The following is a 56,801-nucleotide window of genomic DNA, read 5'->3' on the forward strand; positions in this document are numbered from 1 at the left end:
GGGCGCTCCCACCGCCATGGGTGCGCCCGCCCCGGCCCACTTCCCGACCACGTCGGCGGCCGCCCGCCGCCACCGCAACACCGGCGCCAGCCACTTCACCCGCCCCCGAGCCAACGCCCGCGTCAGCCGCTGATCGCTTACTGAGCCGGCAGCTCGGCAAGGCAGTCGTTGAACGCTTCCCACGCGCGCCAGGCCCGCGTCACCCCGAACTGGGCGTTGAACCGCAGGGCGGCCCGCACATCCTCGCGGCTGGCACCCCCGCGCAGGGCGCGGCCGATGTGCGTACGGAAAGTCTCGCCCAGGGTCTGGTAGTGCACGTCGACGCTCAGGCTCGCGAATCCGCGCTCGCGTTCGGTGAGCGTGCCCGGCCCGTGCCCGGACCGCATGCGCGACTGCAGGTCGAAATGCTCCAGGAAGTGCCCGTCGAGCTTCTTCAGCTCCTCGCGGGCCGCGGCCGGAAGAGGACTCTCACCCACCACGAGCAGTCCCTCGTCCAAGGGCTCGACTTCGTCGGGCACGATGCCGTGGCGGTGCTCGAACTCGACCAGCCGCTCCAGCCCGGCGGCCGCCGCGTGGTAGCCACTGTCGTACGAGATGAAGCGCAGAAGCGCTCGTACGTCCGAGGTGGACACGCCGTGGTCGTGGCCCGCGCGAAGATGCCTCTCGAACCCGGAGCCCAGAGCCGACTGGCAGACGTCGGCCACCACCCGGAGGAACGTCTTCTCGCGCTCCGTCAGCTCAGCGATCGCGTCCACGTGCCGAGCCGTCGCGCCCGCCATCTGCTCAAAGATCACGTCCATCATCGCAATATCCCTTACGTCCGTAGCGCTACACCTGTAGTTCGAATGAGGCTACAGCTGTAGCGCGATGGCTGTCCAGCTAAACTTGCGGCGATGGAGAAGACCAGAAAGCCGAACGCACGCGGCCAGGGCGGCCTGCTCCGCGAGCAGATCATCACCGCCGCCGCCGCCATGCTCGACGAACTGGCCGACGACGAGGCCCTCTCCCTGCGCGCCGTGGCCCGCACGGTCTCGGTCGCCGCGACCTCGGTCTACCTGCATTTCCCCGACCGCGACGCGCTGGTCCTGGCCGTCCTCCAACGCTGCAACGAGGAGCTGGTCAGCGGCGGCGACCAGGCCGCCGCGGCCGCCACCGGGCCGGCCGCCGCCCTACGAGCCCGCATCCTGTCCCAGGCCACCTGGGCCCAGAGCCATCCCGGCCTCTACAAGGTGCTCCACGAGAGCGCGGTCCACCGCCGCCTGGGCATGCCCTTCAAGGCCGTCCTCGTCGATCGCACCCGGGCCGCCGTCCAGGCCTGCATGGACGCCGGCGCGGCCCCGCCGGACGACGCCACCACGGTCACGATCGACCTACGCACCGCGGTGAACGGCATGCTCTCCCAGCGCATCAACGAGCCCGACCTGCCCTGGCCCCCGGCGGAGGAGCAACTGGACCGCTTCCTGACCAAGCTCGTCGGCCTGAAGCTCTAGCCGCGATTCAGAGCTGCCATCGCGACAGGGCGGTCCCGGTGGCGACGTAGAGGGTTCTCGACGAGGCGACGAAGCTCAGGGCGTTCACGGCTTCCAGCAGGTCGATGGTGTCGACTTCGGTCCCGTCGGAGGTGGAGCAACGCACCTTCCCGTCGTCGCCGGCGGAGAGGATCATGTCGCCGCCGACCGCCACGGCCGACACCTGCCCGGTGTGGGAACAGATCGACTTCGCTCCGGACAGCCGGCCCTCCTCCCACATCAGCACGCGGCCGTCCTCCTCGCCGGCGACGATCACATCACGGCCGTCGACCCGGCCCAGCGCTACGGCCAGGACCGGCTCGGCCCAGATCCGTTCCGGTCGGCCGCCGTCTCTGACCAGGATGAGGCCGTCCCCGCCGCCGACCACGATGACGTCTTCGTCGCCGAATCGGCCGACCTCGACCGCACCGCCATCGGCCTCGATCGGCTCACCGATCAAATGACCGTCCGCGTCATGAATCCGGATCTCATGGCCACCGACCGAGACGATGACGTCGCCGTCGCCGACCCGGCCGATGGCCACGTCGTTGACGATGCCGTGGTGGCCCTCGATGGGTTCCCCGAGGAGTTGTGCTCCCGCGTCCCACACCATCAGGACTTCTTTCCTGTCTCCCAGGTTGGCGGCGACGCTCCCCGAGACAATGACGCGCCGGTCGCGGAGCCACCCGATCGCCAGGGCGACGACCAGGCTGGTCCCGCTGTCGATGGGCCCACCGATCGGGTTGCCGTCGGTATCCCATCGCCGAATCGTTCCGTCGTAGTCGGCCGAGACAACCACGTTGCCGTCGCCGAGACGGCCGACGGCCACGGCGCCGATCTGGCCGCTGTGACCGGCAATCGGACTGCCGCCGGAATGGATGTCCACGTCCCACACCCGGAGGGCTTCCTCCTCTCCGCAGGAGACGATCACGTCGCGGCCGTCGAGACAGGCGATCGTGACTGTCTCCACGGTCGGGCTTCGGCCGTCGCGAAGTTCGGACACCAGTTTTCCGTCGGCGTCCCACACGCGGATCACGCCGTCCCCACCGCCGGAGACGATCACGTCACGGTCCTCGAGCCGGCCCACCGCAACGTCTCTGACCGCCCAGTGGGGCAGGCTCAGCGGTGCGAAGACCGGCTGACCATCCGCATCCCAGGCACGAACGGAGCGGTCACTGGCGGAGACGATGACATCGCGGTCGCCGAGCCGGCCGATCGCCAGGGCCTCGACCCACCCATCCTGATGATCAAGAGGGTTACGAGCCGGGCGGCCATCGGCATCCCACACGTGCACCAAGCCGTCCGCGCCACCGGAAACGATCACATCCCGGCCGCCCCATGAACCGACGGCCAGCGCCTCGATCTGGCCGGCTCCCCCACTCCGACGGCGTCCTTCGACGTCCCAGACGACGAACCCGTCATCCCCACCGGTCACGATCACGGCTCGGCCGTCCAGCGAGCCGACCGCCAACGCCGCGACCGGACCGGCCTGGCCGCCGACCAGTTCACCCATCGATCGACCGTCGGCGTCCCAGCGGCGCACCACGCCGTCTCCGTCCAGGGCGACAATCACATCGTGGCCGACCGCGACTTCCCAAACCTGCGGCGCGCCGGTGTCGACGGGCCCGATGACGAGACGCCCGGCGACGTCCCGAACCAGCAGCACACCGTCGTCGAAGCCACCGGAGACGATCACATCACGGCCGCCGAGCGAACCCGTCGCAACCGTGCGGACGCCCCCCTCATGCCCCGCCATCTGCTGGTGAGGATCACCCAGGCGATGAGCCCAGAGAACCGAGGACGCGAACTTGCGGTGCAGCTCACCGTGGCCCAGGTGGGCCGCCGTCAGAGCCAGCAAGCGGGCCCGGCGGTGCGGTGGCAACGTTCGAGCCCGGCTGGAGGCGCGGCGCAGGACCGTCACGGTGGGCCGCAGATCGCGCACCGGCCGGATCGGCAGTGCGGGTAGCAGCCGGTCGATGTCGGCGACCGCCAGATAACGCGGCTCGTGGAGAAGCTCCGGCAGGCATCCCGCGGCCTCCGCGTGTTCGGCGGCATGAGCCCTGGCATAGCGGCCGGCCCGGGGCCATTCGGCCGGATCCCTTGGCATCAGACGCCGCAGGATGAGGCGCTCATCCGTGGTCCGCCGCGATGCGCGGGCGAGCAGAAAATGGTCGGCGAGAGCCTGGTGGAACAACCGGGTCGCCGGTTCACCGTCGTCGTCCGGACTGACCTGCAACAGGTAGTCGGCCGGAGTCGAATCGCGCAGCTCGTCCAGATCGGCGACCTCAGCGCGGTATCCGAGAGCCTCGGCCAGCCGGAGCCAAACCGGGTCCTCGACTCCGACACCCCTCGCGTAGGCGAGGGCGGTAAGCAAACCCCGGGTCTTCACCCGCCGCGGACCGGGCAGATTGTCGAGGTATTTGTCGATGGCCTCGCTGATGCCGGCCGGGATGGACGCGGACACGAATCCGTCCTCGGCCGGGTCCAGCGCGTTACGGCCGATGGACAGGTCGTAGGCGGCCAGAGCCGCAACCAGGAAGTTGTGGCCCGCGCGATCGGCGATGAGGCCCGCCAGCCGGGTGGTCAACCGCGCGTCGTCACGAAATCGCCGCCAGGCGCGTCCGGGCGGTCCCGGCTGCGGTACCCCTTCCTGCGCCAGCAAGGCGGCGGCGAATTCAACCACCGCTTGCCGGTCGAAATATCCGGGCGTATCCAGATCGACCAGATTCGGGCTGCCCGGATCGGTCACCATCAGGCCGCGCAACAACGTTCCGGGCGCATAGCGGCTTCCGACGGCGAGCGGGCGAGTAGCGACAACGACTCGCATGCACGGCACCGAGGCCAACTCGACCAGCAGTTCCGCGATCACGGAACGCTCCGCCGAACTGTGCGCCTCATCCAGCGCGTCGACCACGACCGGCCACACCCGCCCACCGTCCACGCCGCGCAGCGATCGCACGAGGTCGAACCGGTCGATGGTCTCCGGGTGTCCGGTCAGCCGCGCGACCGCCCGCACCAGGTCGGCGCCGGCCGAACCACGGGCGTGCACCGCGAGCCCTCGCTCGATCCCGGCGGTCGGCGCCCGCAACACCGCGCGGCCCACAACAGCCGACTTGCCGGAACCGGGTTGTCCCACGACCACCAGCGGCTCCCCTGGGCACTCCGGCACACGAAGCCAGTCGACGACCCGGTCGACCGCCGTCCGGCGACCACGAAACAGGTCGGCGCCTTGCACGCCGGCGCGATGCCCGTACGCCCGGCGGGTGAAGTGCCCCCGCGCCTCCGGACCGGCCCAGTCCCAGGTGGACTCCCCCGCTGCCTCGCCGGCGTCCTTTTCACTGCCGCGCCGACTGTTCACACCCGTTCCCCACGAGAGGCCGTCCACGACGACCCACTCTACGAGCGCCGGTCGTTCCGGCCGTCCCGCCCCCACGGCGGAGGTATTCATGCTTCTATATCTCCATCCTTTCGTCAGACCTTGAATTAACTGGGAGCGACTTGTGAGCGAGATCAGCCGCCGTCAACTGCTGGCCGGTGTCGCCGGCGCGGCGATCCTGCCGTCAACCGGCGCGTTCGCCGCCACCACGCCCGCTTCGGTCCTTCCCTCGCGGGCCGACGTGCTCGCGGTCGCGCGGAAGGTCAACGACCAGTGGATCGGGGCGAACGGCAACCCGGGAGACAACCTGTGGGCGCGGGCGAGCTACTTCAGCGGGAACATGGCTCTCTACCGGTCCACCGGCGAGGCGCGATATCTGACGTACACCCAGCAGTGGGCCGAGCAGAACAACTACGCCATCAACGGCGGAGTCTCCACGCGGCTCGCGGACAACCACACCGCCGGGCAGGTCTACTACGACCTCAACGACATCGCGCCCGCGGCCGACAAGGTCGCGGCGATCAACGAGTCGATCCGTCAGATGGTCCACAGCACCAGCCAGCCGTCCAAGGTGGACGACTGGTGGTGGGTCGACGCGCTGCACATGGCGATGCCGGTATTCGTCCGGGTGGCCCGCCAGACCGGCGACGACGCGGTCCTGCAGAAGATGTTCGCGCTCTACACCCACACCAAGCACACCCGGGTGCTCTACGACTACACCAACGAGCTGTGGTGGCGTGACGAGGGCGCCAAGGCGGCCCGGTCCCCCTCCGGCAAGCTCGTCTTCTGGTCCCGCGGCAACGGTTGGGCGATCGCCGCCCACGCCAAGATCCTCGCCCTCAACCCGGACCTGGGTACGCGCTGGCCCGAGTTCCGCTACAACATCCAAGGCCTGGCCCGCTCGCTCGCGAAATCCCAGCGCGCGGACGGCCTCTTCAACGTGAACCTGGTCGACCCGGCCCACTTCGGCGGCCCGGAGACGAGCGGGACCGCGTACTTCGCGTACGGCCTCGCCTACGGCATCCGCACCGGGATCATCGACCGGGCGACCTATCTGCCGGTGGTCGCCCGGGCCTGGAACGGGCTGGTCGCCACGTCGGTGCACGCGGACGGCTTCCTCGGCTACGTCCAGGGGGTGGGCTACGCCCCCGAGTCCAGCCAGCCGGTCACCACGAACTCGACCGCCGACTTCGGTGTCGGCGGCTTCCTGCTGGCCGCCACCGAGGTCGCCAAGCTCACCGCGTAGGCGGTTGGGCCGGGGGCGGCAGCTTCCAGCCGCTGGAGCGGAGCCATGTGGGCAGGTTCCACGCGTCCGGCTCGATCGCCTTCACCGCGCTGATGTCGGCCTGGTAGGCCGGCGTTTCGGCGAACCAGCGGAACATCGCCTGCGAATCCTCGTCGTCCCCGAGGACCTGCAGGGGCAACGCTTCGTACCGTGCCGGAAGCCCGGCGTGATCGCCGAACGCCGCGGCGATCTCGCCGCCGGTGCGCTCGTCGCCGGCGAACTCGCCTAGCTGCTCGGCGTGGCCAAGAACGGCCTCAGCGGCCTCGTCGACCGGATGGAACGGCGTGGGCTCGTACGGCGGGAAACGCTCGAGCACGACCGGCGGGCGGTCGCCCTCAGCACCACCGCACTCGGCAAGGAGATCGTCGGCGCCCTCTACGCCGACGTCGCCGACCGCATGCCCGACATCGCCGGCGCGCTGCCCCCCGACGAACAGCGCCGGCTCGCCAGCTCCATCGCCCGGATCACCGCCCCCGCCTACCTGACCCGCAGCTGACGGATAGATCCGGCGGCGTTCTTCAGCGGGCCGGCCTGTCGATGGTCCCGTCCCGACGGCCGGACCGAGCGCTACCGGACAGCCGACCGCCGGGCGTGGATGCCGGTCGCCGCGACACGACCGCGGCCGTTGTTCTTGGCGTGGTAGAGGTTGCGGTCGGCGTCGGTCAGCAGAGTCGGCAGCTCCTGGACGCCGCCGCGGTGCACCCCGATGCTGACCGACACGGTGAGACCGGGCGCCACCTCGTCCCACGCCTGCTCGCGAACCGCGTCGATGATCTCCTGCGCCCGTTTCTCCGGGCGGTTCGGGCCGCCACCGGTGAGGACCACGACGAACTCGTCGCCGCCGAGCCGTGCGGCGAGATCCATCGGCCGTACGTGCGCGGCCAGGACCCGGGAGATCCGGGCCAGGACGAGGTCGCCGACGTCGTGGCCGAACCGGTCGTTCACCTGCTTGAAGTGGTCGACGTCGACCATCATCACGGCGTATTCCTGCGGCTCCTCCGCGGTGGCCCCGGGCACCAGCAGCGCGTTCAGATAGGCGCGGTAGCCCCGCCGGTTCGCCAGCCCGGTCAGCTCGTCGACCAGGACCTGCTGGCGGAGCTGCTCGTGGTCGCGGCGCTGACGTTCGACGTCGATCGCGTCCCGCAGGCCGGCGACCTGGTCGAGCCGGGCGTTCCAGCGCAGGAGCGCCAGCTCGTCCGCGTACGCGGCCACGACGGCCGGCGTTCCCGGCTGCCGGGCCGCGATGCTCATGCACAACAGCCGGGTGCCCAGCGGAGTCGCCCAGCCGAGATGATCGGCCAGATCCATCGCGAGCCGGGCCGCACTGGCGGTGTCCGAGGAGCGGGCGGCGCGGATCGATTCGCCGAGCGCGACGACCTCGGCCGAGGAGACACCCGTGCTGGGCCCGTCCGGCGGCAGGGCGAATTCCGCCTCGTCGGCCGGCGACCGCCCGGCCAGGGCGGCGAGCAGGTAAAGGTGGGCGCGGTGCTCCATTTCCCAGCTCGGCGGCCAGTCCCCGTCGAGGGCGGCAAGGCCGCCGGCCAACACTGCTTCGGCGGTCTGCGCGGCCGCGTCCCAGCTGCCGATCATGGCCTGCGCGCTCGACCAGTCGAGCACCACCTCGACCCGGTTGTAGCTGAGGACCCGCCGCTGCAGGATGACGGTCTCGGCCAGACGCGGATCATCGGCCGCGTCCAGATCCCGTTCGGCCCGGTCGTAGCATTCGACGGCCAGCTCCCAGAAGCCCAGCTCCTGCGTGGCGACGCCGACCTCGATCAGGGCGGCCGCGCGGTGAACCACCGGGCCGCTCTCCTCGTCGAGCAGCGCCACGGCCCGCACGAGCGGGGTGGCCGTCGACTCGGTCACATCCAGGGCCCGCTTGAGGTCGGTGCGCCGCGCCGCCGCCGTGGCCAGCGCGAGCGCCAGCAACGACGTCTCGCCGGTGGTCTCGGCCAGATCGAGCATGGCCCGCAGATATTCGGCGTTGTCGAGCCCGGTCTCACGGGCGGCCATCGTGCGGGCCCACTTGAGCAGCAGCCGCACGTCGGTCCAGCCCCGCGCGGCCGCCTCGTCGTCGGCCACGCCGATCTCCGCTTCGACGTCCTGCCCCTGGGCCCGCCCGACCAGGTCGTAAGCCCGCCGAATCGCCGCCGCATGGGCGTCGTCCAGGTAGCCGGCACTCGGCACGGGACCGCCTCCCTTGTGAACCGCGTTGCCGTGTCTCCCCACGCTCGCTGTCTCCCCATCGGCAGCCTGGGCATTCCCATGAGCTTGTCACCCCCCGAGGCCGTTTGGGAACCGTGGGTGCCGGGCGATCGGCGGCGCCTGGGGGCGCCCACACCTTCCGTACGCGGGGGGACCGCTCGAGAACTCCCTGTCCCCCGTGCCCGGCTTCGTGATCGACTGTGCCCCAGGCAACCCTTTCACCCCGGGAGCGACCTTGGCCGTCCGCATCACCGCCCTCACCGAGCCTGACCGCACCTCGTCCAGCTATCGCCTCGCCTGGCTGGCCAGCGGCGATAACGGCGACCCGCTCGGGTCCGCGTTTCTGCGGCTGTTCACCCGACCGGGTCAGGAACACCTGGCCGAGCTGCAGGTGAATGTGCACGCCACGGAGCGACGCCGGCGGGTCGGGTCACGGCTTCTCGAAACGGCGGTCGCTGCGGCGCGGGAGGCGGGCCGGCGGTCGGTGATCGCCCAGGCCGACGCCGGCTCGCCCGGCGACCACTTCCTGGCCGCAAGCGGCTTCCGCACCGTGCTGACGCTGACGTACGCCCGGCTTGCGCTACAGAATTGGGACCGCAACCGGGTCGACCAGATCAACTCGATCGTCGAGCAGCCACACCCCGGCTACCGCCTCACGTCGTGGCACGGCACCGTTCCGGCCGACTTGGCCCGCACCTTCGCCGACTCCCGCCGAGCGATGGACGACATGCCGATGGACGACACCGACTACGGCACCGTGGCCTGGGACGTCGAGCGGGTTCTGGCCGCCGCCCAGGCCGTAGCCGACCGCGGAGATCTGCTCACCACCGTGGCAGCCATCGACGAGTCGAACGGCTCCATCGTCGGCTTCTCAGAGCTCGTCGTGCCGGGCAACGGCAAGGGCGACGGCCAGCACTACGGCACCGGCGTACTCCCCGAGCACCGCGGCCACGGCCTGGGCCGCTGGCTGAAGGCCGAATCAATCCGCCTCGCCCGCACCAACCACCCCGACCTGACCGGCTTGCTCACCGACACGGCAAACAGCAACACCCACATGCGCCGCATCAACGACGAGTTGGGCTACCTCCCCACCCACACGGCCCTGGAGTACCAACTCGACCTCTGACCCCGGCCGACGGTTACGCCCGGCGCGTCGTTGCAAGCGACCCCGTTCAGCATCGCCGCCACTTCGGGGGGCCGAACGTCGTCGCCATCAGGCGCGCGGTACTACCGGGACTTTCGGCGATGCGCATCGTTTCGGAGACAGCAAGGTTTACCGACGTGCCACACGGGGCCCACGCCGCCTGGCGGGGGACGGCGCTGGTGTTCCAGGCACCGACCTGCGGGCCCGTTGCTTTCTTGGTGTCTCGTACGGTCCAGCTCAGGCCGGTGAACCACATGGCCGTCGAAAGGGTCGCGGACGCGGACGCGTCGAGGGTGACGGTGGCCTGATTGGCCACCGAGGGGATCAGATACGTCCATCCGGCCGGAATCGCCACGCTCACGAAGAGAACGCAGCTCTTGTAGTCGGTGCCCGAGACCGTGAATCCCCGATATCGCACCGTAACCGCCCCGGATGGCAGCACGACCGCGCGAACGGCTGGAGTGGCGGCATCGGGACGGCAGCCGCTGCCGTTCGCGTTGAGCAGCTTTACGGTGAGCTGCGGTTGTGTCCGCGGTGGCCGAGGGTCTGCCGGGGCGGACGGCGCGAGTAGAGAAGTGCCGACGAGCGCCATCGTGATGATCTTCAATCCGGACATGGGACCCCCTGGATGTTTCGGCGCTTGCGACGACTAACCGGCCGACTACAGAGAGCGCCGTCGTCGGCCGGTACGCGTTCGACCGTCAGCACTTCTTCCAAGACAGGTTGAAAATCGTCGACGCTTGCATGTCGGTGTCGATGAGCTCGGCGGAACTCGAGGCGTTCCCGGTCACCCGCAGCGTGTTGTTGACGTTCAGGTCGAACGACCTGTTACACGGTGCGTAGATGAGAGCGTCGGCGCTGCTCGTCGTGGTCCACAGGTTGGTGCTCGGGCCGCTGATCGAATTGTCGGCAGATGCGTTCCACGGGCTGCCGGTGAACCATGCGTTCATCTGCAGCTTGGCCGCCGACTGCTTGTCCAAGTCGGGCGTCACGCGATTGACCACCGAGGTGACCGCATAGGTCCAGCCCTGGGGTACAGCCACCCGAACCGACACCTTGCAATTCTTGTAGTCGTTGCCGGACACCCGGAACGCACTGTAGGACAGGCTGAAGGCAGTGTTGTCCGCGGTGGGCTGTGCGTAGGTGGTGTCCGCGGGGCAACCGCTGCCGAAGGCACTCAGGACCTTGAGGGTGATCGCCGGTGCCGGCGCCGGCGCCGCCTGAGCCGCTGCGGGGAGAAGTGGCCCGAGCAGTGCCCCCGCGAGGAGTGCCGCCGCCTTCTTGGTATGGAACATGAGAACTCCTTTTATAGTCGTCGTGCTGAAATCAGCACTGCTTCCATTTCAGAAGGAAGGTGGTCGATACGCGGGCATCCTGCGCGAACAACTCCATCGAACTCGTCGCGGGCCCGGCGACGCGCAGCGTGTTGTTGAGAATCAGGTTGGTCGACGCGTTGCAGGGGGCGAAGGCCATCGCACTGGCGGAGCTGTCCGTCTGCCAGAAGTCGTCGTACGGCCCGTTGAACGTCTGGTCCGCGCGCAGGGTCCACGGGAAACCGGTGAACCACGAGTTCATCATCATTCGGCCGGATGCGCCTTTGTCGAGAACGCCGTAGCCTCGATTGATGACCTCGTAGACCGAATACGTCCAGCCCGCAGGAATGCCGACCTTAATCGTGACATTGCAGTTCTTGTAGGTACCGCCGGTCGCCTTGAACTGGCTGAAGCTCACGGAGAACGCCGTCTTGTCCGGCACGTCGGTGGTGACGCTCGAATCGGCCGGGCAACCGCTGCCGTTGACCGCCATGACCTGCAGCGTGACGACAGGGTCGGCCAGCCGCGCATGCGCCTGCGCCGCCGATGGGATCAGCAGCCCGACCAGCGATACTCCGACGACTGCGGCCGTCATCATCCGCCTCAACCTGAACATTGAAATCCTCTCATTCACATCTGATGTCTGTGAACTGCGAATTGACGGACAGGCTTCTGTCTCGCCATCAATGCGGTGGTCCCGCGCAATTAGGCGCCAACGAAAAACGCCGCTTCCGACCCCAAATCGGCGCCCTGAAAGCCACGTCAGTCGGTCGCCCCCAACCCGAATTCACCGTTATAAGGATGAATATCAGGTCGATTGCCGGCCACGCAGGCAGTCCGGTGATCTCGTACACGATCGCGTACCGCCCGGATCGCCTGCCGAGGATACCCATGCCTGGCGCCCGATCGGGTCCGAATGAACAAAGGTCGGCTTATAGGCGGAGTTGCTGTTGTTCTTGATGACCTGCAGCAGAAGACCGGCGCGCAGACGGCCCTCTGTTCGCGCAGTCCGCGACAGGGTTCCACCAGGCCATGGAGTGGAGCGGGCGGCTAAACAGGCGGCAGTGCCTGAGGAGGCGTGGAGCAGGCCACCGCCAAGTGGCCGAGGACCTCGCGCCAAGCCAGCCACCTCTTGAGGGCATCCGGGCTGAGGGCGTCAGCTGACAAGTCGCTCGCGCGGCCAGCAGCACGAACGCGGCAGCACGGCGACGTCACCTCGTCCTGGCGCAGAGACACCACCGGAGACATCCCCATCGAGGACGCCGCCGGCGATCTTGCAGTGGAGGTGCTCACCTCTTACTTGAGCTCCGCAAGCCAGAGGGAGCAGTTGCGCGCCAAGCTCGCGTAGTCGCACTCGTCCGGAGCCCATCCGGCCGGCGCTCCTGCCCGGCACGGCCAAATGATCCGTAGCGATTCCCTCCACGGCACTCCAGGTGAGCAGCCGTCAGCGGGTGCTGCGATTGCTGTGCTGCTTGCTTTGCTTCCTTGACATGCGCTACCTTCAAAACCGAGGTGATGAGCATGGCAACGATTGAAGTCGACGAGGACACGAAACAGGCCGTGGCCTTCGCGGCCCAGATGGCAAACCTTTCCGAAAACGCGATCATTCGACGTCTGATCACCGCCAGCGCCCAGGCGAGCAGCGAGCGCGCTCAGCCCGGCAATCTGGACGTGGCGGTCTACGCGGACTACGGAGGCCACCGGGTGCGGGCCCGATTCGTCGAGCCAACACGCGTGGAGATCGTCGACGGACCACTCGCGGGCCAGTCGTTCAAGACCCCGACGGGAGCCGCACGCGCCGTGGTCAGGCATTACAACCCTGACATCAATGACAACCGCAACGGCTGGACTTTCTGGCAACTCGACACCGGCTCCGGAGCGCGCAGATCACTGCAGTCAATCCGACCTGGGGCTGTCCGGTCCGGGCGAGGCTCTCTGCAGGGCAGGCTCGTTGCCGCCGACGATTGGGACTCCCCCGAGGTGAACGAAAGCATCGCCGACGACTTCGGAGTGACCCAGTGAGCCTTCTCCTGGACACCCACATAGTGCTGTGGTGGCTAATCGACGACCCGACCTTCGCCGACGACATCAAGGACCGCCTCGATCAGGAGATCGACGTCTACGTCAGCGCGGCAACGGTCTGGGAGGTCGCGATCAAACAGGCACTCGGCAAGCTCGAGCCGGCCGACCTTCCCGAACGGATACGCAACAGCGGCTTCCGGCTTCTAGACATCACCGCGGACCATGGGATCAAAGCAGGTCGGCTGCCTATGCACCACCGCGACCCATTCGACCGCATGCTGGTGGCCCAAGCTCAACTCGAAAGCCTGACTCTCGTGTCTCGCGACCCGCAGGTACAGAAGTATGACGTCGATTTTCTGAGCGCCTGACCGCGCAGCCAGACAGACAAAGGCCGCCTTTGATCTTGCAGTGGAGGTGCTGTCGGCTTACTTGAACTCGGTTGAGCAGGTTCCCGCCCTGCCGGCCGCCCTCGGTGAGCTCGCACACGTGGTGAACCTCGGCGGATGAACGCGGGCACGCCGATCAGCCGGCCGAGGGCGCCGGCAGGGGTAGCCGGGGGGCGACGACCAGGGTCAGGATGTACACATGACAGCCGGCGTGCTCACCCTTGCTGACGGCAGGCCGCTGAGCTGGTACGAGTTCGGAGACCGGGACGGATTCCCGATTGTTTACACGGCCGGGACGCCGGTGTCGGGCCTGGGTGGAGCCTGCTACGACGTGACCGCGCGGGCAGCCGGTCTTCGGTGGATCTCGCCGGACAAACCTGGCTACGGCGCCTCGGGCCACCAACGGAGGCGCAGCCTGGCCGGCTGGAGTGATGATCTCCGCGCGTTGGCTGGTCACCTCGGTCTGGATCGGTTCGGGCTGGTGGGCGAGTCCGGCGGTGCCCCGTTCACGTTGGCCGCCGCGCATCGGCTTGCCGACCGGGTCAGCGTTGTCGCTCTCGTTTCGGCGGGCGGCCCGATGGGCCCTGCCGAACGAGTGGGCATGACGGCGAGCGCCCGGCTCATGAATTGGTTCGCCAGGAACGTGCCTGTACTCAACACGTTCCGGGTCGCCGCGATGCGTCGCGAGCTGGTCAACCCGAAGAACCGTCATCGCGCCCTGCACGACGCGATAGCTGCCGCGCCGGATGCCACGCACGCCACCGCCACGCGCGTAGAGTTCGAGGCCGTCGCAGACGCGCTGCGGCAGGGCACACGCGCCACCGTGCAGGAGCTAGCCCTGATCAAACGCGATTGGCCGTTCCCGCTCAGCGAGGTCGCCACGCCAGTGCATCTATGGCACGGCGCCCGTGACCGCAACGCGCCGATAGCCTTCGCCCGCCGCCTCGCGCGCGAACTACCAAACGCCACCCTGCACGTCGGCGAATTATCGGGCCACGACGTCGGCGTTGACTGCAGCCACGAAATCACGTCCGTGCTCGCCTCGTACGCCAAATAGAGCACAGCAAGCGCAACCGAAGCAGCACCGCAACCACCGCAACGCGGGGTGTCCGGGGCTCGAGCCTCCGTGCCACGACGAAATCGGCGGTGCACCCATGTGGGCGCACCGCCGATGATCTTGAGGTGGAGGTGCCGGGAATCGAACCCGGGTCCTTCGTTGCTTTGTCAGGGCTTCTCCGAGCGCAGCTCACTGTGCCTCTACTCGGCCCTCCGGATCATGTGAGCGAGTCCGGATGACGGGTCCAGTCGCAGATTAATCTCGCCGTGCGGCCCCCGCGACCGGGGCCGGTTGGCCAACCTCCTAAATGATGCCGGAAGTCTGGAACGGAGGTGCTCCCAGTCCGACAGCGTCGCTACTTGCCTCAGGCGGCGAGTGCGAACGCAGCGCGATTGTTATCGGCGCTTGTGTTTTTCCAACGACCGATTACCGAGACGACGTTGGCTTCCTCGGCTCGCTTCCCCTGTCTCCACGTACGAAGTCGAAACCAGTCACCCCCTAGTAGGAACAACCCTACGAGTCTAGCTCACCCGACAGGAACCGTTGCCGACGGAGCACCCGGTCGGCCGAAGGCGGTCGCGGGTGCGGGCGCCGGCCTGGTAGCCGAACGAGGCGGACTGGCCGGCGGCCAGGGAGCCGCCGCTGAAGGTGAACGTGTCGTCGTGCTGGCTGCCCTGGGCGTTCCACGTGCCGTACAGCCGGAGGCCGGAGGTGGAGCCGTGGGACACGCTCAGCGACCAGCCTGCCGCCTTGGTGCCGGTGTTGGTGACCCGCACCGTTCCCACGTAGCCGCCGCCCCACGAGGAGGAGGTGGACACGGTCGCCGAGAACGTGGCCTTCGCGGCCGGCTTCGACGAGGTGCGGCTGACGTGTGGTGACGGCGACGACGAAGCCGAGTGCCGGGCCGATGAGGATGGGGACGCCGAGTGTGACCGCGACGGCGTCGGGGACGAGGGTGGCGGCAGCATGGAGATGGTCGGCGACGGCGACTCCGGCTCGGCGGCCCCGACCGGGACGGTCGGCATCGACGGCAGTACGACCGTCGGGCCGGCGGCGTCCGCGGTGGAGGGGCCCACTGCGCGTACGGCGACCCAGACCACCAGGGCGATCAGGATCGTCAGGGCGGCCAGGAAGACGAGGCGGGCCGGACTGACCGGCGCCGGGGAGTGCTTGGAGGCGGGCAACGACGCCCCTTCCGAAAGCGAGGGGTGAGCAGCGAGGGGTTCGCAGACTACCGAATCACTGCATGCCTTTGATACGGCGGCCCATCGAGCGATTGATCTCCTTCTGCGCGTCGCGCGCCGCGAGGTCCTGCCGCTTGTCGTAGCTCTTCTTGCCCTTGGCCAGGCCGAGCTCGACCTTCGCGTACCCGTTGTTGAAGTAGACCGAGAGCGGGATCAGCGTGACGCCGTCGTCGCGCAGCTTGCCCTGCATTTTGCGGATCTCTTCGCGGTTGAGCAGCAGTTTGCGGACCCGCCGCGGCTCGTGGTTGGTCCACGTGCCCTGCGTGTACTCCGGGATGTGCATGCCCCGCAGGAAGATTTCGCCGTTGGTCTCCTCGGCGAACGCGTCGGTCAGCGACGCGCGACCGGCCCGGAGGGATTTGACCTCGGTGCCGGTGAGGGCCATGCCCGCTTCGTAGGTATCGAAGATCGCGTAGTCGTGGCGTGCCTTCCGGTTGGAGGCAACCACCTTCCGCCCCTGTTCCCGTGGCATGCCGAACTACCCCCTGTTGACGAGTGAGAACTATTTCAACACAGGCAGGAGGGCAGGTATTTCAGCGGGTTGCGGGGTACGCCGTCGAACCGGGTCTCGAAGTGCAGATGGTTGCCGGTGGACGCGCCGGTGGTGCCGACCCGGCCGATGACGTCGCCGCGGTGCACCCATTCGCCCACGTCCACCAGGATCGCCGACTGGTGGCCGTAGCAGGTCATGAAGTCGACGCCGTCGAAGTGGCCGTGGTCGACGCAGGTGTAGTTGCCGTAGCCGCCGTCCCAGCCGGCGCGGACCACCCGCCCGCTGGCCGCGGCGTGGATCGGCATGCCGTGTGGTGCGGCGAAGTCGGTGCCGGCGTGTAGCTGCCAGACCCGGTAGAACGGGTCGTACCGGTAGCCGAAGTTGCTGGATTTCCACCCGTCGACCGGCATCAGGAGCCGGCCGCCGGCATAGCGGCCGGAGCTGGAGCCGGAGCGGGCCGAGAAGCCGCGCAGCTGGGCCTGGATGCGGGCCTCTTCGTCCTTGGCCGCCTGGTAGCGCGCGAGGACGGCCGAGCGCTGTCCGTTGGCTACGCGCAGGGCGGCCAGTCGTGACGCGGCGATCTGGTCGAGCGCACGCTTGGCGCGTACCGCGGAAGCCTGCGCCGCTTGCGCGGCACGCAATTTCTCCCGGGCCGACATTTCGGCGACCTCGGCGGTGCGCTTGGCGAGCGCGGCGCGGTCTTGTTCGGTACGCGCGGTGCCGCGTGCACTGGTCAGCACGTCGACGTCGTGTTGCTGGGTGCGCATGACCTGGACGATCAGGCTGAGGCGGTCGATGACGTCCTGCGGTCCGCTGGCGTCGACGAGCACGTTGATCCGGGAGAATTCGCTGCCCATGTAGCTTGCCTGGGCGATGCCGTCGACCCGCACCCGGGCGCTGTCGAGCTTGCCCTGGGCCTGCTGGAACCGGTCGGCCACGATGCCGTAGGCGGCGCGTGCGGCGTTGGCCTGGCGGCCGGCCGTGTTGGCGTCGGTGAGCGCGGCCGCGACGAGGCCGCGGGCGGTGGCGAGGTTGGTGCGCGCGGCGGGCAGGGCGGCGCTGGCCGCCTCGAACCGGCGGGCCGCCTGCTGGGCGGTCGCGGTGGCGTTTTCGAGCAGGGCCTCGGCCCGGTCGACGGCGTGACCGGCGCGGGCGGCGGCGTCGCCTCCCGGTTCGGCGAAGGCGGGGCCCGATCCGGTCAGGAGCAGCCCGCCGACCAGGAAACCCACGCATCCGGCCAGAACGGCGGATACCCGGCTATGTCGACGATAGGACCACACGGGGAGTCACCGTACTCCGACCAACCGCGTCTAACGGCCTAAATCGCCCAACGGCCGCGTCCCCGTACGGGACGCGGCCGTGGTCGACAGCGGTGAAGGATCCGAGGGTCAGACCTTCAGGTAGAACCGCAGGGTGACCCACGCGGTGATGGCGCTGACGACGGCGCCCACCCCGGCCAGCAGCGGGAACATGAGCCACACGTTGCTGTTGTGAATCGGGGTCAGGATGCTGGTCAGAGCCTGGAGCCGGTGGTCGAGCAGGACGATCTTGAAGAGGAAGAGCGCCACGAAGCCGATGATCGCGCCGATCAGGCCGGCCACCACCGCCTCGAGCACGAACGGTGACTGGATGAACCAGTTCGAGGCGCCGACCAGCTTCATCACCGCGACTTCTCGCCTCTTGCTGTAGGCCGCGACCTGGATGGTGTTACCAACCAGCAGCAACGCGGCCAAGGCCATCACCCCAGCCACCACGAGCGCGAACACCTGGATCGCGTTGAAGATCTTGAAGACCTTGTCGAGCAGCGTGCGCTGGTCGATGATCTGGTCGATGCCCTGCAGGCCCTGGATCTGGCCGGCGAAGGCCTTGTACTGCTCCGGGTTCTTGAGCTTGACGCGGAACGACTCGGGAAGACTGTTGGGGCCGATCGACTTCACGAAGTCGGGCGAGTCCTGCCAGAGCTCCTTGAACCGGTTGAACGCCTGCTCTTTGGTCTCGTAGCTGCGCGACTTGACGAGGGGACTCTGGGCGATCGCGCTGTCGATCGCCTGACGCTGAGTGTCGGTGATGTCGCTCTTGAGGAAGACCGACACCTCGATCTCACCGTAGTAGTAGTTCTTCATCTGGTCGACCTGCAGGAACAGCAGGACACTCGCGCCCAGCATGGCCAGCGAGACCGACATGGTGATGATCATGGCGACCGTCATGGTGACGTTTCGCCACAGGCCCACCAGGACCTCGTTGAGGATGTACTTCAAGCGCATCGGGGGGTTCCTTCCGGGACTCCGCGTCCTGCTACTGCTTCAGCTGTCGATGGGTGGGCGGAGCCCGGTTCAGCCGTAAACGCCACGGGCCTGGTCACGGACGATGCGTCCGCTCTCGATCTCGATAACCCGGCGGCGCATCTGGTTAACGATGTTGGAGTCGTGGGTGACCATGACGACCGTGGTGCCGGTCCGGTTGATCCGGTCCAGCAGTCGCATGATCTCGATGGAGGTGTCGGGGTCGAGGTTACCGGTGGGCTCGTCGGCGAGCAGGATCAGCGGACGGTTCACGAACGCTCGTGCGACCGCGACCCGCTGCTGTTCACCGCCGGAGAGCTCGTGGGGATAGCGGTGCTCCTTGCCGCCGAGGCCGACCAGCTCGAGCACCTCGGGGACGACGCGCCGCGCGACCGCCTTGGTCTTGCCGATCACCTCGAGCGCGAAGGCGACGTTCTCGTAGGCGGTGCGGTTGGGCAGCAGGCGGAAATCCTGGAACACGCAGCCGATCGAGCGCCGGAAGTGGGGCACCTTCCAGGAGCGCAGGGTCGTGACATCCTTGGCGTTGACCACCACCTTGCCACGGGTCGGGGCGACCTCGTGCAGGAGCAATTTGATGATCGTGGACTTGCCGGAACCGGAGGGGCCGATGAAGAAGACGAACTCACCCTTCTCGATTCCGACGCTGACATCGTCCAGCGACGGCCGAGACGCCTTTGGATACGTCTTCGTCACGTTCTCGAGCTGAATCACGGGGATGCAGTCTACGCGGTGTAACGAAAACGCCAACCCCGCCGGGTCGGGGAATCTGCACCGGCGGTGGAGAAACTGAGAACCGTACGGACGGCGCCTGACCGAACGTTCAGCTACGGTCGCCGTCCGTGCCTCGCGTGATCAGCCCGCGAGCTGGGTCTGCTTGCGCCACCGGATGCCGGCCTCGATGAACTCGTCGAGCTCGCCGTCGAAGACCGACGTGGGGTTGCCCGTCTCGTACTCCGTCCGCAGGTCCTTGACCATTTGGTAGGGGTGCAGGACGTACGACCGCATCTGGTCACCCCAAGATCCAGTGGTGTCCTGCCTGAGGCCGGCGAGCTTCGCCTCCTCCTCCTGGCGCTTGCGCTCGAGCAGCCGCGCCTGGAGCACCCGCATGGCCGAAGCCTTGTTTTGAAGCTGCGATTTCTCGTTCTGACAGGTGACCACGATGCCGGTCGGAATGTGCGTGAGGCGCACAGCGGAGTCGGTCGTGTTAACGCTCTGTCCACCAGGACCCGACGAACGGTAGACGTCGACCCGCAGTTCGTTCTCCGGAATGTCGATGTGGTCGGTCTGCTCGACGACCGGCATCACCTCGACGCCGGCGAAGCTCGTCTGGCGGCGGCCCTGGTTGTCGAACGGGCTGATCCGCACCAGCCGGTGGGTGCCCGACTCGACGCTGAGGGTGCCGAACGCGTACGGCACCTTGACCGCGAAGGTCGCGGACTTGAGCCCGGCCTCCTCGGCGTAGGAGGTTTCGTAGACCTCGGTCGGGTAGCCGTGGCGCTCGGCCCACCGCAGGTACATCCGCATGAGCATCTCGGCGAAGTCGGCCGCGTCGACGCCGCCGGCGCCGGCCCGGATGGCCACCACCGCCTCGCGGGAGTCGTACTCCCCCGAGAGCAGGGTGCGCACTTCCATCTCCTCGATGGCCTTGCTCAGGGCGACGATCTCGTCGCCGACCTCGGCGATCGAGCCCTCGTCGCTCTCGGCCTGCGCCATTTCGAGCAGGAGGCCGGCATCGTCGAGGCGGGTGCGCAGCCGCTCCATCCGGTTGATCTCACCGGAGATATAGGAGAGCCGGCTGTTGACCTCCTGGGCCCGCGCCTGGTCGTCCCACAGGTCGGGAGCGGAAGCCTGCTCCTCGAGCTCCGCCTTGTCCCGCCGCAGCTTGTCGACGTCCAGGACGTTCTCGATGTTGCGCAGAGTCGCGTCGAGGGCTTTGAGGTGCTCGGGATAGTCGGCAGCTGTCACAACAATCAAGACTACGCCGCCCCGGCCGCGTCACCGGTCGGGGCGGCGAGGTCGTCAGGCCGACGGGGCGATCTTCAGCCAGCTGAGCGCCGCCTTGTGATAGGCGACGGCGAACTCCAGAGCGGCGGCACCGTAGTTGTCGCCGTTCTTTTTCGCCTCCTTGGCCTGCTCCTTGGCCATGGCCAAAGCCTCGGAGTGGTATTCGTTGGCGCCCGTGTAGAGCGTCTGGAGTTGGCTGCCGCTGTGCTGGTCTCCGAAGGCGACACGCAGGGCGACCGGGTTGCGCAGCGCGTCCCGTCCCGGCGATTCGGCGAGCCATCGGCTGAAGGCTCGCTTGCCGGATGCGGTGATCGCGTAGGGCTGGCTGGAACGAGGGCCGGGCTTACCGAGCCGGACATATCCCATTTCGGCGAGAACGGGCAGTTCGCGGTAAACCTGGCTCCGCGTCATCGACCAGTAGGGCCCGAGGCGGCGTTCGGCAGCCGCCATGAGCTGTCCGCCGGTCATCGGTCCCTCGTGTAGCAGGCCGAGCAGAGCGGCAGCCGTGGGGTTGATTTGAGAGTCGGGCATGCCTTCTAAGCTGCCACTTTGTAGCTTCGGCGTCCAGGATTTCGCCCGATCCGTCCAGTTTGCGTCTCCACAAGCGACTGTCCCGCACAGACAGTCCGACCACGAGCGACACACACCGGCGTTTTTCCGTTGTGGAGCGACCTGACCAGCTAGAATGGTTCATCTAAACGGTCAGACGGCGATGCAGGGCAGGTAACGCCCGAAAAGGGACACGCTGTCGTGTGAAGAACACGCAAGCGCCCCAATTTTGGACAATCGGTTGGATCTCTCCGCGTCGGCCGCGCGGCCTGCCCTAAGGCCCGGCCAGTACCCTGAGCCCCATGACTGACCAGGAGTCGACACCCGTTGTCGAGCGGCCGGCGTCGCGCGGGCTCCTGCTGGCCGCGCTCAGCCTGGTGTGGATGGCCGCGATGCTGTTCTCGGCCCGCGTCACCATCACCGGCACCGGCGGGCTCGGCGCCGAGATGGAGGTGACCTCCACGGCGTACGCGTTGCCCGGAGCCGTCTCGGCCGCCCTGGTCACCGGCATCGCCGTCGCGCTGGCGGTGCTCGGCCTGGTCGCCCGGCGCCACACGCCGGGCCCTTCGGTGCGGTTCGCGATCGCCACCGGCAGCGGCCTGGTCGTCGGCCTGCTCGGCGCCCTGGTCGTCGTCACGATCAACACCGACGGCTGGCTCTACGCGGTGGTCGGCGGGTCGATCGCCGCGGCGGCCACGATCGGCGGGGCGCTGGCCGGCTTCCGCATCCCGAGGGTGCTGGCCGCCGTGTGCTGGGCCTCGATCGCCGTCTTCGTGGTCGGGTTCGTGCTCAACATCTTCGAGACCCCGGTCCTCAACGCACTGGGCGCGGGCGACTCCGAGCAGTCGCAGACCAGCGCCGCCCAGTGGTTCTCGTTCGCCCAGCCGCTGCTCAGTGGAGTGGCGGCCGGCATCGTCGCGTTCAGGTTGCTGCGCCGGGCCCGGCGGCAGGCCGGCGCCGACGTGGCCCCCGCCTTCTACTTCCTGGCCGGCGGCGGCCCGGGCCTGTTGCTGCTGGTCGGCGAGGCGCTGACCCGCACCGCGGGCGGCAAGGTGCTCGATCTGGCCGGCAAGGTCAGCGTGCTCGAGCAGACCGTGCAGAAGCTGCTCAGCGGCGCCCGCATCAACAGCGCGCTGATCGTGCTCGTCGCCGGGGCGTTCGTCGCCGCCCTCCTGTTCGGTCTCGGCATCAAGCCGGCCCCGGAAGAAGAAGACGACAAACAGGACGAAAGCGAGCCGGCCACCGCCGACCACGCCGCCGGCTGATCTGGACGGCCGGCGGCCGGCGAGCGCTCCGGCCGTGGTCAGGTCAGCTGGTCCAACTCGGAGACCGCGAACCACTCCAGCTCGTGATCCTCGGCTCCGTCGACGGTGAACTGCGCGTCCGGGTCGCCGGCCAGCGCCTCCTCGATCACGTCGACCGCGGCCGCGATCTCATCGGACACGTCGCCACTGTCGACGTGGATCGCCGCCACGTCACCCAGCGCCACCGGGCCGAGCAGGCGGACGGTGCTCGAGCCGAGCTCGACCTCCTCCCGCTTCACCGACCCGGACGCCACGTCGGCCGAGATCACGACCCGTCGGCGCGGGGCCGCCGGGTCGTGTCGCAGCAGCTGAAGGGCCCCCTGGGCGGCGCGGGTGAACGCGACGTACTCCAACTCCTCCTCGTCACCCTCCGCATACCACTCGCGGAGCGACGGAGTCACCGCGTGCGCGGTCAGCGCGCCCTCGCCGAGGCTCCCGGAGGCGCGCAGGGCCGCGAGCATCGGCATGGTGGCCGGCACGTAGACCCGGACCAGCTCGGTGATCGGCACGTCTCCTCCTGCGGTTTGACCGTCCTCGTCCTACACCGTCGGAACGGTGCCGGGAAGGTCATTCCACCAGTAGTGTCCCGATCGTGGTGCATCGGCCTCAGCAGCCACAGGCTGCCTCGGCCCCCGCCCGGATCAACCTCGGCGCGGTGAGAGGGTCCGGCTCGGCGATTTCCTCGCCCTTTTCCGTACGCACGGGGAAGCCCTCGCGAATCCAGTACTCGATGCCGCCGAGCATCTCCCTCGCGTCGAAGCCGGCCTCGGAGAGCGCGAGCGCGGCCCGGGTCGCACCGTTGCAGCCCGGACCCCAGCAGTAGGCGACCACCGGCACGCCCGGGTCGAGCAGGGCCCCGGCCCGGGCCGGAATGTCGGCGGTCGGCAGGTGAATCGCGCCCGGAACGTGCCCCTGATCCCAGGCGGCCCCGGAGCGAGAGTCGATCACGATCAGGGCGGACGGGTCGGCGGCGAGGGCGGTGTGAACGTCGGAGACGTCGGTCTGGAAGTCGAGGCGAGCGTGGAAGAAGGCGGCCGCCTCCTGCTGTCGGGTGGTCGTCATGGTCAACGACGCTATTCGTGGCCGCTTCGGCGGAACATGCCCGATCCACGGCCCTCCGATGGTTCGGCCGGGGAAACGTCGGTAGATTGCCGGGATGGCCACGGATCTCGCGCTCGACAAGACCGACTGGCGTCTACTGGCCGAGTTGCAGCGGGACGGCCGGTCCTCGTACGCCGAACTCGCCCGCGCCGTCGCGATGAGCCCGAGTGCCGTCGCGGAGCGGGTGCACCGCCTCGAAGAGGCCGGCGTGATCTCCGGCTACCGGGCGACCGTCGACCCGGAACGTGTGGGGTTGACCGTTATGGCATTTGTGCGGTTGCGCTATCCGACCGGAAACTACCGGCCGTTCCACGCCCTCCTCGACTCCACTCCCGAGATCGTCGAGGCGCACCACGTGACCGGAGAGGACTGTTTCGTGCTCAAGGTGCTGGCGCGGTCGATGCGGCACCTCGAGGAGGTGGCGGGGCGGATTTCCGGCCTGGGATCGGTGACGACCAGCGTCGTGTATTCGAGCCCGCTCAACGGCCGGTCGATCGCTTCATCCCCAGACGGCGACTAGCGGCACGCCGTCGAAGGCAAACGGTGGCAAACTGAGCCCTTCGATGACGGGGAGGAGGCCGGATGGAAGCCCGGTTCCTGCTGCTGACCGACGTGGCGGCCGAGTTGAACGTGTCCGATTCGCAGGTCTACCACATGGTGCGCAGCGGCGAGCTGCCCGCGATCAAGATCGGCGGACGCGGCCAGTGGCGGGTCGAACGCGCCCAGCTGGAGGAATACATCCAGCGAAAGTACGCCGAGACCGCCGAGTGGGTGGCGAACAACCCGCTGTCCGAACGCGAACCCGACTGACCGTTTTGCCCCTCCTCCCGGATCGGTGGCGCGCGGTTGACGTCTGCTTCGACCGTTGTCGAGAATCGCAGTCGTAAGCAAACGTAGGCAAACGCAAGATCGGCGGTGTTGGCATGTCGGGGACGGTCGAGGTTGCCTCTCGAACTTCAGGGTCGGACAGGGCCGGTCAGACGCATGGGCGCGGCGAGCGCGAGGCGCGGCCCAGCCACGGCACGGGCCGGCGATCCGACCAGAACGGCGAGCCCGGCCCGCCAGCCCGATCCGACAAGCACGGCGACCCAGCCCAATCCGGCAGCCACGGCGAGCCCAAGCGGCCGACCCGATCCGGCAACCACAGCGAACCCGAGCGGGCGGCCCGATCCGACCAGCACCGCGACCGCGAACAGCCGACCCCATCCGGCAGCCACGGCGATCCCGCGCGGCCAGCCGGATCCGGCGACCACTGCAACCCCGAACGGCCAACCCAACTCGGCAGCCACGGCAACCCCGAACGGGCAGCCCGATCCGGCGAGCACGGCAATCCCGGGCGGCCGGCCCGATGCGAGACCGGCGAAGCCGAACGGCCAGCCCTATCCGGCAACCACAGCGACCCCAAGCGGGCGGCCCGATCCGACCAGCACCGCGACCCCGAACAGCCGACCCCATCCGGCAACCACAGCAAACCCGAGCGCCCGGCTCGATCCGGCAACCACAGCGAACCCGAACGGCCAGCTCGATCCAACAAGCAAGGCGACGCCGAGCGGCCGGCCCTTTCCGGCGACCACAACAACCCCGAACGGCCGGCCCGATCCGGCGAGCACCGCGACCCCGAACGGGCGGCCCGACCCGGCAAGCACGGCGACCCCGAACGGGCGCCCCGATGCGACGCTGGCGAGCGGTCCGAGCAACCCGCAGACCCCGGGCCGCCGGAGGAGCACGATGAGCGCAGGCCGCCGGCGCGACGCGACATGGGTCACCGATCCGAGCCGCCGCCGCTGCAGGGGCATGGCGCGCCGCCGCCGGCAGTGGGCAGGTGGCCCGAGCGGAGTGCCTCGGGTGGTGGGATCCGCCTGAGACGGGTTCCTCAGTGCGAGCCGCCCTGTGATGGTTCGGCCGAGCCGGACCCGGTCATCCCCGGGCAGTTGGCGTTCGACTGGTCGCCCGCGGCACTCGCCCGGGCCGGCGGTGCGAGCGCCGGCCTGATCAGTGTCACCGGGGCGGTGACCGCTATCGGCACGACCAGTGCGGCGTCGGCGCGGGCGCGGGGGCTAGCGCACGGCCGGCCGGCGGTCGCCGGGGTGTCGACGGATGCCCGGATCGCGGTGCACCGGTTTGTGCGGCAGTGCGTGGAGGTTCTCAACGGCTACCGGCCGGCCGGGCATCTGCGCCCGCTGGCCCGGCCGGCCGACGCGGGCACGATTGTGGCGCAAGGGCTGGCCGGGGCGCGGCGGGTCGCTAGCCTACGGAAAGCGGCACCCGGCCGGCGGGTGCCGCGACGCTCGCCGGCGGCCGTGATGAGTCTGCGCGTCTGTCAGCCCAGTTCGGAGGCGGTCGAGGCGGCGGCCGCGCTGGTCACCACCCACCGCACGTGGGCGCTGGCGCTCCGGCTGGAGTTGCATCACGAAACCTGGTCCGCAACCGCTCTACGCCTCATCTAGTGCCGCCCGCACCCGATCAGGAAGAGACCCCCGGGGCGCTCGCCGAGCAGTGGAGGCGGCGGGTGTCCCGGGCCGGCCCCGCCGCGTACAGGAAAAACGGCCCGCGCCGGCGGCGGGCCGTTTTGCCTTGAGTGACGCGGGGTTTTAGGCCGGACCGCCCGGGGCGCCGTGGCACCGCTTGTATTTCTTGCCTGAGCCGCAGTAGCACGGGGCGTTGCGGGACGGACCGTTCGACTCGGCGGCCTGGCCCGAGGTGGCGCGGGAACGCCGGTTGGCCGACGTGTGAGCCGGGTCGGCCGGGACCGGGGAGCCGCCCGGGCCGATGCCGAGGGCCGGGGCCGACGGCTGCTGCTGGATCGTCGGGGAGCCGTCGCCGGCCGCGCCGTCGATCGCCGGGGCCGTGTATTGCAGGTTTTGCGGGCGGTTGCCGCCGCCGAGGCCCTTCGCCCGGACGCCCACGCGGTCGGACTCGGTCTCGTGGGCGTGCGGTTCGCCCGGGGTCATCACGCCGCCGGCCGGCAGCGGGACAGCCTGGCTCGGGTCGACGGTGACGGTGGGGGCCTCCTCGACCTGGACCTCCAGGTTGAAGACGAAGCCGGCCGCCTCCTCCTTGATGCCCTCCATCATCTGGTTGAACATGTCGAAGCCCTCGCGCTGGTATTCGACCACCGGGTCGCGCTGCGCGTAGGCCCGCAGGCTGATGCCCTCCTGCAGGTAGTCCATCTCGTAGAGGTGCTCGCGCCACTTGCGGTCGATGACCGCGAGCAGCACCTGGCGCTCGAGCTCGCGCACCGCCTCGGAGCCGAGCTCCTCCTCACGGGCGGCGTAGGCCGCGCGGGCGTCGTCCTTCAGCTGCTGGATCAGGAACTCCTGGTCGATCGAGCTGCGCTCGCCGCCCGACTCCTCGATCACGTCCTCGATCGTGAGGGTGACCGGGTAGAGCCGCTTGAGGTTGGTCCAGAGCTGTTCGAGGTCCCAGTCCTCGGCGTAGCCGTCGGAGGTCGCGGCGGTCACGTAGTCGGCGACCACATCGTCGATCATGTGCTCGACCTGCTCGTGCATGTCTTCGCCGTCGAGCACGCGCTTGCGCTCGGCGTAGATGACCACGCGCTGCTTGTTGAGGACCTCGTCGTACTTGAGGACGTTCTTGCGGATCTCGGCATTTTGACCCTCGATCTGGGTCTGCGCGCTGCGGATCTGCCGGGTCACCATCTTGGACTCGATCGGCACGTCCTCGGGGATGTTGAAGCGCTCCATGACCGCTTCGACCGCACCGGCCCGGAACCGCTTCATCAGGTCGTCCTGCAGGGACAGGTAGAACCGGGACTCGCCCGGGTCGCCCTGCCGGCCGGAGCGGCCGCGCAGCTGGTTGTCGATGCGCCGCGAGTCGTGCCGCTCGGTGCCGAGAACGTAGAGCCCGCCGGCCGAGATGACCTCGGACGCTTCTGCGTCGCAGGCGTCCTTCCAGGTCGGCAGGACCTCCTCGAGGGCCTTGGCGTATTCCTCCGGGCTCTCCTCCGGGTCGAGGCCGCGCTGGGCGAGCTCGGAGGCCGCGAGGAACTCGGGGTTGCCGCCGAGCAGGATGTCGGTGCCACGACCGGCCATGTTGGTGGCCACGGTGACGCCGCCCTTGCGCCCGGCCTGGGCGATGATCGTCGCCTCCTGGGCGTGGAACTTCGCGTTGAGCACGCTGTGCGGGATGCCGCGGCGGCGCAGCAGCGTCGAGAGGATCTCGGAGTTTTCCACGCTCACCGTGCCCACGAGCACCGGCTGGCCGGTGGCGTGCCGCTCGGCGATGTCCTCGATGACCGCGTTGAACTTGGCCTTCTCGGTCTTGTAGATGACGTCCGGGTGGTCGATGCGGATCATCGGCCGGTGCGTCGGGATCGACACGACGCCGACCTTGTAGACGCTGTTGAACTCGCCGGCCTCGGTCTGCGCCGTACCGGTCATGCCGCCGAGCTTCTCGTAGAGCCGGAAGTAGTTCTGCAGGGTGATGGTCGCCAGGGTCTGGTTCTCCTGCTTGACCTCCACCCCTTCCTTGGCCTCGATCGCCTGGTGCATGCCCTCGTTGTAGCGCCGGCCATGCAGGATGCGGCCGGTGAACTCGTCGACGATCAGGACCTCGCCGCCCTCGTTGACGATGTAGTCCTTGTCGCGCTTGTAGAGCTCCTTGGCCTTGATGGCGTTGTTGAGGTAGCCCACCAGCGGCGTGTTGACCGACTCGTAGAGGTTGTCGATGCCCAGGCGGTCTTCCACCCGGGACACGCCGCGCTCGGTGACCGCGATGGTGCGCTTGGCCTCGTCGACCTCGTAGTCGCCCTCGCCGTCCTTGCCCTTCTCGAGCCGCTTGACGATGGCGGCGAACTCGCCGTACCACCGGGCGGAGTGCTCGGCCGGACCGGAGATGATCAGCGGCGTGCGGGCCTCGTCGATGAGGATCGAGTCGACCTCGTCGACGATCGCGAAGTGGTGGCCGCGCTGGACCAGCTCCTCCTTGCTCCACGCCATGTTGTCGCGCAGGTAGTCGAAGCCGAACTCGTTGTTGGTGCCGTAGGTGATGTCGCACTGGTAGGCGTCGCGGTGCTCGGCGGCCGGCCGGTTGGGCAGGATCACGCCCACGGTCAGGCCGAGGAACACGTGCACCTGGCCGACCCACTCGGCGTCGCGCTGGGCCAGATAGTCGTTGACCGTGATGATGTGCACGCCCTTGCCGCTCAACGCGTTGAGATAGGCGGGGAACACGCCGGTCAGGGTTTTGCCCTCACCGGTCTTCATCTCCGGGATGTTGCCGAAGTGCAGGGCGGCGCCGCCCATCAGCTGGACGTTGAATGCCCGCTGGCCGAGCACGCGTTTGGCACCCTCGCGAGCCACCGCGAACGCCTCCGGGAGCAGGGAGTCGAGCGACTCACCGTCCGCGTAGCGCTCTTTGAACGACTCGGTGCATTCGCGCAGCTCGTCGTCGGTGAGGTCGACGTAGTCTTCCTCGATCGAGTTGACCGCGTCCGCGATCGCTTTGAGCTTGCGCACCATGCGGCCTTCGCCGGCGCGTAGCACCTTTTCCAATATCGACACGGGTCAGCGCTCCCCTAGACAGTCTGCCCGACCATGGTAGGCGCCCTCTCTGGGAACCTGTGACCCGAGCCTCCGATTAACCGAACAAACGGGACGAAACTTCGCTTCGAATTCGCTGAGAGCGCAGCCTCGCCAAGGGTGCAACCGTTGGGACGGGCAAAGCGTGTCGGGCAGGATGACGGAGAAATACTCAGACCTTCGGGAGGCCGCGTGCGTGCAGCGGAGATCAACGGTGACGAGGTACGCCTTCGGGCGTACCGGCCGGACGACGCGGAAGCCGTGGCGGCGGGCTATGACGACCCGCTGTCCCAGCGGTTTCTGCCGCCGCTGCCGTCGCCGTTCACCCTTCGGCACGCCGAACGGTTCCTGTCCGAAGGCGTCGAGGCGGTCTTCGCCGACGGCGGGGTGGTCTACGCGATCGCCGACCCGCGGACCGACGAGCTGCTCGGCGGGATCGGCTTCGACCGGGTGGTCGCGCACCGCCGGCAGGCCGAGATCGGCTACTGGGTCGGCCCGTGGGCGCGGGGCCGGGGCGTCGCCACGGCCGCGGTCCGCACGCTCAGCGCGCACGCCATGAGCACCGGCCTGGAACGCCTCGAACTGCTCACCCACTGGGAGAACGCGGCCAGCCAGCGGGTCGCGCTGGCGGCGGGCTATCAGCGCGAGGGCGTACGCCGGGGAGCCCTCCCCGGCCGCAGCGGCGGTCGCGACGACCTGATCGCGTTCGCCCGCCTGGCCGCCGATTCGGGCGAGCCGCTCCCCCGGCTGCTGCCCGACCTGCCCGGCGGCGAACTGTCGGACGGCGTGGTGACCCTGCGCCCGCTCGGGCCGGACGACGTCGAATTCCTGACCACCCTGCGGAGTCTTCCCGAGGTGATCGCGACCAGCGTGCCCGCGGTCCGGCCGACGGCCGAGGATCTGCAGCGGCGCGCCACCCGGGCGGCCGCGGACTGGCTGGCCGGCACGCGGGCCGACCTGGTCATCGTCGACACGGCCAGCGGACGCCCGGCCGGCGAGCTCGGTCTCTTCTATCAGGAGCCGGTCACCAACCAGGCGATGATCGGCTACAGCACGCTCCGCGAGTTCCGCGGGCGCGGTTTCACGACCCGGGCCGCGCAGCTGGTGGCCCTCTGGGCCTTCGCCGAGACCGACATCGCGCGCCTGATCGCCGGGGCCAACGCGGACAACAAGGCGTCGCAACGGGTGCTGGAGAAGGCCGGATTCAAGCGTGAGGCCTATCTGCGCTCACGACTGCCCGGACCGGGCGGGGTCCGCGAGGACGACGTCCAGTTCGTGCTCCTCGCCGAGGACCTCCTGACCGAAGGCCCCCGGCTGGACGGCTGAAGGGTGCGGCTAGGGATGCGACTCCAGTGAGAGGATCCCGTAGTCATAGCCGCGCCGTCGGTAGACGACGCTGGGCCGGCCGCTGTCCTTGTCCAGGAAAAGATAGAAGTCGTGCCCGACGAGCTCCATCTGGAAGAGGGCGTCGTCGACAGTCATGGGGTCGGCCGGGTGTTCCTTCTCGCGCACGATGCGCCAGGGTTGATCCTCATCGTGTTCGGCGAGCGCTGTAGCGACGGACGCGCCCTCGTCTGACTCGTTCATGCTGAGATCGGTCGGCAGGCCCGCGGTGGCCGCCGAGACCGAGACCGGCGCGTGCCGGCCGCGGTGGACACGACGGCGGTCGGCCGAACGCCGCAACCGTCCGTCAAGCTTGGTGATGGCGCAGTCCAGAGCTGCGTAGAAGTCTTTGGCGCAGGCCTCGGCGCGTACGACCGGGCCCCTGGTCATGACGGTGATCTCGACCCGCTGGCATTTGTCGGACTGACGCGGATTGCGCTCGTGGAAGAGCTCGACATCCGCGCGCATCAGCTTCTGGTCGTACCGCTCAACCTTGCTGAGCTTGTCGGCGACATGCTCCCGGTAATGGTCGGGAACCTCTACGTTGCGGCCCTTGACGACAATGTCCACTCGTGACCTCCCCCAACGTTGTGTTCTGCGGGCGCCCTATCGACGGGCACCGAACGGCGACGCGGTGTTCTGGTTCCGGTCGCGCTACGTGAGTGGTCACGTGGCGTGACCGATCGCGAATGAGACGACTCCTTTCCGGTGCGGCGGTCTGCGGATCACTCCGCGCTCCCGGTGGGCGATAAGTGCAGAGCACGGTTGGTCGTGCAGTGCAGCGCACTTACCCTCGTCACCAAGACGCTAACGTGCCGACGCTCCCACGTCACCCCTCGTTCGGGATACCAGATGGCCGACGTTCCGCCTTTTCGGTGCCCTGCGGGCGAAAGGTTGCGAAACGCTCTCGGGAAGGGCGGCGTCTTCGCGTCGCGGCGAGCACGGCGGCCCCAGTGACCTGCATGTTCGCCTCCCTCAGCCGGGCCGTCGCCACGGCCAGCGTCGCACCGGTCGTGACGATGTCGTCCACCACCACCAGCGTGCCTTTTCCGGGCGATCGGCGGGAGAATTTGCCGATTCGTGCCGGCCGGATTCGCAGTGAACTCTCAGCCGCTATCGCACGCTCGGCCACGCTCAGTGACGCGGCGTCCGGCTTCGGTGAGGCCCGCAGAAGGTGGGTCAGATCAGCCTGCCAACCCGCCTCCCGCAGTCGTCGCACGGCGTGTGCGGCCAGTCGCGTCATGTGATCGCCGCCACGCTCCCGAGTAGCGGCCGCGGTCGACGGGATCGGCACCAGGAACACCGGGGCGCCCTTCGGCGCCAGCCGCGCCACCGCGGACGCCAGCAAGGCGCCCAGAGGCCGGGCGAGGCGGTGCCGGCCACGTTCCTTGTACGCCAGGAGGGTCCCGCGCAGTTCGCCCGCGTACGGCCCGACAGCGACGCAGCGCGGCATGCCGGGCGGAGGCGGCTGGGGTGCCGTGGGGAACGGCGTCAGCGCCTCCAGCGCGGCGGCGCAACGCTCGCAGGCGCCGTAGCCCAGGCGTACGCGTTCGGCACCGCAACCGGCGCAGGCGGTCGGCAGGAACAGGTCGGCGATGTCGCCGAGCAGCGAGACGGGCAAGTCAGTCCAGGAAGAACGGGGAGGTGAGGCTCGATGGGCTCGACGAGGACGGGCTGACCGGCCCCGCGAGGTCGGACGTCTTGATCGGCACCGGGTAGCCGGCCGCGATCCCGGCCGCGCCGGCGATGACGTAGGCCACCTTCGCGTCGGACAACTGCGAGTGGAGCAGCGGGTTGATCGGGTACGCCGTCAGGTAGCTGATCGCCTCGTCGCCGATGTCGTCGAGCCGGATCGCCGACTGCGCGCCGTCGATCGACACGTCGTAGATCGACACCCGGCCGTTCTTGTTGAGGCCGGCCGCCACCAGCCATCCCTCGCTGCTCCAGGCGACCGCGGTGATCGACGTGAGGCCGGGCGGATCGATCTCGGTGGGCGACGACATCACCACGCCGTCGCTGCTGGCCGTGAGCACCGCCCGGTGGAGCCGGCCACCGTAGACCAGGGCGATGCGGTGCCCGTCGGGGGCGATCGAGAACGAGCTGATCGCGCTCGAACCGCCACCCTGCTGCCATTCGACCGGCTGGGCGTCGGAACCGTCGGCGGCGAAGCTGAACAGTTGGCCGTTCGCGGTGATCAGCCCGACCGCGCCGCCGGCGTCCGCCGAGCCGGTGCCGACCCAGGCGGGATGGCCGAGCGCCCCTTTGAGGCCGCCGACCGTGGTCAGGTCGGCCTCCTTGCCGGTCGGCGCCGAGGCGACCCGCAGGGCCGGTGCCTTGTCCTTGCCGGCGACCGAGACCACGGCCGCGAGGGTCTGCCCGTTCTGGCTGCTCATCGCCGCCGACTGCACGCCCTTGTTGGCCGCGGCCTTGAGCACCGGCACCGCGCTGACCGCGTGGGCCGACTCGGACAGCCGCCGGATCACGCCGTTGTAGACGACGAACCGGTCCGGATCTTCCACCTGGTGGGAGGCCGGGTTGGCGTCGGGGTTGTTCTGCTCGCCCGAGAACTTGACCGGATTTTGATGGCCGACCGTGATCTCGAGCGCGCCGGGGGTCAGCGGTCGCAACGACCACTGCAGCTGTTGGGCCAGGCGGTCGAGCGCGGCCCGGGGCCACGCGGCGTCCGACTTCAGTTTGATCTGCAGCTCGTCGTTGCTGATCGCCGGGATGTTGTCGAGCGCCTCGGTGCCCGGCGGCAGCGGGGCCGCGGCCGTGGAGAGCCAATCGGCCGGCCCGCGGGCGAGCCAGTTGAGAATCACCGTCGGCTGCTGCACGCTCGGCGTGCTCAACGGCATGTAACGGATGTCGGGCACCAGGCCGGTGTCGTCACTGTTCCAGAAGTAGATGGTGTGCTGCTGGTAGTACTTCTGCAGACCGACGTCGGACAGGAACAGCCCCGGGTCGGTCTTGGTGATGTAGAGGCCGTTGTCTTTCGCCGACGTGACCGTGAAGTTCAGTTTCTGCAGCGACGGCTGGTCGAGCGGAACGAGCTGCCCGTCGCTCTTCAGCGTGCCGATCTGCTCGACCCGCAGCGTGACCACCGGGTTGCCGGAGTTGACCAGCGGCTGCTCGATCGGCCGCACCACGGTGATGTCGGAGGTCGACGGCTTGAAGGTGGCCGCGAAGTGGGGGTCCATGAAGTCCTTGACCCGCTGGACCGCTCCCTCGGGGTCGCCGGCCGCCGCCTCGAGGTAGTTGCTGACGAAGGTCGCGGTGTCGCCGGTCCCCGTCCGGGTCACCGGGGCCGGGGGCGGGCTGTCGAGGTCCTGGGCCGGGCCGGGCGACTGCCCGTCGCCCAGCACCTTCACGTCGGTCGAGTCGGGAATGCCGCAGCCACCGAGCAGCAGGGCGGCCAGCGCGGCCAGGGCGAGGACACGGCGGCGCATCAGCCCACCTCGGTCGGCTCGGGGGCGCTTTCGAGCGCCGGCTGCTCACGGTCGCGCGGAATCAGCGGGAGGGGTGCCGCCACGAGCCGGTCGCCGGCCCGCACCGGAAGGGTGAGCCGGAACTGGGCGCCGCCGCCCGGCGTGCCCCACGCCTCGAGCCAGCCGCCGTGCAGCCGCGCGTCCTCCGCGCTGATCGACAGGCCGAGGCCGGTGCCGCCGGTCTGCCGGGCCCGGGACGGGTCGGCCCGCCAGAACCGGTTGAAGACCAACCGTTCCTCTCCCGATTTGAGTCCGACGCCGTAGTCGCGCACGGTCACCGCCACCGCGCCCTCGTCGCCGGCCAGGGTGACCCGCACCGGACGGGCCTCGCCGTGCTCGACCGCGTTGCCGACCAGGTTGCGCAGCACCCGCTCGACGCGGCGCGGATCGACCTCGGCGATCACCGGAGCGTCGGGCAGGCGCAGCTGGATCTCGACGCCGACCCGCTCGGCCAGCCCGCCCAGCCGCTCGGCGACCCGCTCGACGATCGGGACCAGGTCGGTGTGCTCGGCGTCGAGCGCGGCGAACCCGGCGTCGAACCGGCTGATCTCGAGCAGGTCGGTGAGCAGGCTCTCGAACCGGTCGAGCTCGGCCTGCAGCAGTTCGGCGCTGCGGGCCACCGCGGGGTCGAAGTCTTCACGCTCGGAGAAGATGAGATCGGCGGCCATGCGGACCGTGGTGAGAGGTGTGCGCAGCTCGTGCGAGACGTCGGAGGTGAACCGGCGCTGCAGCCGCGACATCTCCTCGAGCCGCACGATCTGCCGCTGGAGGTTGGCCGCCATCTGGTTGAACGCGGCCGCGAGCAGGGCCAGGTCGTCCTCGCCGTCGACCTTCATGCGCTGGTCGAGCAGGCCGGCCGACAGCCGCTGGGCGGTGCGCGCGGCGACCCGCACCGGGGTCACCACCAGGCGGGTGACCAGGCCGGCGACCACGCCGAGCAGGATCACCAGGGCGAGGCCGGTGACCAGCACGGTGGTGCGGATCTGGTTGGCCGCGCTGTCCTCGGTCGTCAGCGGCACCGCGTAGTAGAGCTCGAGGTGACCGAAGCTGGTCGGCACCGGGGAGCCGTAGACCAGGTATTTCGTGGACTGCCCGCCGACCTTGACGGTGCGGATCTGGTCGGCCACGTGGCCGTGGTCGTCGGCCCGGCCGGAACCGGCCACCGCGGCGATCAGGTCGGGCGTGATCAGGTCGGACGTGACCAGCCCGCTGGTCTCGGCGTCGGGCAGCGTCACCGGGCGCAGGCCACGGTAGTTGGTCGCGCGCAGCGAGAGGATCGAGCCGTCGGACTCACTCGGGTTGCCGTCGACCAGCTGGCTGACCGCGGTGTTCATGCTCGCGGGCAGCTTCGTGTCGTCGGTGCGCTGGAAGACCGTGAGCTGCTGCTCGGTGTAGTTGACCTTGTTGGTCATGGACGCGCGCACCTCGCCCTGCGCGCGGCCGAGCAGGATCTTGGCACTGCGGTCGGCGACGAACCAGCCGAACGCGCCCACCAGCACGCTGGAGGCGACCAGGGTGAGCGCGACGACCCGCAGCTGCAGGGACCGCCGCCAGGCGCGCCGGACCGGCGCGGAGAACCGCTCGAAGCGGCGCAGCCCGAACCGCCAGTAGCGCCGCACCACCCTCAGGGTGCGGCGCACCGGTAGCGGAAGCCAGGACGGAGCGCGCATCTCGCGGCAAGGTTAGCCGTTCGGGCGGCCTAGCCGGTGCCCGCCTTGTAGCCGACTCCCCGGACGGTAAGGATGATCTCGGGGCGTTCGGGGTCGGGCTCGATCTTGGCCCGCAGCCGCTGAACGTGCACGTTGACCAGACGGGTGTCGGCCGCGTGCCGGTAACCCCAGACCTGCTCGAGCAGCACCTCGCGGGTGAACACCTGGCGCGGCTTGCGGGCCAGGGCGACCAGCAGGTCGAACTCGAGCGGCGTCAGCTTCACCTCTTCGCCGTCGCGCGACACGGTGTGGGCCGGCACGTCGATGGTGATCTGGTTGCCGGGCGGCCCGATGGTCAGCATCTCGGGCGCGGCGTCCTCGCCCCGGCGCAGGCGGGCCCGCATGCGGGCGACCAGCTCCTTGGGCTTGAAGGGCTTGACCACGTAGTCGTCGGCGCCCGACTCGAGGCCGAGCACGACATCGACGGTGTCGCTCTTGGCGGTCAGCATCACGATCGGGATGCCCGACTCGGTGCGGATGGCCCGCGCCACGTCGATGCCGCTCATGCCGGGCAGCATCAGGTCGAGCAACACGATGTCGGGCCGGTTCTCGCGGAAGGCGGCCAGCGCACGCTCACCGTCGGCGACGAACGAGGGCAGGAATCCCTCGCTTCGCAGGACGATGCCGAGCATCTCGGCCAACGCTGGGTCGTCATCGACGACGAGTACCCGGGCTCTCATGCGGTCCAATATTGCACTGTCCTCCCGAACCCCGCTTCACCCGGGGGCGATCTTGCCCGCGAGCCTACGCGAAGAGGGCACTGCCCCAGAAGTCACCGGAGGTGGAAACCCCCGGTGGGCAGGCGTACAAACCGGATCCGACGTGTTCGATGTATTCGTTGAGCGCGTCGTTCTCGGCCAGTTTGCGTTGCAGCGGCACGAACTGATCGCGCGGATCCTTCTGATATGCGATGAAGAACAACCCGGCGTCCAGTTCGCCGGAATCGCTGAACATCCCGTCGGTATACGAATATCCACGCCGGAGAATGCGCAGCCCGCCGTTGTTCTCGTGCGCCGCCAGACGCATGTGCGCATCCATCGGGATCACCGGCTGACCACTGGAGTCCTTGGCCGCGAAATCGGGGTCGGAATGCTCCTGTCCCCCGGTCAGCGGAGCGCCGGCCACCTTCGTACGCCCGAAGACCGCCTCCTGGTCGGACAGATAGTCGCGGTCCCAGGCCTCGATCTTCATCCGGACCTTGCGCGCGACCAGGTAGCTGCCGCCCCGCATCCACGCCTGCTCGCCCTCGGAGCCGACCCACACGTGCTGGTCCATCAGGCCGGTGTCGGCGGTCTCGATGTTGCGGGTGCCGTCCTTGAAGCCCATCAGGTTGCGCGGCGTCTCCTCGGCCGCGCTCGTCGAGGCGGCCTTGCCGAAGCCGAGCTGGGACCAGCGCATGGTGACCGTGCCCCGGCCGAGCCGGGCCAGGTTGCGGATGGCGTGGAACGCCACCACCGGGTCGTCGGCGCAGGCCTGGATGCACAGGTCACCGTTGCTGCTCGCCGCGTCGATCTGGTCCTTGGGAAAGTGCGGCAGGTCGGCCAGGGCGGCCGGACGCTTGCCGGCGAGCCCGAACCGGCCGTCGAACAGCGACGGTCCGAACCCGATCGTGACCGTCAGGTTGCCCGGGGACAGCCCGACCGCCTCACCGGTGTCGGCCGGCGGCGCGGCCGGGGTGGTGCTGTCGCCGGGCACCATCTCGCCGGCGCACATCGCCGCCGCGGCGGCGGTCCAGGTCTTGAGCAGTTCCTCAAGCGCCGCGCGGTCGGTGGTGACGAGGTCGTACGCCGCGAACGCCAGCCGCTGCTGGGGTGGCGTAGCGATGCCGGCCTGCCGGGCGCCGTGGAACGTCACCCGGTCGTCCGGGGCCGGCGTGGCCTTCTCCGGTCCGGCGACGTGTCCCACCAGACCACCGACACCGGCACCGGCGACGGCCACGCCGCCGAGCAGAAATCCACGCCGGGAGGCATTCATCAGAGCGTGACCTTAGCTGCCACCTGGGACAGGGGCTCGGCGAGGGCGTCGACCTTCTGGGTCAGCACCTTGCGCTGGTCTTCCTTGACCGTCGTGTAGTCGACGTAGGTGTCGCCCCGCTTGAACGGCTTGATCGAGTCGAGCACCGAGGCGAACTGCTGCCGCACGGTCGAGGACAGCGTCGGGTCGATCTTCTCGAGAGCCGGCTGGAGCAGGCTGAAGGCTTCCTGGGCACCGGTCACGTTGGCCTCGAAGTCGGAGAGGTCGGTGTGGCTGTACCGGTCCTCCTCGCCCGTGATCTTGCTCGAGGCGACCTCGTTGAGGAGCTCGGTCGCGCCGTTGGCGAGCTGGGCGGGCTGGAACTTGACGGTCGCGACCAGCGTCTTCAGCTTGGCCACGTCCTGGTCGAGCTTGGTCGCGACCGGCGCCAGCCCCTTGGTCGACTTGTCCTCCCAGAGGCCCTTCTCGATGCGGTGGAAGCCGGTCCATTCGGCCGGGTTGTCGACGTCGTCGATGCGGGCGTCGAGGTCCGGGTCGAGGTCACCGAAGCTCTCCGCGACCGGCTCGACCTCCTCGTAGAAGTACCGGGCCGGGGCGTACGCCTTCTTGGCCGCGTCGAGGTTGTTGGACCGCACCGCGTCGGTGAAGGTCTTGGTGGCCGGGATCAGCTTGTCCACCTCGGCCGCCACGTACTGCTGGTATCTGGTGGTGGCGTCGGTCAGCGCGGTGCCCACGGCCGCGTCGGCCGAGCCGGCGGCCGCGCTGCCGCTGACCGTGAAGTCGACCTTCTCGGTCTTCGCGTTCGGGCAGTAGACCGTGTACTTGCCGGCGTCCAGCTTGAGGGAGAACGAGCCGGACAGGCCCGGGGTCAGGTTCTCCTTCTCACCCATGATCGTGTCCCCGCGAAGCAGTTCGGCCTCGGTGACCTTGGTGGCGGTGGTGTTCTTGATCTCGAAGTTGATCGGGCCCGCGGTCGCGGTGGCCGGCGAGGGCGTGCAGCCGTCGTCGGTGACGTTGATGGTCACCTTCGCCGCGCCCGGGGCGGCACTGTCCGACGTGGAGGAGGACTTGTCGTCCGCACAGGCGGCCACACCCGTCACGAGGACGAGCACGGGAAGGCTCCGCAGTGCGGTGCGCATGATTTTGGGCATGGTGAAGGCACTCCTTGTACGAACAGCAGGTGGCGAACTCAGACCGAGGCGTTGACCGACTGACGCTGAGCGACGGGACGGGACGGGCGGCGCCGCGGCCACGCCACGTAGGCGACGATCGGTACGGCGTAGACGAACCAGGCGATGGTCTCGGAGACCGTCGGCTTCGACTGGATGCCGAGCACGCCGGTGAGCAGCGACGACAGCACGGTGCCGGGCCGGACGAGCCAGGTCAGATCGGCGGCGGTGGAGTGACCCGCGGTGAGCCAGCCGGCCTCGAACGCGGTGTGCACGGCGGTCATCGCCAGCCCGGCCGCGACCAGGGCGAGCACCAGGCCGGTGATCTTGAAGAACCGGCCGAGGTTGAGGTGGACACCGCCGCGGTAGATGCCCCAGCCGAGGCCGACCGCGATGACGATGCCGATCAGCGCTCCGGCGGTCGCGCTGCCCGCGCTGCTGCTGTTCTGGATGACGGCGATCAGGAAGACCGCGGTCTCGAAACCCTCGCGGAGGACGGCCAGGAACGCCATCACGACCAGGGCCCGGGCCGAGCCGGCGGCCAGCGCCTCCGAGGCGGCGCCCTCCAGCTCCTTCTTCATGGTGCGGGCGTGCTTGGTCATCCAGAAGATCATGAAGGTGACCATGACCAGGGCGAACAGCCCGACGACGGTCTCCAGACCCTCCTGGGCCTTCTGCGGCAGCTCGCGGGAGAGCACGAAGAGCGCGATGCCGACGGCCAGGCAGAGCACGACCGCGGCGCCCACACCGGACCACACCTGCTTCAACGCATCACGGCGCCCGGCGTGGTTCAGGAACGCCGCGATGATCCCGACGATCAGTGAGGCCTCGAGACCCTCGCGGAGTCCGATCACCAGCGTGGGAATCACGCGTTCCTCCAAGGTAAAGCGAGGGTTCCCTAAGTTAGGTTCGCCATACCTTACGCAGACCGGCCGGACGTTCGTCAAGTTGCCGCCGTATCACTCCGGTCACAAGTAAGGGGCGACGTCACACGACGTCGCCCCTTATTCGGATCGGTGAAATCAGTGCCGGTCGAACTCTCCGGCCCGCACACCCGCGATGAAACCGGCCCAGTCGGACCGCTCGAAGGTGAGCACCGGACCGCTGACGTCCTTGGAGTCACGCACCAGTACGGAGACCGGTGCGTCGGCAACCTCGACGCAGTGTCCGGCGGCGCCGCTGCGCGTGCTCTTACGCCAGGTGAGGGTGGCGTCGTCCTGCATCGTCGTTCCCTTCGTTGACCGAAAAATGCAGGTCCCATTTCAGCTCAGAAAGCTGATCGACAGCGCAGACATTCCTCCCTTTCAGCGACGACCGTTCGGCTCTCTTCCGCCGACAATGCGCGTTCCCGCAGGTCATCGAGGGCGTCCTGGTAGACCTCGACCTCGTCGGGTGTCACCCGGAAGAGACCGCCCGTCAGCCCTTCGCTGTGCACCACGGGAGAGCGCGTACCCTCTTCGAACTCCAACACCATGAACGACTCGGTCTGGCCGGCGTGCGCGCCGGCCGAAAACGGCAGCACCAGAAGCTCGAGCCCGGGCCGGTGGCTGGCGTCGACCATCCGGGTCAGCTGACGGCACAGCACCTCGCGGCCGCCGACCTCCCGATAGAGGACGGCCTCGTCGACGATGAGCTGCAGCGACGGCGGCGGGTCGCGGGACAGCACGGCCTGACGGGCCATCCGCAGGGCCAGCCGGCGCTGAATCGTCTCGGTGTCGCCGATGTCGGCACCGACCTCGATCACGGCCCGCGCGTATTCGTCGGTCTGCAACAGACCCGGCACGATCTGGGCCTCCCACTCGCAGATCGCGATCGCGTCGGCCTCGAGCGCCACATATTCGTCGTAGGGGTCGGGGACCGACGACCGGTAAGGCGTCCACCAGGCCCGGACCCGGCTGCGACGAGCCAGGTCGCGGAGGCGGTCGCGGTCCTCCAGGCGTACGTCATAAGCCGTGAGAAGCCGATCGAGATCGGCCTCGGTGATGCCGGTGTGAGCCGTCTCGATCCGGCTCAATTTGGACTCTGACCATCCCAGAGCCGATGACACGTCGGCGCCCCGTCGGTCGCCACGGAGGCGGCGCAGCTCGGTGCCGAGCTCGCGCCGCGCCGTCGAAGTCGGCCTTGCCACGCTGACACCTTAACGGCGGCTCGGTCGCGGACTGCAACTTGCAGGACACGCTATGCACTTGCCTGCAGGTCAGGTGGCATGTCGTAATGAAAAGGACCAAGGGAGCAGGTGGCGGCAACCGCCGGTTCCGGGCCCCGCTCGCCCGCCGAGCGGGGCCCAATGCCCCGTAACGGTTGCGGCGCCCGGATGGGCACGCTTTCCAGATGTACGCGCGCAGGTCGCGCCCCGACCGCAGCGCGGGCCGTCCCGCCGTCACGTCACGCCGGCTCGCTTCCCGTGCCACGAGTGTCGTGCTCCGGCGTCGCACCCTCATGCCTCCCAGAATGGTTACGGTCGCCCGGCGGATGCGTTTCTTGCCGCATAGCGAACGGGGCGACAGGCCTAAGCCCGCCGCCCCGTTCATCCCCCCGGTTTGGTACCGCGCGCGTCCGTGGGACCCCCCGATCACCAATGACGCTGCGTGCATGTAGCTTCACACTCAGCACACATCGCTGTCAAGCTAATCCGCAGATTTCCTGATTTGCCGGTCCCGTTCGGGCACGAGCGTGCACAACCGCCCCACCTGCAACTATGCCCGCCCCCGCCGGGCCGGAATGGTCGGAACGGGGCCGGCACAGAATGGCTCGCGGGCACGCTACTGCACCCTTTCGCCATTCACGGGCGCCAAAAACCGGACATCGGCCGGGAAAACGCGATCCAAGTACGAAATCGCCAACAAAAAGCGAGAACCGTGCACGATCGCCCGCCCCGCCGAGCAAAAGCAGGCAGCCCCACGCGAACCGAGGTCCGCCCCTGCCGTCCCTCCCGAACTGTTCCGAAGCGCCCGAGCTTCCCGGGCCAAAGGCCGGGCGGCCCTCCCCATGAAGTCGAGCAGCCGGACCACGTTGCGGTCGCCGGGCTGGACGGCCACCTGCCGGCTCGAGCGGCGCCGTCGCGGCCGAGCGGTCCGGAGGCCCCACCCGGCCGACTCGGACGCCGCCTGAATCAAATCCCGGGCCGCCCAGTAATCGCGGCCCTTCGGGTGACCAGCCGCGCAGAGGACGGCGGCCTTGGCCGCCACCTCGGCCTGATAGATCGGGAGCACCACCGGAAGTCAGACACGAGCAGATCAAATCGCGGCCGCCCACCAGAGGCTCAGGCGCAAACCCAAACAAATCGCGGCCGCTCACCAGCGGCCAGATGCGGGCCGGATCAGGCCGGCCACCTGCCAGGGGGTGAGGCACGAGCCAGATCAAATGTCGGCCGCCCGCCAGCAGGCCAGGCCCGGCCGGATCAATGCCGACCACCCGCCAGCGCGCCACGTGCGGGCCGGATACAAATCCCGGGCGCCTGCCAGCGGGTCAGGCGCGAGCCCGATCAAATCCCGGCCGCCCACCAGCGGGCCAGGCCCGGCCGGATCGATGCCAGCCACCCGCCAGCGCGCCATGTGCGGGCCGGAGCAAATCGCGGCCGCCGCCGGCGAGTCGGGCGCGAGCGGGATCAAGTGCCGGCCGGCTGCTGGCGGGTCAGGTGCGGACGGCCGCTACGAAGGCGCGGCCGGCGCCCGCGAGCTTGATGTGGCCGGCCGAAGCCGGGGCGTAGGCGGCGCTGCCCGCCGGCACGTCGACCGGGGTGCCGTCGACGCTCTCGCCCACGAACAGGTCGCCCGCGACCGTGATGACGATTCGCGCGCCGTGGGCCGGCACCTCGGTCGGTGGGCGGGTGCCGTCGAGGTCCACGGCGTACAGGATGAAGTCGCGCACCGGGACCGCCCAGGTCTTCACCCCCGGCGCGACCGGCGTCGCCGGGAGGATCGGATCTTCCAGCACCTCGAAGACCAGGACCCGCAGCAGCTCGTCGACGTCGACCCGCTTCGGGGTGAGGCCGCCGCGCAGCACGTTGTCGCTGGCCGCCATCAGTTCGACGCCGGTGCCGCGCAGGTAGGCGTGCAGGTTGCCGGCCGGCATCCAGATCGCCTGGCCCGGCTGCAGCCGCACGTGGTTGAGCAGCAGCGCGACCAGCACGCCCGGGTCACCCGGGTAGTGGCCGGCCAGCCGCGCGGCCAGGTCGGCGTCGGGCGACGGCGCGGCCTCGGCCGCCTCGGTCACGGCCTCGACCATCGGCTTGCGGTCGGCGTCGGGCCAGGTGAGGAGGTCGCGCACGGCCGTACGCAGGTCGCCGGCCCGCAGCGCCCGCACGACCGGGGCCAGCGCCGGGATGCCGAGTGCCTCGATCGCCGCGGCCGACGTTTCCGGCGACCGGAACCCGCACAGCGCCTCGAACGGCGTGAGCGCGACCAGCATCTCCGGTTTGTGATAGGCGTCGGTGTAGTTCCTGGGCAGCGACGGGTCGGCCTGCTGCCGGGCGTAGGCCTGCTTGGCGTATTCGCTGTCGGGGTGGGCCTGCAGCGAGAGCGGGCTCTCGGCGGCGAGCACCTTCATCAGGTAGGGCAGCCGCGGGCCGAACTCGGCCGCGACTTCCGGGCCCAACTGGCCGGCCGGGTCGGAGGCGATGAGCGTGTCCAGCGTGATAGGGCCGTCGGGCCGGATCACGGTGGCCGGGTCGTCCGGGTGGGCGCCGAGCCACAGCTCAGCCTCGGGCTCCCGCGTCGGCGCCGGCCGGCCCTGCAGCTCGGCGATGGAGGTGCGGGAGCCCCAGGCGTACGGGCGGACGATGCCGGTCAGCGGATACACGCTCATATCGCGCAAAATATCAGCCGGCGCGCGCCCCAGACCGCCCCCACCCCGGAACTGGGTGGGGGCGAATTCAACCAGCCGGGTATGACAGTTTGCGGCGATCGTCCACAGCTCAGGCGTTGGCGGGAGCGGCGCCTTCCTCGATCTCGGCCTCCTGGCCGGGGTGGAAGATGTCGGGCTCGATGTAGATCACGCGGGCGATCGGGACCGCCTCGCGGATGCGGGTCTCGGTCTCGTCGATGTGGCGGGCCAGGTCATCGGCGCGCTCGGTGCGCGGGACGGCGATCTTGACTGCCACGAGGAGTTCTTCGGGGCCGAGGTGCAGCGTCTTCATGTGGATGATCCGCTCGATGCCCTCGCCGGCGAGGACCGCCTTTTCGATCTTGCGGACGTCTTCCGGGTTGGCGCCCTCGCCGATCAGCAGGCTCTTCGTCTCGGTCGCCAGGATCACCGCGATGACCACCAGGAGCAGGCCGATCGCGGCGGTGCCGATGCCGTCCCAGACGCCGTTGCCGGTGATCAGGGTCAGCACCACGCCGAACAGGGCCAGCACCAGGCCGACCAGGGCGCCGGAGTCTTCGAGCAGCACCACCGGGAGCTCGGGCGCCTTGGCCCGGCGCACGTAGTTGACCCACGAGGTCTTGCCGCGGGTGTGGTTGGACTCGCGGATCGCCGTCATGAACGAATAGCCCTCGAGGCCGGTCGCGATGACCAGCACGACCACCGGCACCCACTGCCACTCGTGGATCGCCTCGGGGTGCCTGATCTTGTGGTAGCCCTCGTAGAGCGCGAACAGGCCGCCGACGCTGAACAGCACGATCGAGACGATGAACGCGTAGATGTAGCGCTCGCGGCCATAGCCGAACGGGTGCTCGGGCGTCGCCTTCCTGCGCGACTGCTTGCCGCCGACCAGCAGCAGCAGCTGGTTGCCGGAGTCGGCCACCGAGTGGATCGCCTCGGCCAGCATCGACGACGAGCCGGTCAGCCCGGCCGCGATGAACTTGGTGACCGCGATGCCGAGGTTGGCCGACAGCGCGGCGATGATCGCCTTGGTGCCGCCCTCAGTGCTCATGCGGGAGCCCGGTCGCGCTCGTCGGGAAAAGGGCGGAAGTCACTGGATTCCCTCGGGCATCGGGTTGGACAGCTCCTTCATCTCGTTTATCGCCGGCACGGCCATCGGGTCGAGCCCGTGCGCCAATGCTAGATAGAGCGATGCGAAATCAGGAACCGCGGTCAGGGAGGCGAGCCGCTCGAGCGTCGAGGCACCCTCGGCGGTGAGCACGTCGCAGCGCACGCCACGCCGCTCGGCCAGGGTCTGCACGGCGTCGGCCCGGCGCTCCTCGACCGCGACCGGCTCGTCGGCGTCGTCCTCCGGGTTGAGCCCGCCGTCGCGGAAGATGACCAGCCGCAGGCGGGTGAGCTCGGACTCGTCGGCGTCGGGGTCGGCGAAGATGTCGCGCGACGTCTCGGCCAGGCCGCCGAAGACGCCGTCGAGCAGGCCGACCCGGCCGCGGCCGGCCTCGCCGAGCGCGCCCGCCATCACGGGGTAGCGCGCGTTGGCGGCCAGCGTGTCGGCGAACCGCCGAGCGGCGACGGTGGCCAGCGGCGACGAACCCCAGACGATCGGGATCGAGCCGGCCAGGCCGAGAGCGAGCGCCTTGGCCGGGTTGACGAACGAGTCGGCACCGGGGCGGCAGCGCTCGGCGTCGGCGTCGAGCCGGGTCGCGGTCTCGGCCAGATCGGCCTCGTTGACCTTGACCAGGCCGATCGCGCGGGCGGCCAGCAGCACCGGCACGGCCAGGCCCCAGAGGCTGGCCCGGGCCGGAGCACGGCGCGGCACCGGGATGAACGGCGCGCGGGCCCGCTCGGCCATCGCCTGCAGTTCGGTGTCGGGGTTGCCGATCGCGACCAGGCGGGCGCCGCGCCGGGCGGCCGCGTCGGCGGCGGCCAGGGCCTCGGGGCTGCGGCCGGAGGCCGAGACGGCGATGACCACGTCGGCCGCGCCGACCCAGCCGGGCACGCCGGCGCTGCGGTGCCCGATGATCGGCACCGGGCAGCGCGGGCCGGCCACGGTGGCCAGGATGTTGCCGGTCAGGCCGGCGGTGCCGATGCCGGCCACCACCACGGCTCGTGGGCGGCCCTCGTCGGCCAGCGCACTCAGGTCGGCCTCGGCGGCCAGCGCCGCCGACTCGCGCACCTGGGCGCCGGCTGACGCGGTGGCCCGCAGCATGCCGCCCGGGTCGCTGTCGAGCATCGCCTTCTCGTTGTCGAGCAGCGACTCGTCGACGATGCGGTGGCCGTGGACGCCGGTGACGCCGCCCTCCATCGGGTTGGCCATCAGGACGCCTCGGTGGGGCTCGCCGGCGGGCGGGCCTCGTCCAGCAGCAGGATCGGGATGTCGTCACGGACCTCGAAGACGCGCCCACACTCCGTACAGGTGAGGGTCTGCGCATCAGCGTCGTGGGTGAGGGGCGCGTGATGCGTGTCCGGACAGGCCAGGATGTCCAAGAGCTGTGGATCGAGGGCCACCGAACGGCTCCTTACGGGTATCGGAAGGGTGAGTCCACTGATCCTAGCCTCGGACGATGGCCAGCACTTCGTCGCGCAGGGCGGCCATCCGGTCGGGCTTGACCGCCTCGACGTTCAGGCGCAGCAGCGGCTCGGTGTTGGACGTCCGCAGGTTGAACCAGGAGCCGTCGGCGAGCCGCGCGGTCAGGCCGTCGAGCTGGTCGAAGTCGGCGTCGGGGAACGCGGCCCGCACCGCGGCCACACGGGACGGTGCATCGTCCACGGTCGAGTTGATCTCGCCGGAGGCCGAGTAGCGCTCGTATTCGGCGGCGAACTCCGACAGCGGCCGCTCCTGCCCGCCCAGCGCGGCCAGCACGTGCATCGCGGCCAGCATGCCGGTGTCGGCGAACCAGAAGTCGCGGAAGTAGTAGTGCGCCGAGTGCTCGCCGCCGAAGACCGCGTTGGTGCGGGCCATCTCGGCCTTGATGAACGAGTGCCCGACCCGGCTGCGGACCGGCTGACCGCCCTGCTCGGTGACGATCTCGGGGACGGCCGACGAGGTGATCAGGTTGTGGATGATCGTGCTGCCCGGGAACTTGGTCAGTTCGCGTACGGCAACGAGGGCGGTGATCGCCGAGGGCGACACCGCGTCGCCGTGCTCGTCGATCACGAAGCAGCGGTCGGCGTCGCCGTCGAAGGCGAGTCCGATGTCGGCGCCCTGGGCCCGGATGGCCTCCTGGAGGTCGACCAGGTTGGCCGGGTCGAGCGGGTTGGCCTCGTGGTTGGGGAAGGAGCCGTCGAGCTCGAAGTAGAGCGGCACGATCTCGAGCGGCAGGGCGGGCAGCACCTGGTCGCCGAGCACGGCCGGAACCGTGTAGCCGCCCATGCCGTTGCCCGCGTCGACGATCACCTTGAGCGGCCGGATGCCGGACAGGTCGACCAGCGACCGCAGGTGGGCCGCGTAGTCGGCGAGCAGGTCGCGCTGCTCGACCCGGGACGGGCCGTCGGCCTCGGCGTTGAGGTCGGAGAGCAGCTCCTCGGCGCGGCGGCGGACCACGGCCAGACCGCTGTCCTGCCCGACCGGCTTGGCCCCGGCCCGGCACAGCTTGATGCCGTTGTATTGCGCCGGGTTGTGGCTGGCGGTGAACATCGCGCCGGGCAGGCCGAGCGAGCCGGCCGCGTAGTACAGCTCGTCGGTCGAGCCCAGGCCGATGTTGATCACAGCCACCCCGGCCGAGTTGGCGCCCCGGGCGAAGGCGGCGGCCAGACCGGGACCGGACTCACGCATGTCGTGAGCGGTGACGATCCGGTCCGCGTCGTCGCCCGATTCGCGGAGCATCTCGACGAACGCGGTGCCCAGTGCCCGGGCCACCGTCTCGTTGAACTGCTCCGGAACCGTGCCGCGCACGTCGTACGCCTTCACGATCTTGGACAGATCAGACAATGCTCGCTCCTCAGCCAGGTGATTTCACGCCGAGACTAACGGAGCAGAGGCGGTCAAAGGGCCGCAACGGCATCGCGACAGGCCCGGTCAACCGCCCGGGTGGTCTCCGGCCGCCGATATCGCGGGGTCAGCACCTCGGGCCGCACTTGGAGGCCGTCGAAGCCGTCGAGCAGGGCGGCGAGCGGATGGCGAACCGTAGAACTTGTTAGTGAACGTGATGCGGGTCACGATGGGTGGGACTGGAGGTACGCCCATGCCCAACCCGTGGCTCGCCCTCGACCTCGGCACGGATCCCGCCGAGCGCATCCAGCAGGTGGGGCGCGCCCACGAAAGGTTCGTCACCGGGGCCGAGCCCGCCCCGGGCATGCGGCCGGTGGTCGCCGACTCGTGGAAGCGGTCGGCCGACGCCCTGCACACCGCCGACAGCACCGCCCCGATCGAGCTCTCCGACGGCGAGCTGGAGGCCTATCGGGCCGCCCATCCGCTGGCCCGGGTGCTGCCGATCTTCCGGGACCTGCTCGGCGGCCTGGCCGAGGACGGCGATCATCTGATGGCGGTCTGCGACGCCTACGGGCGGCTGCTGTGGGTCGAGGGCACGGCGCCGGTGCTGGCCGGCGCCGAGGAGATGAACTTCGTGCCCGGCGCCCGCTGGGACGAGGCGCACGCCGGCACCAACGCGCCCGGCACCGCGCTCGCCGTCGACCACCCGCTGCAGATCTTCGCCACCGAGCATTTCAGCCGCCCGGTGCAGCGCTGGACGTGCGCGGCCGCCCCGATCCACGACCCGGCGACCGGGCGGCTGCTCGGGGCGATCGACGTGACCGGCGGCGACCATCTGGCCAACCCGCACAGCCTGGCCCTGGTGCGGGCGACCGCGCTGGCCGCCGAGGCCTACCTGGGCAGTCACCGGACGTCGGCGTCGGCCGCCGGCACGGTGACCTCGCTCGGCCGGGACGAGGTGGTGCTCTGCTCCGGCGGGCGCCGGCTGCGCCTCGGTCGACGGCATTCGGAACTGCTCGTGCTGCTCCTGGCGCACCCGGAAGGGCGTACGGGAGATCAGTTGGCATTTGATCTTTATGCCGACGACCTCAATCCGGTGACCGTACGGGCCGAGCTGTCCCGTCTGCGCCGCACGCTCGGGCCGGACCTGCTCGATTCGCGGCCCTACCGGCTCCGGGTCGAGCTCGACGCCGACTTCGCGGCGGTCACCCGGCTGCTGGAGCACGGTCGCGTGGCCGAGGCGCTCGACGCGTACGCGGGACCGCTGCTGCCGTCCTCGGACGCGCCCGGCGTGGCCCGCCTGCGCCGGCTGATCGAGGGCCAGTTGCGCGGCGCGGTGCTGGCGAGCGGCGACCGCATCCTGATGCGCACCTGGCTGCACGCCCCGTACGGCGCCGACGACCTGCAGATGTGGGAGGGTTACGCCCGCCTGCTGCCGCCCGGCTCGCCGATCCGCCCGCTCGCCGAGGCCCGCATCCGGCAGCTGGCGATCGAGTACGGCGTTGCAACGTCCTTGCAACGTCGCTGAACGTAGCGTCGCCCGTACCCCGACAGAGGTACGGAGGCTGATCATGACCACTTATTCCCCGCCCGGCTCGGACGGCTCGATCGTCAGCTACCAGTCGCGCTACGACAACTACATCGGCGGCGAGTGGGTCCCGCCGGCCAAGGGTCAGTACTTCGAGAACCCCTCCCCGGTGACCGGCGAGACCTTCACCGAGATCGCCCGCGGCACCGCCGACGACGTCGACAAGGCGCTCGACGCGGCGCACGGCGCGGCCGACGCCTGGGGCCGCACCCCGGCCGCCGAGCGGGCCAACATCCTCAACAAGATCGCCGACCGGATGGAACAGAACCTCGAGAAGATCGCGGTCGCCGAGGCCTGGGAGAACGGCAAGCCGGTCCGCGAGACCCTGGCCGCCGACATCCCGCTCGCCATCGACCACTTCCGCTACTTCGCGGGCGCGATCCGGGCCCAGGAGGGTTCGGCCGGGGAGATCGACGACGACACCGTGGCGTACCACTTCCACGAGCCGCTCGGCGTGGTCGGCCAGATCATCCCCTGGAACTTCCCGATCCTGATGGCGACCTGGAAGCTCGCCCCGGCCCTGGCCGCCGGCAACGCGGTCGTGCTCAAGCCGGCCGAGCAGACCCCGGCCTCGATCCACTACTTGATGTCGCTGATCGGCGACCTGCTCCCGCCCGGCGTCCTCAACATCGTCAACGGTTTCGGCGTCGAGGCCGGCAAGCCACTGGCCTCGTCCAACCGGGTCGCGAAGGTCGCGTTCACCGGCGAGACCACGACCGGCCGCCTGATCATGCAGTACGCGTCCGAGAACCTGATCCCGGTCACGCTGGAGCTCGGCGGCAAGTCGCCGAACATCTTCTTCGAGGACGTCAACCGCCTCGAGGACGACTTCCAGGACAAGGCGCTCGAGGGCTTCGCGATGTTCGCGCTCAACCAGGGCGAGGTCTGCACCTGCCCGTCCCGCGCCCTCATCCAGCAGAGCATCTACCAGGACTTCCTGGCCGCCGGCGTGAAGCGGGTCGAGAACCTGAAGCAGGGCAACCCGCTCGACACCGACACCCAGGTCGGCGCCCAGGCGTCCAACGACCAGCTCGAGAAGATCCTGTCCTACCTGGACATCGGCCGGCAGGAGGGCGCCAAGGCGCTGACCGGCGGGGCGCGGGCCGACCTGGGCGGCAACCTGTCCGGCGGCTACTACGTGCAGCCGACGATCTTCGAGGGCAACAACTCGATGCGGATCTTCCAGGAGGAGATCTTCGGGCCGGTGCTGTCGGTGACGTCGTTCGCCGACTACGCCGACGCGATCAAGGTCGCCAACGACACCCTGTACGGCCTGGGCGCCGGCGTGTGGACGCGGGACATCAACCAGGCGTACCGGGCCGGGCGCGCGATCAAGGCCGGTCGGGTGTGGACGAACTGCTACCACCAATATCCGGCGCACGCCGCGTTCGGTGGCTACAAGCAGTCCGGCATCGGCCGCGAGAACCACAAGATGATGCTCGACCACTACCAGCAGACCAAGAACCTCCTGGTCAGCTACTCCCCCAAGGCGATGGGCTTCTTCTAGGCCATGGTTACCCGAGTAGATGTGACGCCCGCGGCGGCCGGCATGATGCGGCAGCTGCGGGACCAGCACGGTCCGCTGATGTTCCACCAGTCGGGCGGCTGCTGCGACGGCAGCTCGCCGATGTGCTACCTGGAGGGCGAGTTCCGGACCGGCAAATCCGACGTGCTGCTCGAGTCCCTGCGCATCGAGGGGGTCCCCGAGCCGATCACGTTCTGGATGTCGGCCTCGCAGTTCGAACTCTGGAGGCACACCCACCTGACGGTGGACGTGGTCCCCGGGCGCGGCGCCGGCTTCTCGCTGGAGGCGCCCGAGGGCGTACGTTTCTTGATCCGTTCCCGTCTGCTCACATCGGACGAGTTGGCGGAATTGTCCGCCTGAGCGGACGGAAGAACGCCGCGGCGCGTAAGCGTCGCGGCGTTTCCGTGGGACTTTGTCCGTCAGATGTTCCCGAGCTCGGCAAGAGTGGTTTTTGGGTCCCGAAAGCGTGCCGTTCCGGGCCCGGCCACCGGTGAGGGGGCTTCCGAAGGAGCAAAGTCGTCCTCCTCGGACGAACTGGGGAGGGTCAGATGCGCTTGTCGCGCTCGAAGAAGGCGGTGCTGGTCGGCACGGCGCTGCTGACGATCGGCGTGGCCGGCCGGGCGGCGGCCGGGGAGGCGCCACATCGGCACACCACGGCGGCACCGACCTTCGAGACGCCGTCGCCGGCGCCCTCGCATGCCGTCCGGCCGAAAAAGAAAACCGCGGCTCACACGGTCGCGGCGCACGCTCCGGCGGCACCCGAGCTGGGGAAGAAGACCGGCGGCCCGGCGGGCAGCCACCTTTCCACCGGTACGTCCGCGGTAGCGCTCACCTTCGACGACGGCCCCGACCCGGTGCAGACCCCGCGGATGCTGAAGTTGCTCGCCCAGCAGCACGTCCACGCCACGTTCTGCCTGATCGGAAAGAACGTGCGGCGGCACCCCGAGCTGGTCCGCCAGATCGTGGCCGGCGGCAACACGCTGTGCAACCACACGTGGAGCCACAGCCTGACCATCGGCAAGCAGCCGGCCGCCCGGATCCAGGCCGACCTGCGGCGCACCAACGACGCGATCCACCAGGCCGACCCCAAGGCCAAGATCGAGTATTTCCGCGCCCCGGGCGGCAACTTCACGCCCCGCCTGGTGGCGACGGCCAAGTCACTGGGCATGACCTCGGTCTATTGGAAGGTCGACCCGCGCGACTGGGATCACCCGAAGGGCGAGTCGGACGCCGCCCACAGGGCCCGCGTCATCAGCACGGTCGAGAAACACGTCGGCAAGGGCGCGATCATCCTGTCCCACGACTACAACCAGCCCGACACGATCGCCGCCTACCGCAGCCTGATTCCCTGGCTCCGCCACCGATACCGGCTGGTCGCCCTTCCCGTCTGAGGGGTCAGTGGGAAGGCGGGATGACCCGAAGGTGACCGCGGCGGCCGGTCTGGTGGCCCGGAAGGTGGTCGTCACCGTCGGTGCGCGGGGGTGGCGCGATCGGCGGGCGGGCCGCCTCACGGACGGCGTCGGCCAGAGCGACCAGGTCGTCGGTGGTGGGCGGGGGCGGGGCGAAATCGCCGTCGTGGCGGACCAGTTCCCAGCCTCGGGGGGCGGTGAGGCTGCGGGCGTGGGGCTCACACAGGTCGTACGTATGGGGTTCGGCGAACGCCGCGAGGGGGCCGACGACGGCCGTCGAGTCGTTGTAGACGTAGGTCAAAGTGGCGACCGCCTGTCGGGGACAGCCGTTCCGGGAGCAGCGCCGTGGTGACCTCACGGCGGCACGTTATCTCTCCCGCGCCTCGCGTGCGTGCCGTTGCACCGCGACACGCCGACCCGCGATTGCATCACGATTCGGTCATGGGCGCCCGACACGCCGACTCCATGGGACGAATTAGCCGGTCGGACACGCGGCGGAACCCGCCTGAGCACGATGATCGGTCCCTAGGGACTAGTCTTGCCGAGTGACCACCAGCTCCGAGCGCCGCCGCAGCGAGCCGGGCCGCCCGGAACAGGCCAGGCTCGCCCGCAAGTCCGGGCCCGGTCATCCGGCCCGGCGCGACCGGCACGGGCGCGGCCTGCGGGGCCGCCTGGTGCCGGCGACGGTGCCGCTCGCCCGCACCAAGGCCGAGATCTTCGACGACCTGGTGCTGGACACGGTCGAGGGCCTCGAGCGGCGCTATGCCAAGGAGCTGGCCGGCGTCGAGTTCGCGGTCGAGGACGTGCCGCCCGAGCTGAATGTCTACGACTCCGACGTGCTCGAGGACGGCGAGGTGCCGCTGGCCCGTCTGCTGCCCGGGCGACCCGGCCGGCAGGAGCTCCCCCCACGGATCGTGCTCTACCGGCGGCCGCTGGAATTCCGGGCGATGGACCGCGAAGACCTCGCCGACCTCGTCCACGACGTGATCATCGAGCAGGTCGCCAACCTGCTCGGAGTGGATCCCGACGAGTTGAGTTAGCTGTGCTTGTGCGCTCGACCGCGCGTGCGCCGCTGGGAGTTGATGAGTTCGTGCTGCCTTCGACGACGGCTTCGCCGGCGGCGAACGAAGCCCCAACTCATCAACGCGGCAACGCGCTCCTCGCTAGGCGACCCGGCGCTTGAGCTTGCGGCGTTCGCGCTCGGACAGTCCACCCCAGATGCCGAAACGTTCGTCGTGGCCCAGCGCGTATTCCAGGCAATCCCCCTTGACCTCGCACCGGCCGCAGATGCGCTTCGCCTCGCGCGTCGACCCGCCCTTTTCGGGAAAGAAAGCTTCCGGATCAGTCTGCGAACACAGCGCCCGCTCCTGCCACTCGGGCGCGTCCCCGAGCAGGTCTACCCCTTCAACCTGCGCTTCCATCGGCGTGCCTCCCAATTCCTCGCGCCGGCAGTGACACCGACGCTGACCCCCCACGCACGCGGCGTGTTTTTTGTGGGCGGAGGCGATTGCGCTGCATCTCCATCCCACAACCCCACCGAAATTACACGCGTGTAAGACGTGCGTCGTCAAGCCGAACCTGATAAATAGGCCCGTTTCCCCGGCACGCCTGAGGCGCAACGTGGTCCCGTTCCTGCCCTATCTGTCAGGAGCGCCGGTAGGTAACGCTCACCCACCGTCGCACGTCCAATTTAACCCGATTTGTGACCTTGGCGCAGCCGGTGCCCCAGCTCATGTGACACAAGACGCAAACACGACAGACGAGGACGGCCAGGCAGTGATAGCCCGGCCGCCCTTCAGTCAAACGTGATCAGCCAAGAAAAGATCAACGGCGTCCGTACACGGTGGTGCGTTCGACGGCCGGACGACCGGCGCCGGCCGCGAGTTCCTTGAGCTCAGCGACCGTACGCGCGGAACCGTGCTCGGATCCCGCCATGCGGGAGATGGTCTCCTCCATCAGCGTGCCGCCGAGGTCGTTGCACCCGCCGTTGAGCATCGCCCGCGTGCCCTCGTCGCCGAGTTTCACCCACGAGCACTGGATGTTGTTGATGCGGCCGTGCAGCAGGACGCGGGACATCGCGTGCACGACCCGGTTCTCCCGCCAGGTCGGGCCCGGGCGCGCGATGCCGGCCAGATAGATCGGCGCGTTGGTGTGGATGAACGGCAACGCCACGAACTCGGTGAACCCGCCGGTCTTGTCCTGGATGCCGGCCAGCACCCGGAAATGGCCGAGCCAGTGCCGCGGGTGGTCGACGTGGCCGTACATCATCGTCGAGCTCGACCGGATGCCCACCTCGTGGGCCGTGCTGACCACCTCGACCCAGGTCGCGGTCGGCAGCTTGCCCTTGGTCAGCACCCAGCGCACGTCGTCGTCGAGGATCTCGGCCGCCGTGCCCGGGATCGTGTCGAGCCCGGCCTCCTTCAGCCGGGTCAGCCACTCGCGGACCGGAACACCGGCCTTCGACGCGCCGGTCACGATCTCCATCGGCGAGTAGGCGTGCACGTGCATGCCGGGCACCCGCTCCTTGATCGCGCGCACCAGGTCGGCATAGGCCGTGACCGGCATCTTGGGGTCGATGCCGCCCTGCATGCAGACCTCGGAGGCGCCGTCGGCCCAGGCCTGCTCGGCCCGGTCGGCGACCTGGTCGACCGAGAGGCGATAGGCGTCGGCGTCCTTCTCCCGCTGGGCGAACGCGCAGAACCGGCAGCCCACATAACAGACGTTCGAGAAGTTGATGTTGCGGTTGACGACGTACGTGATGTCGTCGCCGTTGACCTCCTTGCGCAGGTCGTCGGCGATGCGGGTCAACTCGTCGAGCGCCGAGCCGTCGGCGTTGAACAGGGCCATCGCCTTGTCCTCATGCTCCGGCAGCAGCAGCGCGGCCGGATCTTCGGCCGCCAGCTTCAGCCCGGCGAGCACATCGGTCGGCGTGGTCCGGCCGGTGTCGCTCTTGATGTGCGCGGCGACCTCGTTCCAGTCGCCGTAGACGTCGTTGAAGTCGGACCGCCGGTCGTCCGTGCGGCCGGTCGTGTCGATCGTGGCGAACAGGTCGGTGCGACCGGTGCCGAACACGTCGTCCGGCTCCTGCCACGGCCGGCCCTCGACCACCGCGTCCTCACGGGCCAGGCCGTCGTCGCCGGCCAGCGCCGCCACGTGGGCGGCCACCCGCGGGTCGAGCCAGCCCTCGGACGCCCGGCGCACGAACTCCGGATAGATCGTCAGGCGCTCGCGCAGCGTGAAGCCCGACTCGGCCGACTTCTCCCGCAGCAGATCGATCTGCGGCCACGGCCGCTCCGGGTTGACGTGGTCGGGCGTCACCGGCGAGACGCCGCCCCAGTCGTCGATGCCGGCCCGCAGCAACAGGCTGAACTCGGCGTCGATCAGGTTGGGCGGGGCCTGGATGCGGGCCCGCGGACCCATCAGAACACGGCCGACGGCCACGGTCGCGGCCAGCTCGTGCAGCTCGGCGTCGGGCATCCCGCGCATCGCCGTGTCGGGCTTCGCCCGGAAGTTCTGGATGATCACTTCCTGGACATGGCCGTATTCGCGGGCGGTGCGGCGCATCGCGAACAGCGAGTCGACGCGCTCGGCGCGGGTCTCGCCGATGCCGATGAGGATGCCGGTCGTGAACGGGATCCCGACCCGGCCCGCGTCGTCGAGGACACGCAGGCGAACCGCCGGATCCTTGTCGGGCGAGCCGAAATGCGGACCGCCCGGCTCCGAGAACAGACGGGTCGCGGTCGTCTCCAGCATCATGCCCATGCTCGGCGCGACCGGCTTGAGACGCTGCATCTCGGCCCAGCTCATCACGCCCGGATTGAGGTGCGGCAGCAGGCCGGTCTCCTCGAGCACGGCGATCGCGCACGCGCGCACATAGTCGAGCGTCGAGTCGTAGCCACGCTCGTCGAGCCACTGCCGGGCCGCCGGCCAGCGCTCCTCCGGGCGGTCGCCGAGCGTGAACAGGGCCTCCTTGCAGCCCTGGGCGGCGCCCTCGCGGGCGATCGCGAGCACCTCGTCACGCTCCAGGAACGCGGCCGGAAGCCGGTGCGGCACGGTCGCGAACGTGCAGTAGTGGCAGCGGTCCCGGCACAGCCGGGTGAGCGGGATGAAGACCTTGCGGGAATAGGTGACGACGCCCGGCCGCCCCGCCTCACGCAGGCCGGCATCGCGGATGTTGCCGGCGATCCCCAGTAGTTCGTCGAGCCAGGGGCCGCGGGCGCCGAGCAGCGCGGCGGCCTCGTCGGCATCGATCGCTTTGCCGTCGGCGGCCCGGCGCAGCGCCCGGCGAATGCTCGCCTCGGTCGGCTGCGATTCCAAGTTGACCTCTACCACGCAAGCAGCCTAGGCCGGAATCTCGATGGCTGCCGACGCCCTCGCAGTGTCCTGGGACACCAACGCCCGGAAGAGGTGATCCCTCTCCCGGGCGCGGCTCGATGTGATCAGCGGAAATCAGCTGCGTGGCGGGTCGGGCTCGGCGGGCCCGAAGCCGGGCCGCGGTTCGTCGAGCTTCTCCGTACGGTCGTCCGCCGGCTGCTGCGGGACCACCTGGGTGGGCTCGCTGAACGGGGGCGCGGCCGGGCTTCCGTGCGGTTGCAGCGGCATCGGCGGCTGATTCCAGGACGGGGCCGGCGTGGCATCCGGGTAGGCCGGGCCGCTCTGGAACGGCGGCGCACTCTGGGGCGGGGCTTGGAAGGGCGGCGCGCTCTGCGGCATGCCCTGCGGCTGGCCCTGGAACGGCGGGGCGCTCTGCGGCGTGCCCTGCGGCTGGCCCTGGAACGGCGGGGCGCCCTGGAACGGCGGCGCACCCGGGGGCGTCGGTTGCCCGTACGTCGTCGGACCGTAGCCGCCGGGAGGCGGCGGCGGACCCGGGTGGCCGGGTGGCGGCGGCCCGAAGCCCGGCTGGCCCGGGAAAACGCCCGGGTTGAACGGCGGCTGCTGGCCATAGACACCGGGCGCGGGGCGCGGCGGCT

General features: G+C 69.5%; 55 protein-coding genes and 1 other RNA gene (1 of these 56 running past the window's edge). 17 read left to right on the plus strand and 39 right to left on the minus strand.

Annotated features, from left to right (window positions below; genetic code table 11):
• Window positions 1-137 precede the first annotated feature (137 nt).
• Entirely contained in the window at window positions 138-803 is a 666-nt protein-coding gene (locus AB0M88_RS26845) for a carboxymuconolactone decarboxylase family protein (RefSeq protein ID WP_364106858.1), read from the minus strand.
• Between the two features lie 90 nt (window positions 804-893).
• On the opposite strand from AB0M88_RS26845, the gene AB0M88_RS26850 reads away from it, so the two are divergent.
• Complete coding sequence (locus AB0M88_RS26850) at window positions 894-1,490, plus strand: TetR/AcrR family transcriptional regulator (RefSeq protein WP_364106860.1); 597 nt, start codon at window positions 894-896, stop codon at window positions 1,488-1,490.
• 7 nt (window positions 1,491-1,497) lie between these two features.
• On the opposite strand, the gene AB0M88_RS26855 is transcribed toward AB0M88_RS26850, so the two are convergent.
• A complete protein-coding gene (locus tag AB0M88_RS26855) occupies window positions 1,498-4,956 on the minus strand; it encodes a hypothetical protein (RefSeq protein ID WP_364106862.1) in 3,459 nt (1,152 codons plus the stop codon).
• 52 nt (window positions 4,957-5,008) lie between these two features.
• On the opposite strand from AB0M88_RS26855, the gene AB0M88_RS26860 reads away from it, so the two are divergent.
• Window positions 5,009-6,130: a glycoside hydrolase family 88 protein gene (locus AB0M88_RS26860; RefSeq protein ID WP_364106864.1), complete on the plus strand. Its 1,122-nt coding sequence runs from the start codon at window positions 5,009-5,011 to the stop codon at window positions 6,128-6,130.
• Here AB0M88_RS26860 and AB0M88_RS26865 read toward each other — a convergent pair.
• Window positions 6,120-6,308, minus strand: coding sequence for a hypothetical protein (locus AB0M88_RS26865; protein WP_364106866.1), 189 nt, complete (start codon window positions 6,306-6,308; stop codon window positions 6,120-6,122). The genes AB0M88_RS26860 and AB0M88_RS26865 overlap by 11 nt on opposite strands.
• Window positions 6,309-6,407: 99 nt before the next feature.
• On the opposite strand from AB0M88_RS26865, the gene AB0M88_RS26870 reads away from it, so the two are divergent.
• Window positions 6,408-6,665, plus strand: a complete 258-nt coding sequence (locus tag AB0M88_RS26870) for a hypothetical protein (RefSeq protein ID WP_364106868.1) — start codon at window positions 6,408-6,410, stop codon at window positions 6,663-6,665.
• A 71-nt stretch (window positions 6,666-6,736) separates the two neighbouring features.
• Here the strand turns inward: AB0M88_RS26870 and AB0M88_RS26875 are convergent, their stop codons facing one another.
• Window positions 6,737-8,356, minus strand: a complete 1,620-nt coding sequence (locus AB0M88_RS26875; RefSeq protein ID WP_364106870.1) for a GGDEF domain-containing protein — start codon at window positions 8,354-8,356, stop codon at window positions 6,737-6,739.
• Between the two features lie 253 nt (window positions 8,357-8,609).
• Between AB0M88_RS26875 and AB0M88_RS26880 the strand changes: the two genes are divergently transcribed.
• Complete coding sequence (locus AB0M88_RS26880) at window positions 8,610-9,500, plus strand: GNAT family N-acetyltransferase (protein ID WP_364106872.1); 891 nt, start codon at window positions 8,610-8,612, stop codon at window positions 9,498-9,500.
• A gap of 46 nt (window positions 9,501-9,546) precedes the next feature.
• Here the strand turns inward: AB0M88_RS26880 and AB0M88_RS26885 are convergent, their stop codons facing one another.
• From AB0M88_RS26885 to AB0M88_RS26895, 3 genes are all read right to left on the minus strand, one after another.
• Entirely contained in the window at window positions 9,547-10,125 is a 579-nt protein-coding gene (locus AB0M88_RS26885) for a DUF4360 domain-containing protein (RefSeq protein WP_364106874.1), read from the minus strand.
• A 94-nt stretch (window positions 10,126-10,219) separates the two neighbouring features.
• Complete coding sequence (locus AB0M88_RS26890; protein WP_364106876.1) at window positions 10,220-10,813, minus strand: DUF4360 domain-containing protein; 594 nt, start codon at window positions 10,811-10,813, stop codon at window positions 10,220-10,222.
• Between the two features lie 31 nt (window positions 10,814-10,844).
• A complete protein-coding gene (locus tag AB0M88_RS26895; RefSeq protein WP_364106878.1) occupies window positions 10,845-11,429 on the minus strand; it encodes a DUF4360 domain-containing protein in 585 nt (194 codons plus the stop codon).
• Between the two features lie 923 nt (window positions 11,430-12,352).
• On the opposite strand from AB0M88_RS26895, the gene AB0M88_RS26900 reads away from it, so the two are divergent.
• The 3 genes from AB0M88_RS26900 to AB0M88_RS26910 all read left to right on the plus strand — a co-directional run bounded on the left by AB0M88_RS26900 (window position 12,353) and on the right by AB0M88_RS26910 (window position 14,296).
• The gene (locus tag AB0M88_RS26900; protein WP_364106880.1) at window positions 12,353-12,853 is read left to right on the plus strand and encodes a hypothetical protein; all 501 of its coding nucleotides are present in this window, start codon (window positions 12,353-12,355) and stop codon (window positions 12,851-12,853) included.
• Window positions 12,850-13,221, plus strand: a complete 372-nt coding sequence (locus AB0M88_RS26905) for a type II toxin-antitoxin system VapC family toxin (protein ID WP_364106882.1) — start codon at window positions 12,850-12,852, stop codon at window positions 13,219-13,221. Before AB0M88_RS26900 ends, AB0M88_RS26905 begins: the two co-directional genes overlap by 4 nt.
• 217 nt (window positions 13,222-13,438) lie before the next feature.
• Window positions 13,439-14,296: an alpha/beta hydrolase gene (locus tag AB0M88_RS26910; protein WP_364106884.1), complete on the plus strand. Its 858-nt coding sequence runs from the start codon at window positions 13,439-13,441 to the stop codon at window positions 14,294-14,296.
• Between the two features lie 123 nt (window positions 14,297-14,419).
• Here AB0M88_RS26910 and ssrA read toward each other — a convergent pair.
• From ssrA to AB0M88_RS26950, 8 genes are all read right to left on the minus strand, one after another.
• Window positions 14,420-14,795: a transfer-messenger RNA gene (gene ssrA / locus AB0M88_RS26915) on the minus strand.
• A gap of 22 nt (window positions 14,796-14,817) precedes the next feature.
• The gene (locus AB0M88_RS26920) at window positions 14,818-15,480 is read right to left on the minus strand and encodes a cellulose binding domain-containing protein (protein WP_364106886.1); all 663 of its coding nucleotides are present in this window, start codon (window positions 15,478-15,480) and stop codon (window positions 14,818-14,820) included.
• 55 nt (window positions 15,481-15,535) lie between these two features.
• A complete protein-coding gene (gene smpB, locus AB0M88_RS26925; protein WP_364106888.1) occupies window positions 15,536-16,012 on the minus strand; it encodes an SsrA-binding protein SmpB in 477 nt (158 codons plus the stop codon).
• Between the two features lie 35 nt (window positions 16,013-16,047).
• Window positions 16,048-17,262: a M23 family metallopeptidase gene (locus AB0M88_RS26930; protein ID WP_364106890.1), complete on the minus strand. Its 1,215-nt coding sequence runs from the start codon at window positions 17,260-17,262 to the stop codon at window positions 16,048-16,050.
• A 159-nt stretch (window positions 17,263-17,421) separates the two neighbouring features.
• Window positions 17,422-18,297: a permease-like cell division protein FtsX gene (gene ftsX, locus AB0M88_RS26935; protein WP_364106892.1), complete on the minus strand. Its 876-nt coding sequence runs from the start codon at window positions 18,295-18,297 to the stop codon at window positions 17,422-17,424.
• Window positions 18,298-18,366: 69 nt separating this feature from the next.
• Entirely contained in the window at window positions 18,367-19,047 is a 681-nt protein-coding gene (ftsE, locus tag AB0M88_RS26940) for a cell division ATP-binding protein FtsE (RefSeq protein ID WP_203816352.1), read from the minus strand.
• A gap of 141 nt (window positions 19,048-19,188) precedes the next feature.
• The gene (gene prfB / locus AB0M88_RS26945) at window positions 19,189-20,301 is read right to left on the minus strand and encodes a peptide chain release factor 2 (RefSeq protein WP_364106894.1); all 1,113 of its coding nucleotides are present in this window, start codon (window positions 20,299-20,301) and stop codon (window positions 19,189-19,191) included.
• Window positions 20,302-20,355: 54 nt separating this feature from the next.
• Window positions 20,356-20,871, minus strand: a complete 516-nt coding sequence (locus AB0M88_RS26950) for a PadR family transcriptional regulator (RefSeq protein ID WP_364106896.1) — start codon at window positions 20,869-20,871, stop codon at window positions 20,356-20,358.
• A 320-nt stretch (window positions 20,872-21,191) separates the two neighbouring features.
• Here AB0M88_RS26950 and AB0M88_RS26955 point away from each other — a divergent pair, with 320 nt between their 5' ends.
• Entirely contained in the window at window positions 21,192-22,154 is a 963-nt protein-coding gene (locus AB0M88_RS26955; protein ID WP_364106898.1) for a hypothetical protein, read from the plus strand.
• Between the two features lie 38 nt (window positions 22,155-22,192).
• On the opposite strand, the gene AB0M88_RS26960 is transcribed toward AB0M88_RS26955, so the two are convergent.
• Window positions 22,193-22,660: a hypothetical protein gene (locus AB0M88_RS26960; protein WP_364106978.1), complete on the minus strand. Its 468-nt coding sequence runs from the start codon at window positions 22,658-22,660 to the stop codon at window positions 22,193-22,195.
• 139 nt (window positions 22,661-22,799) lie between these two features.
• Window positions 22,800-23,255, minus strand: a complete 456-nt coding sequence (locus AB0M88_RS26965; RefSeq protein WP_364106900.1) for a rhodanese-like domain-containing protein — start codon at window positions 23,253-23,255, stop codon at window positions 22,800-22,802.
• A 94-nt stretch (window positions 23,256-23,349) separates the two neighbouring features.
• Between AB0M88_RS26965 and AB0M88_RS26970 the strand changes: the two genes are divergently transcribed.
• Complete coding sequence (locus AB0M88_RS26970) at window positions 23,350-23,814, plus strand: Lrp/AsnC family transcriptional regulator (RefSeq protein ID WP_364106902.1); 465 nt, start codon at window positions 23,350-23,352, stop codon at window positions 23,812-23,814.
• Between the two features lie 62 nt (window positions 23,815-23,876).
• On the plus strand, window positions 23,877-24,104 hold the full coding sequence (locus tag AB0M88_RS26975; protein WP_364106904.1) for a helix-turn-helix domain-containing protein: 228 nt from the start codon (window positions 23,877-23,879) through the stop codon (window positions 24,102-24,104).
• Between the two features lie 146 nt (window positions 24,105-24,250).
• Here AB0M88_RS26975 and AB0M88_RS26980 read toward each other — a convergent pair whose 3' ends face one another.
• Complete coding sequence (locus tag AB0M88_RS26980) at window positions 24,251-24,619, minus strand: hypothetical protein (RefSeq protein ID WP_364106906.1); 369 nt, start codon at window positions 24,617-24,619, stop codon at window positions 24,251-24,253.
• Window positions 24,620-24,673: 54 nt separating this feature from the next.
• A complete protein-coding gene (locus AB0M88_RS26985) occupies window positions 24,674-25,090 on the minus strand; it encodes a hypothetical protein (RefSeq protein WP_364106908.1) in 417 nt (138 codons plus the stop codon).
• Between the two features lie 135 nt (window positions 25,091-25,225).
• Between AB0M88_RS26985 and AB0M88_RS26990 the strand changes: the two genes are divergently transcribed.
• Window positions 25,226-25,741 (plus strand): Rv3235 family protein, encoded by a 516-nt coding sequence (locus AB0M88_RS26990; protein WP_364106910.1) that lies wholly within the window; start codon window positions 25,226-25,228, stop codon window positions 25,739-25,741.
• Window positions 25,742-25,885: 144 nt separating this feature from the next.
• Here AB0M88_RS26990 and secA read toward each other — a convergent pair whose 3' ends face one another.
• Complete coding sequence (secA, locus tag AB0M88_RS26995; RefSeq protein ID WP_364106911.1) at window positions 25,886-28,816, minus strand: preprotein translocase subunit SecA; 2,931 nt, start codon at window positions 28,814-28,816, stop codon at window positions 25,886-25,888.
• 210 nt (window positions 28,817-29,026) lie between these two features.
• Between secA and AB0M88_RS27000 the strand changes: the two genes are divergently transcribed.
• Window positions 29,027-30,160 (plus strand): GNAT family N-acetyltransferase, encoded by a 1,134-nt coding sequence (locus tag AB0M88_RS27000; RefSeq protein ID WP_364106913.1) that lies wholly within the window; start codon window positions 29,027-29,029, stop codon window positions 30,158-30,160.
• A 9-nt stretch (window positions 30,161-30,169) separates the two neighbouring features.
• Here the strand turns inward: AB0M88_RS27000 and raiA are convergent, their stop codons facing one another.
• From raiA to AB0M88_RS27075, 15 genes are all read right to left on the minus strand, one after another.
• Window positions 30,170-30,787, minus strand: a complete 618-nt coding sequence (gene raiA, locus AB0M88_RS27005) for a ribosome-associated translation inhibitor RaiA (protein ID WP_364106915.1) — start codon at window positions 30,785-30,787, stop codon at window positions 30,170-30,172.
• Between the two features lie 259 nt (window positions 30,788-31,046).
• Entirely contained in the window at window positions 31,047-31,838 is a 792-nt protein-coding gene (locus AB0M88_RS27010) for a phosphoribosyltransferase family protein (RefSeq protein ID WP_364106917.1), read from the minus strand.
• 1 nt (window position 31,839) lies between these two features.
• Window positions 31,840-33,663 carry an LpqB family beta-propeller domain-containing protein gene (locus tag AB0M88_RS27015; protein ID WP_364106919.1) on the minus strand — a complete coding sequence of 608 codons (1,824 nt, stop codon included), beginning with the start codon at window positions 33,661-33,663 and terminating at the stop codon, window positions 31,840-31,842.
• Complete coding sequence (gene mtrB / locus AB0M88_RS27020; RefSeq protein ID WP_364106921.1) at window positions 33,663-35,372, minus strand: MtrAB system histidine kinase MtrB; 1,710 nt, start codon at window positions 35,370-35,372, stop codon at window positions 33,663-33,665. The genes AB0M88_RS27015 and mtrB overlap by 1 nt, the downstream gene beginning before the upstream one ends.
• Before the next feature lie 29 nt (window positions 35,373-35,401).
• Window positions 35,402-36,091: an MtrAB system response regulator MtrA gene (gene mtrA, locus AB0M88_RS27025; protein ID WP_250035538.1), complete on the minus strand. Its 690-nt coding sequence runs from the start codon at window positions 36,089-36,091 to the stop codon at window positions 35,402-35,404.
• A gap of 64 nt (window positions 36,092-36,155) precedes the next feature.
• Entirely contained in the window at window positions 36,156-37,385 is a 1,230-nt protein-coding gene (gene efeB, locus AB0M88_RS27030) for an iron uptake transporter deferrochelatase/peroxidase subunit (protein WP_364106923.1), read from the minus strand.
• Entirely contained in the window at window positions 37,385-38,536 is a 1,152-nt protein-coding gene (efeO, locus tag AB0M88_RS27035; RefSeq protein ID WP_364106925.1) for an iron uptake system protein EfeO, read from the minus strand. The genes efeB and efeO overlap by 1 nt, the downstream gene beginning before the upstream one ends.
• A gap of 38 nt (window positions 38,537-38,574) precedes the next feature.
• The gene (efeU, locus tag AB0M88_RS27040) at window positions 38,575-39,423 is read right to left on the minus strand and encodes an iron uptake transporter permease EfeU (protein WP_364106927.1); all 849 of its coding nucleotides are present in this window, start codon (window positions 39,421-39,423) and stop codon (window positions 38,575-38,577) included.
• A gap of 153 nt (window positions 39,424-39,576) precedes the next feature.
• Window positions 39,577-39,777, minus strand: a complete 201-nt coding sequence (locus AB0M88_RS27045; protein ID WP_364106929.1) for a DUF397 domain-containing protein — start codon at window positions 39,775-39,777, stop codon at window positions 39,577-39,579.
• 44 nt (window positions 39,778-39,821) lie between these two features.
• The gene (locus AB0M88_RS27050; protein WP_364106931.1) at window positions 39,822-40,682 is read right to left on the minus strand and encodes a helix-turn-helix transcriptional regulator; all 861 of its coding nucleotides are present in this window, start codon (window positions 40,680-40,682) and stop codon (window positions 39,822-39,824) included.
• A gap of 1,505 nt (window positions 40,683-42,187) precedes the next feature.
• On the minus strand, window positions 42,188-43,354 hold the full coding sequence (manA, locus tag AB0M88_RS27055; protein WP_364106980.1) for a mannose-6-phosphate isomerase, class I: 1,167 nt from the start codon (window positions 43,352-43,354) through the stop codon (window positions 42,188-42,190).
• A 115-nt stretch (window positions 43,355-43,469) separates the two neighbouring features.
• Window positions 43,470-44,429, minus strand: a complete 960-nt coding sequence (locus AB0M88_RS27060; RefSeq protein WP_364106933.1) for a cation diffusion facilitator family transporter — start codon at window positions 44,427-44,429, stop codon at window positions 43,470-43,472.
• A gap of 39 nt (window positions 44,430-44,468) precedes the next feature.
• Window positions 44,469-45,683, minus strand: a complete 1,215-nt coding sequence (locus AB0M88_RS27065) for an SIS domain-containing protein (protein ID WP_364106982.1) — start codon at window positions 45,681-45,683, stop codon at window positions 44,469-44,471.
• An 11-nt stretch (window positions 45,684-45,694) separates the two neighbouring features.
• A complete protein-coding gene (locus AB0M88_RS27070) occupies window positions 45,695-45,886 on the minus strand; it encodes a Trm112 family protein (protein WP_364106935.1) in 192 nt (63 codons plus the stop codon).
• A gap of 43 nt (window positions 45,887-45,929) precedes the next feature.
• On the minus strand, window positions 45,930-47,309 hold the full coding sequence (locus AB0M88_RS27075; protein ID WP_364106937.1) for a phosphomannomutase/phosphoglucomutase: 1,380 nt from the start codon (window positions 47,307-47,309) through the stop codon (window positions 45,930-45,932).
• Window positions 47,310-47,562: 253 nt separating this feature from the next.
• Here AB0M88_RS27075 and AB0M88_RS27080 point away from each other — a divergent pair, with 253 nt between their 5' ends.
• From AB0M88_RS27080 to AB0M88_RS27095, 4 genes are all read left to right on the plus strand, one after another.
• Window positions 47,563-48,837 carry a GAF domain-containing protein gene (locus AB0M88_RS27080; protein WP_364106939.1) on the plus strand — a complete coding sequence of 425 codons (1,275 nt, stop codon included), beginning with the start codon at window positions 47,563-47,565 and terminating at the stop codon, window positions 48,835-48,837.
• Window positions 48,838-48,880: 43 nt separating this feature from the next.
• On the plus strand, window positions 48,881-50,404 hold the full coding sequence (gene adh / locus AB0M88_RS27085; protein WP_364106941.1) for an aldehyde dehydrogenase: 1,524 nt from the start codon (window positions 48,881-48,883) through the stop codon (window positions 50,402-50,404).
• A 3-nt stretch (window positions 50,405-50,407) separates the two neighbouring features.
• Window positions 50,408-50,782: a DUF779 domain-containing protein gene (locus tag AB0M88_RS27090; RefSeq protein ID WP_364106943.1), complete on the plus strand. Its 375-nt coding sequence runs from the start codon at window positions 50,408-50,410 to the stop codon at window positions 50,780-50,782.
• 188 nt (window positions 50,783-50,970) lie between these two features.
• Window positions 50,971-51,813 (plus strand): polysaccharide deacetylase family protein, encoded by an 843-nt coding sequence (locus tag AB0M88_RS27095; protein WP_364106945.1) that lies wholly within the window; start codon window positions 50,971-50,973, stop codon window positions 51,811-51,813.
• A 4-nt stretch (window positions 51,814-51,817) separates the two neighbouring features.
• Here AB0M88_RS27095 and AB0M88_RS27100 read toward each other — a convergent pair whose 3' ends face one another.
• A complete protein-coding gene (locus tag AB0M88_RS27100; protein WP_364106947.1) occupies window positions 51,818-52,189 on the minus strand; it encodes a DUF3499 domain-containing protein in 372 nt (123 codons plus the stop codon).
• A gap of 316 nt (window positions 52,190-52,505) precedes the next feature.
• On the opposite strand from AB0M88_RS27100, the gene AB0M88_RS27105 reads away from it, so the two are divergent.
• Entirely contained in the window at window positions 52,506-52,871 is a 366-nt protein-coding gene (locus tag AB0M88_RS27105; protein WP_203773585.1) for a metallopeptidase family protein, read from the plus strand.
• 123 nt (window positions 52,872-52,994) lie between these two features.
• Here the strand turns inward: AB0M88_RS27105 and AB0M88_RS27110 are convergent, their stop codons facing one another.
• From AB0M88_RS27110 to AB0M88_RS27120, 3 genes are all read right to left on the minus strand, one after another.
• Complete coding sequence (locus tag AB0M88_RS27110) at window positions 52,995-53,252, minus strand: WhiB family transcriptional regulator (RefSeq protein WP_364106949.1); 258 nt, start codon at window positions 53,250-53,252, stop codon at window positions 52,995-52,997.
• A gap of 403 nt (window positions 53,253-53,655) precedes the next feature.
• Entirely contained in the window at window positions 53,656-56,163 is a 2,508-nt protein-coding gene (locus tag AB0M88_RS27115) for a bifunctional FO biosynthesis protein CofGH (protein WP_364106951.1), read from the minus strand.
• Between the two features lie 117 nt (window positions 56,164-56,280).
• Window positions 56,281-56,801: the 3' portion of a hypothetical protein gene (locus AB0M88_RS27120; RefSeq protein WP_364106953.1), read on the minus strand. 469 nt of this gene lie beyond the right edge of the window; only the last 521 of its 990 coding nucleotides appear in the window; its start codon lies off the right edge, out of view — the gene reads right to left on this strand; it ends in the stop codon at window positions 56,281-56,283.

Source organism: Actinoplanes sp. NPDC051411, from assembly GCF_040682075.1.
Taxonomy (GTDB): Bacteria; Actinomycetota; Actinomycetes; order Mycobacteriales; family Micromonosporaceae; genus Actinoplanes.

Excerpts from the sequence above, each read along its gene's own strand:
- AB0M88_RS26845 (WP_364106858.1), bottom strand. The coding sequence starts at position 803 with ATGATGGACGTGATCTTTGAGCAGATGGCGGGCGCGACGGCTCGGCAC.
- AB0M88_RS26850 (WP_364106860.1), top strand. The coding sequence starts at position 894 with ATGGAGAAGACCAGAAAGCCGAACGCACGCGGCCAGGGCGGCCTGCTC.
- AB0M88_RS26855 (WP_364106862.1), bottom strand. The coding sequence starts at position 4,956 with ATGAATACCTCCGCCGTGGGGGCGGGACGGCCGGAACGACCGGCGCTC.
- AB0M88_RS26890 (WP_364106876.1), bottom strand. The coding sequence starts at position 10,813 with ATGTTCCATACCAAGAAGGCGGCGGCACTCCTCGCGGGGGCACTGCTC.
- AB0M88_RS26895 (WP_364106878.1), bottom strand. The coding sequence starts at position 11,429 with ATGATGACGGCCGCAGTCGTCGGAGTATCGCTGGTCGGGCTGCTGATC.
- AB0M88_RS26900 (WP_364106880.1), top strand. The coding sequence starts at position 12,353 with ATGGCAACGATTGAAGTCGACGAGGACACGAAACAGGCCGTGGCCTTC.
- AB0M88_RS26910 (WP_364106884.1), top strand. The coding sequence starts at position 13,439 with ATGACAGCCGGCGTGCTCACCCTTGCTGACGGCAGGCCGCTGAGCTGG.
- smpB (WP_364106888.1), bottom strand. The coding sequence starts at position 16,012 with ATGCCACGGGAACAGGGGCGGAAGGTGGTTGCCTCCAACCGGAAGGCA.
- ftsX (WP_364106892.1), bottom strand. The coding sequence starts at position 18,297 with ATGCGCTTGAAGTACATCCTCAACGAGGTCCTGGTGGGCCTGTGGCGA.
- AB0M88_RS26950 (WP_364106896.1), bottom strand. The coding sequence starts at position 20,871 with ATGCCCGACTCTCAAATCAACCCCACGGCTGCCGCTCTGCTCGGCCTG.
- AB0M88_RS26955 (WP_364106898.1), top strand. The coding sequence starts at position 21,192 with ATGACTGACCAGGAGTCGACACCCGTTGTCGAGCGGCCGGCGTCGCGC.
- AB0M88_RS26960 (WP_364106978.1), bottom strand. The coding sequence starts at position 22,660 with ATGCCGATGCTCGCGGCCCTGCGCGCCTCCGGGAGCCTCGGCGAGGGC.
- AB0M88_RS26965 (WP_364106900.1), bottom strand. The coding sequence starts at position 23,255 with ATGACGACCACCCGACAGCAGGAGGCGGCCGCCTTCTTCCACGCTCGC.
- AB0M88_RS26970 (WP_364106902.1), top strand. The coding sequence starts at position 23,350 with ATGGCCACGGATCTCGCGCTCGACAAGACCGACTGGCGTCTACTGGCC.
- AB0M88_RS26975 (WP_364106904.1), top strand. The coding sequence starts at position 23,877 with ATGGAAGCCCGGTTCCTGCTGCTGACCGACGTGGCGGCCGAGTTGAAC.
- AB0M88_RS26985 (WP_364106908.1), bottom strand. The coding sequence starts at position 25,090 with ATGCCCCTGCAGCGGCGGCGGCTCGGATCGGTGACCCATGTCGCGTCG.
- AB0M88_RS27015 (WP_364106919.1), bottom strand. The coding sequence starts at position 33,663 with ATGCGCCGCCGTGTCCTCGCCCTGGCCGCGCTGGCCGCCCTGCTGCTC.
- mtrB (WP_364106921.1), bottom strand. The coding sequence starts at position 35,372 with ATGCGCGCTCCGTCCTGGCTTCCGCTACCGGTGCGCCGCACCCTGAGG.
- mtrA (WP_250035538.1), bottom strand. The coding sequence starts at position 36,091 with ATGAGAGCCCGGGTACTCGTCGTCGATGACGACCCAGCGTTGGCCGAG.
- efeB (WP_364106923.1), bottom strand. The coding sequence starts at position 37,385 with ATGAATGCCTCCCGGCGTGGATTTCTGCTCGGCGGCGTGGCCGTCGCC.
- efeO (WP_364106925.1), bottom strand. The coding sequence starts at position 38,536 with ATGCCCAAAATCATGCGCACCGCACTGCGGAGCCTTCCCGTGCTCGTC.
- AB0M88_RS27045 (WP_364106929.1), bottom strand. The coding sequence starts at position 39,777 with ATGCAGGACGACGCCACCCTCACCTGGCGTAAGAGCACGCGCAGCGGC.
- AB0M88_RS27060 (WP_364106933.1), bottom strand. The coding sequence starts at position 44,429 with ATGAGCACTGAGGGCGGCACCAAGGCGATCATCGCCGCGCTGTCGGCC.
- AB0M88_RS27065 (WP_364106982.1), bottom strand. The coding sequence starts at position 45,683 with ATGGAGGGCGGCGTCACCGGCGTCCACGGCCACCGCATCGTCGACGAG.
- AB0M88_RS27080 (WP_364106939.1), top strand. The coding sequence starts at position 47,563 with ATGCCCAACCCGTGGCTCGCCCTCGACCTCGGCACGGATCCCGCCGAG.
- adh (WP_364106941.1), top strand. The coding sequence starts at position 48,881 with ATGACCACTTATTCCCCGCCCGGCTCGGACGGCTCGATCGTCAGCTAC.
- AB0M88_RS27090 (WP_364106943.1), top strand. The coding sequence starts at position 50,408 with ATGGTTACCCGAGTAGATGTGACGCCCGCGGCGGCCGGCATGATGCGG.
- AB0M88_RS27095 (WP_364106945.1), top strand. The coding sequence starts at position 50,971 with ATGCGCTTGTCGCGCTCGAAGAAGGCGGTGCTGGTCGGCACGGCGCTG.
- AB0M88_RS27110 (WP_364106949.1), bottom strand. The coding sequence starts at position 53,252 with ATGGAAGCGCAGGTTGAAGGGGTAGACCTGCTCGGGGACGCGCCCGAG.